The sequence below is a fragment of the Micromonospora sp. NPDC007208 genome (assembly GCF_042869175.1).
GTDB lineage: Bacteria > Actinomycetota > Actinomycetes > Mycobacteriales > Micromonosporaceae > Micromonospora > Micromonospora foliorum.
On sequence record NZ_JBIAFG010000020.1, the window covers coordinates 1 to 56658 of the forward strand.

Here is a 56658-nt window from a genome sequence, read left to right on the forward strand (position 1 = left end):
GGCCCGCGGCGCCCCCCCCCCGGGGGGGGCCGGGGGGGGGGGGGGGGGGGGGGGGGCGGGGGGGGGGTTGGGGGGGTGGGGGGGGGGGGGGGGGGGGGGGGGGGGGGGGGGGGCCCCCCCCCCCCCGCGACCCAATGCGAGGGGGTACGGGCCGACATGTCCGCCGGAGTGCACACGGTCGCGGTGATCGGCGCGGGCAAGATCGGTGAGCTGATGCTCTCCGGGCTGCTGCGCTCGGGATGGCCGGTGGACCGGCTGCTGGCCACCGCCCGCCGGCCCGCTCGCGCCGAGGAGTTGACCGCCCGTTACGGCGTACGGGTGGTCGACAACCTGACCGCGGTGGACGAGGCGGCGGTCCTCGCGGTCTCGGTGAAACCGCAGGACGCCGCCGCGCTCCTCGACGAGATCGGCCCCAAGGTGCCGGCCGACAAGCTCGTCATATCACTCTGCGCGGGTCTGCCCACCAGCTTCTTCAGCCGCCGGTTGCCCGACGGCACCCCGGTGGTGCGGGTGATGACCAACACCCCGGCACTGGTCGACGAGGCGATGACCGCGATCTCCGCCGGCGCGTACGCCACCGGGGCGCACCTGACGTTGGCCGAGGAGATGTTCAAGCCGCTCGGCCAGACGATCCGGGTGCCCGAGTCGCAGCAGGACGCCGTCACCGCCCTCTCCGGCTCCGGCCCGGCCTACTTCTACCTGCTGGTCGAAGCCATGATCGACGCGGGGATCCTGCTCGGGCTGCCCCGCCAGGTGGCGCACGAGTTGATCGTGCAGACCGCGATCGGGTCGGCGGTGATGCTGCGCGACTCCGGCGAGCACCCGGTCAAGCTGCGCGAGGCGGTCACCTCGCCGGCCGGCACCACCATCTCCGCGATCCGTGAGCTGGAGAAGCACGGCGTACGCGCGGCGCTGCTCGCCGCGCTGGAGGCCGCCCGGGATCGCGCCCGCGAGCTGGCGGCACAGGCCGACTGAGCGTTCGGGGCGCGTCGCGGAGCCGTGCGTGCCGCATACTGGCCCGGTGTTCACACTTGCCCAGGCCCGGCACCTGGTGGCCACCCTGCAGCCGCGCGTCGACGAGTTGATCCGGGTCCGGGCCGACCTGGCCGAGTTGCGCGCCGACCTGGCCGACCACGGCGTGAGCGCGCTCGGTGGGCTGGCCGAGGTCAAGGCGCTGGAGGCCCGGCTGCACGCCGTCGTCGACGAGCTGCACCAGCACGACATCCAGGTCAAGGGCATCGCTCCGGTGCTGCTGGACTTCCCCGGCGAGCGGGCCGGCCGCGCCGTGCTCTGGTGCTGGCTGGAGGGCGACTCCGACGTGCGCTGGTACCACCGCGCCGAGTGCGGCTTCGCCGGCCGCCGCCCCCTCTGACTCAGCCCGCCGCGGACGTCGGCAGGATCGGGTCGGGCGCCTCGGTCACCGCGAACACCACCACGTTCTCGACGTAGTGGCCGCGCCGCCGGTCGAAGTCGCCCCCGCAGGTGACCAGGCGCAACTCCGCCCCGGGCGTCGGGCCGTAGACCACGTCGGTCGGAAAGCTGTCCTTCCGGGTACGCAGCGACCCGGTCACCCGGAACGCCAACCGCTGCCCGCCGCGCCACACCTCGACCCGGTCGCCGGGCCGCAACTCACCGAGCCGGGCGAACACCGCCGGGCCGCGGCGCGAGTCCAGGTGCCCGGCGAGCAGGGCCGGGCCGGTGTCGCCGGGAGCCGGGCCGCCGCCGTACCAGCCGGCCGTGTCGAAGTCGGTGGGCGGAATCAGCGCCCCGGCGCGGTCCAGACCCAGCACGGTGAGCGCGGAGTCGACGTCGATGCGCGGTATGCGTACCCGGGTGGGTGGAGGATCCTGCGGCGCGGGCGCGGCGGCCACCGACGGGCAGTCGTCGCCGCAGCCGGGGCGCCAGCTCGCCACCGGCGGTGGCGGGCCGGTGGTGGCCAGCCCGACCCCGGCGGCCAGGCAGACCGCCGCTCCGGCCGCGACCAGCGCGGCCAGCGGCACCCGGCGGTCACGGTGCCGCCGGATCGACGGGTCCGGCCCGGCGCTCACCAGGTGGTGCGCCGCCGCCGACGCCAGAGCAGCAGGGCCACCGCGCCGGCCGCCGCGGCCAGACCGCCGGCCACCAGGGGGTACGCGTCGAGCCCGGCCCCGGCGGTGCCACCGGCGCCGGTGTCCACCCCACCGGCCGGGACGACGGTGCCGCCCTCGGCGTCGCGCCGCAACTCGGCGGTGAGCCCGCCCTGCTTCGCGTCGAGCACCAGCAGCGAGTAGACCGCGCCGCCGGTGAGCCGCACCTCGGCGTCGGTGCTCGGCCCGCCGGCACCCGTCAGCTTCAGCCGCCACCTGCCCGGCTCGACCTGCTGGTAGTCAGTCGTGGTGGCGAACTGCACCCCGCCCGCGATCATCGGGCCGTCGGCGGCGGCCACGTCGAGCACCGGGGTCCGCACCGACGCCTGCACGACCCGCACCTTGGCGCGGCCGTCGGTGGGGGCGCTGAGATCGTCGTTGAGCACCCGCAGGCCGAGGTCGGCGTGCCGGCCCACGCCGGCCACGGTGAAGGCGTCGCCGCTGGTCACCGCGACCTCGGTGGTGAGCACCGGGGGGTCGGTGGCGGGGGCGCCGGCCTCGCGCATGGCCACCGCGTACCGGCCCGGAGCGAGTTCGAGGTAGTCGGAGACCACGCCGTAACCGACCCCGGGGAAGACCTGCGGCTTTGCCGCGCCCGGCGCGGCCAGGTAGACGTCCACCGCCGGGGTGTCCGGGGAGAGGTGCGCGAGCCGGACGTACCCGACGGTGTCCGCGCCGGTCGCGGCGTTGGCAGGAATGGGAATGGCGACGGTGGCGAGGGCGGTGCCGAGCAGGAGCGCGCCGGAGCCGGCCAACAGCCGGCGGGGCACGGTACGGAGCGTGTGCATGTCGCCTCCGGGGGCACGTTCGGTGAGCGGGCGGCAACCCAGAGAACAGGGTCCCGTGAGCAGGACTACGGCGCAAGTTGCCACAGCGATGTTTTTGCGCGCGCGTATCGCTACCGATCGCGGGGAGGGTGGTGGCGGTCTTGCTCAGCGGGTGGCGGCGGCCAGGGCGGCGCGCAGCTTCGCGGCGTCGGCCGGGGCCGGGTGCTCCCAGTCGGTCGGGCTGGCGGAGTAGAGCGTGCCGTACGCCGGGGTGTCCGGCTGGTAGCGCCACCCCTCGGCCAGCGGGCCGACGTCGACCGCGTCGTAGCCGATCCGGTCCAGGAAGGCGGTCACCTCGGCCTTCGCGGCGGCGTCGTCACCGGCGATCGCGAGGGCGCTGCGGTCCGCCGCACCGGACGGTCGGGGGAGCGCGGCCAGGCCCTTGAAGTAGATGTTGTTGAAGACCTTGACCACCCGCGACTGCGGCAGGTGCCGCTGGAGCAGTTCACTGCTGGTGGTCTCGCCCGAGTCCAGCTCCGGGAAGGCGCCATCGCGCTCTGGGTAGTAGTTGTTGGTGTCGATGACGACCTTGCCGGCCAGCGGCTCCACGGGCACCGCGCGGTACGCCTTCAGCGGCACAGTGACCACCACCAGGTCGCCGACCTGCGCCGCGTCCTGCGTGGTGCCGGCGCTGGCGTGCGCGCCCAGGGTCTCGACCAGGTCGGTGAGGGTCTCCGGGCCCCGCGAGTTGCTCAGCACCACGTCGTAGCCGGCGTCAACGGCCAGCCGGGCCACGGTGCCGCCGATGTTGCCACTGCCGATCAGTCCCACAGTTGTCATGCTCGTTCCCAACTCCGTCCACCCACGACGCATTCCCGACCATCCTGGTGGGTTATTCGGTTGCCCGCTGCCGGGCGGCTGCGCGAACCGTCGGGCCCGCGCTGTCCTCGTCGCGGACCTCGCGATCTTCGCCGCCCCGGCGGGTGCCTGGTCGCGGCGCGAGCCCGTTCTGCACAACGTACTGCTCACGCTTGTCGCCGATCGGCTCTCCGGCAACGTGCCACTCTCCGGTGACGAGCGGTCCGTGCGGGTGATCGACCGCCGGACACGCGGCCCGGTAGCGCCCGAGGCCGGGAGGGCCGGCGAGGCCGTCGATCATGGAGTTGTGGTGGGGAACGACTCGGGTCTATCGGGGCAATTCAGGCACCACGACTCCATGATCGACCGGGCCAACGGTGGCCTAGCCGAGTCCAGCCCGGCCTAGCCGAGCCCACTCGCGCCGACCTGGGCGTCAGGTCGTGGGGAGGGTCTTTTCGATGGCGGCGCGGAGGTCGTTGGAGTCGGGCTCGACCGTGGGGGCGAAGCGGGCGGCGACCGAGCCGTCCGGGGCCACCAGGAACTTCTCGAAGTTCCAGCGCACGTCACCGGTGTGCCCGTCGGCGTCCGGGGTGTCCACCAGCGCGGCGTAGAGCGGGTGCCGGTCGGGGCCGTTGACGTCGACCTTCTCGGTCAGCGGGAAGGTGACCCCGTAGTTGACCTGGCAGAAGTCGCTGATCTCGGCGGCGCTGCCCGGCTCCTGCCCGGCGAACTGGTTGCACGGCACGCCGAGCACCACGAGGCCCCGGTCGGCGTACGAGTCGGCGAGCGTCTGGAGGCCGGCGTACTGGGGGGTGAGGCCGCAGCGGGAGGCCACGTTGACGACCAGCAACGCCTTGCCGCGGTAGCGGGCCAGGTCGGCGGGGCCGCCGTTGAGGGCGTCGATCGGGATGTCGAAGACGGTCATGGGCCGAGGCTACGCGCCGGTCGGGCGTCCACCCGGGTTGGGCGCAGCGTACGCACTCCGTGCACCAGGAGAAATCGAAACATGCGCATCTTGACGAACTGATAACGCTGTGAGTACCGTCTCACCAACTCTTTTGGAAAGTTTCCTAACAGTTCGGGAGACGCCTCATGAAAAGATCGCTCCGCCGGGCCCTCTGGGCCGGTGCCGTGGTCGCCGTGACCGTCGCAGCGGTGCCGGTGACCACCGCGTTCGGCGCCGGCACGGTCACCACCACCTTCACCAAGGCGCAGGACTGGGGGACCGGTCACGAGACGAGGGTGACCGTCACCAACGGCTCCAGCGCCACGGTCACCACCTGGCGCATCGAGTTCGACCTGCCGTCGGGCACCACCATCAGCAGCGCGTGGGACGCCGACGTCACCAGCAGCGGCAACCACTACGTCGCGGTCAAGAAGAGCTGGGCCGGCGGCATCGCCCCCGGCGCCTCGTTCAGCTGGGGCTACAACGGCAGCGGCGCCTACAAGGCACCGCTGAACTGCACCATCAACGGTGCCGCGTGCGGCGGCGGGACCACCCCGCCGACCACGACTCCGCCGACCACCACCCCACCCACGACGACGCCGCCCACCACCCCTCCGCCCACCACGCCGCCGCCGACCACCAACCCGCCGAACCCGGGTGGCAAGAAGGTCGTCGGCTACTTCGCCGAGTGGGGCGTCTACGGGCGCAACTACCACGTCAAGAACATCCAGACCAGCGGCTCGGCCGCGAAGCTGACCCACATCCTGTACGCCTTCGGCAACACCACCGGCGGTCGTTGCGCCATCGGTGACAGCTACGCCGACTACGAGAAGGCGTACACCGCGGCGGACAGCGTGGACGGCGTCGCCGACACGTGGGACCAGCCGCTGCGCGGCAGCTTCAACCAGCTGCGCAAGCTCAAGCAGCTGAACCCGCACCTCAAGGTGATCTGGTCGTTCGGTGGCTGGACCTGGTCCGGCGGCTTCACCCAGGCCGCGCAGAACCCGGCCGCGTTCGCCGAGAGCTGCTACAACCTGGTCGAGGACCCGCGCTGGGCGGACGTCTTCGACGGCATCGACGTCGACTGGGAGTACCCCAACGCCTGCGGTCTGACCTGTGACACCAGCGGCCCGAACGCGTTCAAGAACGTGATCAGCGCGTTGCGGTCCAGGTTCGGGTCCAGCGCCCTGGTCACCGCCGCCATCACCGCGGACGGCAGCAACGGCGGCAAGATCGACGCCACCGACTACGCCGGCGCCATCGGCAACCTCAACTGGCTCATGCCGATGACGTACGACTACTTCGGCGCCTTCAACGCCCAGGGTCCGACGGCGCCGCACTCGCCGCTCACCTCGTACACGGGCATCCCGCAGCAGGGCTTCAACTCCGACGCGGCGATCCAGAAGCTCAAGAGCAAGGGCGTTCCGGCCAACAAGCTGCTGCTCGGCATCGGCTTCTACGGTCGGGGCTGGACCGGTGTCACCCAGGCCGCTCCGGGTGGCAGCGCCACCGGCGCGGCGCCGGGCACCTACGAGGCCGGCATCGAGGACTACAAGGTCCTCAAGAACACCTGCCCGGCCACCGGCACGATCGCCGGCACCGCGTACGCCAAGTGCGGCAGCAACTGGTGGAGCTACGACACCCCGTCGACCATCAACGGCAAGATGACGTACGCGAACAACCAGGGCCTCGGTGGCGCGTTCTTCTGGGAGCTCTCCGGTGACACGAGCAACGGTGAGCTCATCGGCGCCATCAAGGGCGGTCTCGGCTGAGCCGAGGGCCGACGCACCACCCACACGGCGGGAAGGGGCCCGCACCGTCCCTTCCCGCCCGTGACACAGCGGCCCGGCCGACGCCCAGCGTCGACCGGGCCGCCGCCGTTGGGCTCGGTCGCCTGGATGTGGCAGACTCGCGGCTCGGCACGTCTCGATCTCACCGCCGACGGAGGTGATCATGCGCCCAACCCACCGCAGGCTGGCGGCGACCGCCGCCGGGCTGGTGCTGCTGCCGGTCGCCCTGGTCGGCTGCGGAATCGGCGACGAGGACGAGGAGAAGTCCGCCACCAAGCCGGCCCGAGCCCCCGCCGAGGAGGCCGCCACCCGCTCCCGCGAGCGCGTGCAGGCGTACCTCGACGCGATGACCGCCAAGGACGTGGCCGCCGGCCGGAGTCAGCTCTGCGCTCTGCTGCAGGACGACTTCGACCTCGGCGCCACCGGCCCCAACGGTGACTTCGCCGACCACTTCCAGGTGCCCGAGGCGGCCATCACCGGCGTCCGGTCCGGTCCGCAGGGGCAGGAGGTCAGCGTCTCGGTGTCGGTCACCGTCGGCAAGCGCACCGTCGCCCGGCCGCTGGTTTTCACCGTCACCCGGGACGGGAGCGACTGGTGCATCGCCGGGGAAGCGCCGGGCAGGTCGGCCACTCCGTCGCCAGCGTCGCCTCCACCGCGTCCTGAGGGGTCGCCCCTACCGCGTCCTGAGCAGAGCCCGGGAGTTTGATCTCCCATCTGCCGGAACCGTCCCCCTCGCCGCCCGGGCGCCCCGACCGTCGCCGTACGCTTTCTGTCATGCGCCATGAGTGGCATCAGCTGAGCCATCCCGCGGTGGGCAGCCCGGGCCTGCAGACCAGCCGACCGACAGTCGACTCCGCCGAGGACGCCGCGCTCGGCCTGGACCGATGGCGGGAGCTACCCCGCGAGCAGGTCCCGCCGTGGTCGGACCCGGCTGCCGTGGCCGCGGTCTGCAAGGTCCTCGACACCGTGCCGTCGGTCGTCGCGCCCTACGAGGTGGACCAGCTCCGGCAGAAGCTCGCCCTGGTCTGCGAGGGTAAGGCGTTCCTGCTGCAGGGCGGTGACTGCGCCGAGACGTTCGTGGACAACACCGAGAGCCACCTGCTGGCCAACGCCCGCACCCTGCTCCAGATGGCGATCGTGCTCACCTACGGCGCGTCGCTGCCGGTGGTCAAGGTCGCCCGGGTCGCCGGGCAGTACACGAAGCCCCGCTCACTGCCGACCGACGCGCGCGGCCTGCCCGCGTACCGCGGCGACATGATCAACTCGCTGGAGGCCGACCCGACCGCCCGGGTCGCCGACCCGCAGCGCATGATCCGCGCGTACGCCAACTCGGCGGCGGCGATGAACATGCTCCGGGCGTACCTCGCCGGTGGGCTCGCCGACCTGCACGCCGTGCACGACTGGAACAAGGGCTTCGTGAAGAACTCCCCGGCGGGGGAGCGTTACGAGGCGATCGCCCGGGAGATCGACCGGGCGCTGGCCTTCATCCGGGCCTGCGGCATGACCGACGACGAGGCGCTGCGCACCGTCACGCTCTACTGCTCCCACGAGGCCCTCGCCCTGGAGTACGACCGGGCGCTCACCCGGGTCTCCGACCGTCGGGCGTACGGGCTGTCCGGGCACTTCCTCTGGATCGGCGAGCGCACCCGGCAGATCAGCGGCGCGCACATCGACTTCATCTCCCGGATCGCCAACCCGATCGGGGTCAAGCTCGGCCCGACCACCTCCCCGGACGAGGCGATCGAGCTGTGCGAGAAGCTCAACCCGGACAACATCCCCGGCCGGCTCACCCTGATCAGCCGGATGGGCAACCATCGGGTACGCGACGCGCTGCCGCCGATCGTCGCCAAGGTCACCGCCGCCGGCGCCAAGGTGGTCTGGCAGTGCGACCCGATGCACGGCAACACGCACGAGTCGTCCAACGGCTACAAGACCCGGCACTTCGACCGCATCGTCGACGAGGTGCTCGGCTACTTCGAGGTGCACCGGGGGCTGGACACCCACCCCGGCGGCCTGCACGTCGAGCTGACCGGCGAGGACGTCACCGAGTGCCTCGGCGGCGCCCAGGGCATCGAGGACCTCGACCTGCCCGACCGGTACGAAACCGCCTGCGACCCGCGACTGAACACCCAGCAGTCGTTGGAGTTGGCGTTCCTCGTGGCGGAGATGCTCCGTGGCTGAGCTGGCGAGCCCCGCGTCAGCGCTTGCGAGCCCCGCAGTCGGCAAGTCGAAGCGATGACCATGGCTGACGCGAGGAGTGGGCTTGCGAGCCCCGCAGTCGGCAGCCGAAGGGATGACCATGGCTGACGCGAGGAGTGAGCTTGCGAGCCCCGCAGTCGGCAGCCGAAGGGATGACAATGCCTGATCTGTTCGTGGACCTGCGGTCCGACACGGTGACCCGACCCACCGCCGGGATGCGGGAGGCGATGGCCAGCGCCGAGGTCGGCGACGACGTGTACGGCGAGGATCCGAGCGTCAACGCGCTGGAGGCCGAGGTCGCCGCGTTGTTCGGGCACGAGGCGGCGCTGTTCGCCCCGAGTGGGTCGATGGCGAACCAGATCGCCCTGCAACTGTTGGTGTCGCCCGGCGACGAGTTGCTCTGCGACGCCGACGCGCACGTGGTCACGTACGAGATCGGCGCCGCGGCCGCGTACGGCGGGATCTCCTCGCGGACCTGGCCCGCGGTGGGTGCGGACATCGACCCGGAGGTGGTGGCCGGGATGATCCGGCCGGACGGTTACTTCGCCGTCCCCACCCGCGCGATCGCCGTCGAGCAGACCCACAATCGCGGTGGCGGCGGGGTGATTCCGCTGGCGACCCTGCGGGACCTGCGTGGGGTCGCCGACGAGGCGGGCGTCGCACTGCACTGTGACGGCGCCCGGATCTGGCACGCGCACGTCGCCGACCGGGTGCCGCTGATCGAGTACGGTCAGCTCTTCGACACGCTGTCGGTGTGCCTCTCCAAGGGGCTCGGCGCGCCGGTCGGTTCGCTGGTGGTGGGCAGCGCGGAGAAGATCGAACGTGCCCGGCTGATCCGCAAGCGGATGGGCGGTGGCATGCGCCAGGCCGGCATTCTCGCCGCCGCCGGCCGGTACGCGCTCGCGCAGCACATCGACCGGCTGGCCGACGACCACGCGAAGGCGGCTCGGCTCGCCGAGGCGGTGGCGCCGTTCGGTGTGCTGGCCACCACGGTCCGTACCAACCTCGTGGCACTGGACCTCACCAAGCACACCCTGGACGCGCGGGCCCTGGCCGCCGCGGCGCGGGCCGAGGGCGTACTGATCTCGGTGCTCGGCCCCCGTACCGCCCGCCTGGTCACCCACCTGGGCCTCAGTGACGCGGACATCGACCGCGCCCTGGCAGCCCTACCCCGCATCCTCGCCGCAGCCTAAAACCCCACCCACCCGCCCCGGCCCCCCGGTTGCCCACTCCCGGTGATCATGAAGTTATTGCCACTCGCGTCGGCGTGTCATGGCAATAACTTCATGATCACCGGGGTGACTCGGGGAACGCCGGGAGGGGGAGTAGGCAGGGGGTGGGGGTGGGGTCAGGGGTGGGACAGGCGGGTGAGGGTGGTGATGTCGGCGGCGTGGCCGATGTGCTTCTCGCTGGGGGTTTCCACGACGATCGGGACGCCGGCGGTCGCCGGGTGGGCCATCAACTCGGCGAAGGCGGGTTCGCCGATGGTGCCCTTGCCGATGTTCTCGTGCCGATCCCGGGTGGAGCCGCACAGGTCCTTCGAGTCGTTGGCGTGGACCAGCCGCAGTCGGTCCGCACCGACAGTGGCCACCAGGGTGTCCAGGGTCGCCGTCATGCCGCCCTCGGCCGCCAGGTCGTGGCCGGCCGCCCAGGCGTGGCAGGTGTCGAAGCAGACCCCGAGCATGGGGTGCCGGTCCACCGCGTCCAGGTAGGGCCCCAACTGCTCCACCCGGGAGGCCAGTGACCGGCCACCGCCGGCGCTCGGCTCGACAAGCAACATCGGCCCGCCAGCCTCGGCGGACCAGTCGAGCAGCGGCAGCAACACCTCGCGGACCTGTCGCATCGCCGCCTCGGCGTGCCCCTCGTCCACCGAACTGCCCGCGTGGAACACCACCCCCCGCGCGCCGATCGCCACACCCCGACGCAGCGCGTGCGCCAGCGTCTGGGCCGACTTCTCGACCGTGGCCGGGGTGGGCGAGCCGACGTTGACCAGCAGCGAGGCGTGGATGAACGCGGGAATGCCCCGCTCGGCGCAACCGTCGCGGAACAGGGCGTCCTGCCCGGGGTCGCCGTCGGGCAGTGCCCAGCCACGCGAGTTGGAGACGTAGACCTGCACCACCCGCGCACCGGTCGTGTCGGCGTACGGCAGGGCAGCCTTCGCCAGCCCACCCGAGGTCGGAGTGTGCGTGCCCACCGGCCGCCCGCAGATCGTCGGCATCAGAAGCACGTCAGGGTGACCGGGGTGCCGGGCGCCACCTGCGAATTCTCGCCCGGGAGCTGGATCCGGACCACGGCGTTCGGGTTGATCGCCACCGTCACCGGGAAGCCCTGGCCCTCCAACGCCTGCTTGGCCTGCTGGCACGGCAGGTCGATCACCCGCGGCATGACGACAAGCGGTGGCCCCTTGCTGACGTCCAGCTTGACCGTGGTGCCCTTCTCCACGCCGGCACCATCGGCCGGGCTCTGACCGAGGATCTCGTCCTTCGGCTTGTCGGAGTCCTTGTAGGTCTCCACCAACACCAGATTGAGCTGGGCCAGGGCCGTCCGGGCGTCGGTCAGGCTCTTGCCGACCAGGTTCGGCACCGTCACCGGCGCCCTGCCCCGGCTCAGGATGAGGGTTACCTTCGCGCCTGGTTTGACCTCGCTGCCCACCTTGGGCGAGCTGTCCACCACGACCCCGGCCGGCAGGCTGTCGTCGTAGCGGGCGGTGCCCTTGGCCACCACCAGCTTCGCGTTGACCAGGTCCGCCTCGGCGAGCTCGAACTCCTTGCCGATCACGTCCGGTACGGGGAAACGCTCCGGGCCGAGGGAGAGGGTCAGCGTGATCGTGCCACCTTTGACGATCTTGGCAGCGGACGCCGGGCTCTGCCCCAGCACGCTGTCCTTCGGGGCCTTCTCGTCGAAGCGCGGCTCAGCGAACTTGAGGACGAGCCCGGCTCGGTCGGCCTGCGCCTGCGCCTCGGCCCTGCTCAGGCTCACCAGTTGCGGAGCGTCCGTGTAGCGGCCGACGCCGAACCACCAACCCCCGATCGCGGCCACCAGGCCCAGCGTCACCACCACGGCCGCGACGGCCAGCCGGCCACGGGGGTTGCTCAGCACCGTGCTACGCAGCGCGGCGAGCCGGGCGCCCAGGCCCTCCGCCGGCTCCGGGGCGGCCCGACGTCGGCCCGGCCCCTGGCTGCTGGCCCCCTCGGGCAGTCGCGCCCACGACGGGCGGTTGGGCGGTTGGACCGTCGCGACCATCATGGTCGGCTGGGAGAGCGACGGCGCGCCGCTGACCGGACGGAGTACGGCGGTGTGGCTGTTGGCGTCGCCCAGGCGATCCCGGGCCACCTGCACCTCGGCCAGAAGTGCGCCGGCGTCCGCGGGCCGCGCGCCGGGATCACGCCGGGTGGCCCGCTGCACCAGGTCGTCGAGGACCGACGGCAGGCCCGGCACCAGCGTCGAGGGCGCCGGCACGTCCCGGTCGACGTGCTGCCAGGCGACGTCCACCGGGCGGTCCCCGTCGTACGGCACGCGGCCGGTGAGCATCTCGAACAGCACGATGCCCGCCGAGTAGACGTCGGTGCGCGGATCGGCGCGGCCCTCGGTGACCAGCTCCGGGGCGACGTACGCCACGGTGGCCATCAGTTGGTTGCCCTGCTCCTCGTCGGCGCTCGCCTCGACCGCCCGGGCCAGCCCGAAGTCGGCCACCTTCACGACGCTGTCGACCAGGTTGGCGACGCCACCGGTGGGCGCCTCCGCGACCAGCACGTTCTCCGGTTTGACGTCGCGGTGCACGAGACCGGCCCGGTGCGCGGCGGCGATCGCGGCGAGCATCTGCTCGGCGATGGACAGCGCCTCGTCCGGGTTGAGCCGGCGTCGCTCGGCCAGCACGTCGCGCAGCGTGCGGCCACGGACGTACTCCATCACCAGGTACGGCAGGCCGGCGTGCGTGCCCTGGTCGTAGACCGCCACCACGTTCGGGTGGGTCAACCGGGCGATGGTCTTCGCCTCGTCGGTGAACCGGGCCACGAAGTTGGCGATCCGGGCCCGCGCCTCGCTCGCCTGGGTCGGGTGAATGATCTTGACAGCCACGGTGCGCTCAAGGCGTTCGTCAGTGGCGGTGTACACGGTCGCCATGCCACCACGGGCCACGCGACCGCGAATGCGGTAGCGCCCGTCGATCAGCGAGCCCAGCAACGTGTCGGCGACCTGAGTGTCCATCGGCAGGCAGTCTATGTGTCCAGGGGGTGAAGGATGAACAGGATGCTACAGCCGTACGCCCAACCGGTCCGTCCCGCCGCGCTCGCCGCCCCTCATTCGCTGGTCAGCGGCGATCAGGAGAGTGGGCGCCGATGGGTCTCCCGGGGTGCCGGTGGCTCGTCGCCGCGGCGGCGTGGCAGGGTGGTCGGGTGACCGAACCCGTACCCGACCAGGCCGCGCCCGGCCTGGAGCTCGCCGGACCCACCGACCCGGCCGGCTGGTTGACCCTGCCCGACGTCGCGGAACGCCTCGACGTGTCGATCAGCAAGGTGCACCAGATGATCCGTGACCGGGAACTGCTGGCGGTCCGCCGCGACGGCGTCCGCCGGATCCCGGCGGACCTGGTTGCCAACCAGACCGTGCTCAAGCACCTGCCCGGCGTGCTCAACCTGCTCGCCGACAACGGCTACGACGACGAGGCCGTTCTGCGCTGGCTCTACGAGCCGGACGACACCCTCCCCGGCGCCACCCCGGCCGCCGCCCTCTCCGGCGACCAGGCCCGCGAGGTGAAACGCCGAGCCCAAGCCCAAGGCTTCTAACCCCGCCCCGCCCCGGACCCTTCCTGTTCCCGTTGATCATGAAGTTATTGCCACGACACGCCGAGCGCGCCGGCAATAACTTCATGATCAACGCGCAAGGGGGGTGGGCGCGGGCCCTGGGGGTGTGGGAGGGGAGCGGGGGTTAGTCGGCTCGGCGGGTTGCGGCTATGGCCAGGTCTACCAGGGCTTGGCGGGCCTCGGTGTCCAGGTCGACGGCGGTCAGTGCGGCCAGGGCGGTGTCGGTGAGTGTGACGATCCGCTGCTCGGTACGGGCCAGCGCCCCGCTGCCCGAGATCACCTCGCGGAGCCGGGCCACCCCCCGCTCGTCCAGCTCCGGGTCGCCGAGCCGGCTGAGTAGCAGCTTGCGGCCCGCGTCGTCGGTGGCCTCCACGGCCGCCGCCACCAGGTAGGTGCGCTTGCCCTCGCGCAGATCGTCCCCGGCTGGCTTGCCGGTCAGCGCCGGGTCACCGAAGACCCCCAGCACGTCGTCGCGGAGCTGGAACGCCTCACCCAACGGCAGCCCGTACGCCGAGTAGGCCGTCCGCACGTCCTTTGGCGCGTCGGCCAGCGCGGCGCCGAGCAGCATCGGACGCTCGACGGTGTACTTCGCGGACTTGTACCGGGCGACCTTGCTGGCCCGTTCCACCGAGGTGTCCCCGGTGACCTGCGTCAGCACGTCGAGGTACTGCCCGACGGTGACCTCGGTGCGCATCTCGTCGAAGACCGGCCGGGCCCGGGCCAACGACCACAGGTCCAGGCCGGCGGAGTGCAGCAGCTCATCGGACCAGACCAGGCAGAGGTCACCGAGCAGGAGCGCCGCGGCGTCGCCGAAACCGTCCGGGTCGCCGCCCCAGCCGGCCTCCCGGTGCCGGGTGGCGAAGCGTCGGTGGACCGCGGGCTCGCCGCGACGGGTGTCGGAACGGTCCATCAGGTCGTCGTGGATCAGGGCGCTGGCCTGCACGAACTCCAGTGCGGCCAGGGCGGTGATCACCTGGTCGCCGTCCACCCCGCCAGCCCCCCGGAACCCCCAGTACGCGAATGCTGGACGCAGCCGCTTGCCGCCACCGAGCACGAACGCCTCGATCGCCTCGGCCACCGGACCCAGCGCGTCGTCCACGGCGGCGAGCCGGACCCGTTGGCCGGCCAGGAACTCGGTGAGCGCCTTGTCCACCCGCTCCCGCAGGCCGGCGCGGTCGACGGGGGACACGGGAGCAGCGTGGGTCACGCCCCGACGCTAGCCGGTCGTCATGGTTCGTGCTCCACCGCCACGCGTAGTGCCGCCGGTGCGGCCGGGGCCCGTCCGCCCGGCCGGTCGCGCGCCGTGCGGCGCGGCGCGGCCCGGCCCGGTGGCCCGCGTCGAGCCGGCCCGACGGGTGGCCGCGGCGGCCTCGGCGAGCGCCACCAGCGGTACGTCCAGGACGACGGCGAGCCAGCCGAGCCAGAACCCGCCCGGCACGCGACGCTGTCGTTCCCACCGGGAGATCTCGTGCCGACTCAGCGTCGGCACCCCGGCGGCGGCACACAGCTCGGCGGCGGCTCGCTGCTGGCTCCAGCCCCGGGCCAGTCGGCGCCGGGCCAGCAGCGGCCCGAGCTGCGCGGGGCGCGGCGATGCGGGCGGGATCATGGGTCCTCCTGGCGGGCGTCGGTGCGGTGACGACCCACCCGCCCGACCGGACGGGACCGGCGTCACCGCTCGGTTGCTGACCCCCGCACGGGAACCGGGGCCACCCCCGCCGCCCCTCCCGCACCGCCCCGTTCTACCTCGCAGGTACGACGCCTTTCCGCCCGCCGGGTCGCACGGAGCGGGCCGGACCGGCCGCTGGGTGGGAAGGGCCTGGGTCCTGGTGCCGTCGACCGCTAGAGTCGGGTCGTGGCGCTCGGTCTCCCCTCGATACTCCCCAATCCGCAGCCGGCGATCGGGGAGCTCATCCGTGAGCACCAGCCGACCTTCTCGTTCGAGTTCTTCCCGCCCAAGACCGAGGCGGGGGAGCAGCTGCTCTGGCAGGCCATCCGCGAGCTGGAGTCCCTGCGCCCGTCGTTCGTGTCGATCACGTACGGCGCCGGCGGCTCGACCCGGGACACCACCGTGGCGTTGACCGAGCGGGTCGCCACCGAGACCACCCTGCTGCCGATGGCCCACCTGACCGCGGTCAACCACTCCGTCGCCGAGCTGCGGCACGTGGTCGGCCGGCTCGCCGGGGTGGGGGTGCGCAACGTGTTGGCCATTCGTGGTGACCCCCCGGGCAACCCGGGCGGTGAGTGGATCCGCCACCCCGAGGGCGTGGACTACGCCGAGGACCTGGTCCGGTTGGTGCGTGACGCCGGCGACTTCAGCGTCGGTGTGGCGGCCTTCCCGTACAAGCACCCCCGCTCGCCCGATGTGGCCAGCGACACCGCCCAGTTCGTCCGCAAGTGTCGGGCCGGCGCGGAGTTCGCGGTCACGCAGATGTTCTTCGACGCCGACGACTACCTGCGACTACGTGACCGGGTGGCCGCTGCCGGCTGTGACACCCCGATCCTGGCGGGCGTGATGCCGGTGACCCAGTTCAGCACCATCGAGCGGTCCGTGCAGCTCTCCGGTGCGCCGTTCCCACCGGCGTTGGCGGCCCGCTTCGAACGCGTCGCCGACGATCCGGACGCCGTCCGCCGGCTCGGCATCGAGCAGGCCAGCGAGATGTGCCGCCGACTGCTGGACGAGGGCGTGCCCGGAATCCACTTCATCACCCTCAACCGGTCCACCGCGACCCGCGAGGTCTGGCAGAACCTGAAGGCCGGCGCCCGCGTGTGAACGCTGCGCCTGCGACACCTGTTGCCCGGCACGACGGTTGATCCGTGGTGGGCACACAGCTGAACTGGGATCAGTACGCCACGGCGTGGGCGCGGTTGCACGGCGGGTTCGACCCTCGGGTCGCGGCGCCGGTGGTGCGCGCCTGGCTGCGATTCGCGTACCACGTCGGATATGTGCTGGGTCGGCTGCGGGTCAGCCCCACCGCGGTCACCGTGGTCGGGGTGCTGCTCTGCTTCTGCGTACCGCTGCTGGTGGGCCGGCCGGGGAGCGGGCCGTTCCTCGGCGCGCTGTTCGTGCTGCTCGCCGCCGTGGCGGACAGCGTGGACGGTGCGGTGGCGGTCGCCACCGGTCGCACCACCCGGCTCGGCTACGTCTACGACTCGGTCGCCGACCGGCTCGGTGAGGTGGCGTGGCTGCTGGCGTTCTGGCTGGTGGGCGCGCCGGGTGCGCTTGTCGTCGCGGGCGGCGCGCTGTCCTGGTTGCACGAGTACGTCCGGGCGCGGGCGGTCGCCGCCGGCATGCGGGAGATCGGCGCGGTGACCGTGGGCGAACGCCCCACCCGGGTCTCGGTGGCGCTGGCCGGCCTGCTGGTCGCAGGGCTGGCCGGGCTGATCGAGCCGGACCTGGCCGCCGGCACCATCACCATGGCCACCGCGGTGTGGGTGCTGCTGGCCGGTTTCGGCCTGGGGCAACTGCTCTCCAGCATCCGCCGCGCCCTGCTCGACGCCGACTGAGCGGCGCACCCGACCGCGCCGAAACGGCCGCGCCGGGAACAGGCGCGCCGGGAACGGACGCCGGCTGACGGGCCTACCAGGCGGGGCCGATCTCGTCGGCGACGATCTGCGCGGAGAGGGTCACCATCGGCAGCCCGCCGCCCGGGTGGGTGGAGCCGCCCACCAGCCACAGCCCGTGCACCGGGCCCCGGTTGGCGGGGCGGAGCAGCCCACCTGCGGTGCCGTAGATCGAGCCACCGGGGGCGCCGGTCGCCACGTCCAGGTCGGCGGGGGTGCGGATCTCGCGGAACAGCAGCCGGTCGCGCACGTCCACGCCGCGCCGGGCCAGCACCTCCAGGATCCGGTCGGCGTACGCGTCGGCCAGCCCCGGGCGTCGCCAGTCGACCGCGCCCGCCGCGGTGCCCTGCCGAGCGGCGTTGACCAGCACGAACCACGCCTCGTGTCCGGCTGGGCGGACCATCGGGTCGTCGGCCACGGTGACGAACACCGCCGGGTCGGCCGCCGGCCGGGCCCGTACGCCGCGCCCGGGGTCGCCGAAGACCGCGTCGAACTCGGCGTCGTAGTCGTCCGGGAAGAAGACGTTGTGGTGGGCCAGCCCGGTGCTGCCGGAGACGCCGAGCAGCAGTACGAAACCGGCGAGGCTGCGGTCGGTCAGCCCGGCCAGCCGACGCGGGTGCGGCAGCAGGTCACGGTAGACGGTGAGCGCGTCCACGTTGGCCACCACCACGTCGGCGGGCACCGGGGCGGTGACGCCGGCGAGGCGTACCCCGTGCACCCGGCCGCCGGTGGCGTCGATCCGGGTGACCGTGGCGTCGGTCTGCACGACCACGCCGAGGTCCAGGCAGCGGGTCAGCAGGGCGTCGGCGAGAGTGCCCAGCCCGCCGCGCAGGTACCAGCCGCCGAAGGCCAACTCGGCGTAGGGGACCGCGACCAGCGCCGCCGGTGCCCGACGTGGGTCGGCGCCGGTGTAGGTGGCGTACCGGTCCAGCAGCATCCGCAACCGCGGGTCGGACAGGTGTCGGCGGCCCAGGCCGCGCAGACTGCGGCCCGGGGCGATGGCGGCCAGGTCACCGACGCGCCAGGCCAGCGACGCGAGGTCGCGGGGAGAGTCGACGGTACGACGCAGGATGTCCCGCGAGGAGGCCTGCCACACGCGTGTCGCCCGGCGCCACAACCGCTGCCAGTCGGCTGCCGCCTGGTCACCGAAGGCGGCCCCGATCCGGGCGGTGAACTCCACCGGGTCGGCGCACGAGTCCAGGGTCGGGCCACCGTCGGCAAAGACGTGCCGGACGATCGGGTCCAGCGGGACCAGGTCCAGGTATTCGTCGAGCTTCGCCCCGGTCGCCTCGAACAGGTCGTGGAAGACCTCGGGCAGGGTGAGCAGGCTCGGCCCGGTGTCGAAGTGGAACGACCCGGCCGGGGTGTCGTGCGCGTACCGGCCGAGCTTGCCGCCGACCGTGTCGGCCCGCTCGAAGACGGTCACCTGGTGCCCGGTGGCGGCCAGCCGGGCGGCGGTGGCGAGGCCACCCACCCCGGCGCCGACGACCACGATCCGCGCCATGCCGCGTCCTCCCTAGCTGACCGGGCGGCCCCGCCAGGTCAGGCGGCGTCGCTTTCGCAGATGGTACGACCGCAGGGTCAGCCAACCGAGGACCACGACCGACACGGGGTGTGCGAGCGCGTCGGGCCACCACCGACCACCGGTCGCGCGGGCGGTGAGCACCCGCCCGGCCACTCCGAGCAGGTAGCCGGCCAGGCCCACGGCGGCCACCGCCGGCGCGCCGGCCACCACACCGATCAGCGCGATCAGCGGTGGGGCGGTGTAGAGCAGCAGCAGCGCCGCCACCACTGCCGCCGCCGCGCCCGGGTGCCCGAACGACGCCCAGAGCGACTTCGAGTACCCGTCGCGCAGTTGCGGCCAGTCGTCGTACATCCGGCAGGTGGCCAGCCGGGAGCCGTCGGCCAGGGCGATCCGCCCGCCGGCCCGCTTGACCGCCCGGGCCAGCTCGACGTCCTCCAGGATCTTGTCGGCGACCGCGGCGTGCCCGCCGGCGGTGGTGTAGCCGGCCCGGTCCACCACCAGGAACTGCCCGCCCGCCGCGGCCAGCGACGGCCGCGGCGAGCGCTCCATCGCGCGCAGCGGCAGGAAGGTCAGCCACAGCCACTGCAACAGCGGCTGCACCAACCGGTCGGCGGCCGTCGCCACCACGATCCGGGGGTACGGCGACAGCAGCGTCACCCGGGCGGCGCGCAACTCGGTGACGGCGGCGGCCACGGCGTGCGGGGCGAGCACCACGTCGGCGTCGACGAAGACCAGCACGGTGGCGTCCGGGTCGGCCCGGGTGGCCAACTGCCAGCAGGCGTGCGGCTTGCCCAGCCAGCCCGACGGCGGGGAGACCCCGGTGAGCAGCGTGACCCGGGGGTCGTCGCCGGCCACCGCGCGGACCACGTCGGCGGTGCCGTCGGTGGACCCGTCGTCGAGGACCACGACGCGCAGCCCGGGTACGCCGCGCTGGGCGAGCAGGGCGCGCAGGCAGGGCGTGACCCGGGTGGCCTCGTCGCGCAGCGGCAGGAGCACGGCCACCGGCTCGTCGACGTCGTCGGGCCGGTCGGTGGGCCGACGCAGCCAGCGGGCGGCGTTGAGCCAGATGTGCCCGGTCAACGCGGCGGTGGCGACCAGCAGGGCGAGCAGGACGGTCATCGGGTCGCGTCGACGCCGGGGCGGTGTGGCTGGTGGTCCGCCGGCCGGGGGTGACGGCCGCGCTGGGCACGCAGCAGGGCCACCGCCAGGGGTACGGCGGTCACCGACATGCCAGCGGCGCCCCAGAGCGCCGAGGCGGGCAGGTCGAGGAAGACGGCGTGGGCCAGGATGCTGGAGAAGTACGTCCACAGGTAGAGCGCGACCATGGGGTGGTCCCGCCGGTCGGTGTGCTCGACGGCCGGCCCGGCCAGCGGGCGCAGCGCGCTCATCATCAGCACCGCGAAGAGCAGCCAGCCCAGGTAGTTGCTGACCGGGATGCCGGCCAGGCCGGGCAGGGCCGGGGTGGCGTCGCGCCAGACCCAGTAGCCCTCGGCCACCATCTGCGGGTCGAGGAAGAGGTCCCAGGCGGCCAGCCCCACAGTGGCCAGCGCGATCCGCGCCACCCATCGCCGCACCGTCGACCCGCCGCCGCCGGCTGCCGACCCGCTGCCGCTGGCTGTTGACGCGCTGCCGCCAGCTGTCGACCGGCTGCCGCTGGCTGTCGGCCCGGTGCCGTTGGCTGTTGCGGCGTTGCCGCCGGTCAGCCGGACCGCTGCCAGCCAGGCCGGCCAGGCCATCCAGGTCCAGGCCAGCGGAATGATCAGTGGCACGCCGGCCAACTTGGGGCCCAGCTCGCCGGAGTAGTCGTAGCTGCCGAACGGCACGCCGGTGGCCACCCCGATCGCCTCGATCGCGAACCCGCCGCCGGTGGCCACCGCGACCAGGGCCGCCGCCACCCGTGGGCCCCGGCTGAGCAGCGCGTGGCCGACCGAGAGCAGCCAACCGAGGACGACGGTGGCCACGGCGAGCCCGGCCCGGGTGGCGCCGGTGGTGAGCGGGTAGCAGATCTGGGCGAGCACCAGGACGGCGAGCAGCGTCCAGGAGATCCGCCGGGTCATGACGCCGGTGGCTCGAGTGGCAGATCCCGACCGAGTACGCCGAACGGTCGCTCGTCGCCGGGGAAGTGGAAGTCACGCAGTACGTCGACGAAACCGAACCGTCGGTACAACCGCCAGGCCCGCGAGGTCTGCTCGTCGGCCTCCGGGGTGGACAGCAGCACGGTGTCGCCCTCCGCCATGCCGAGCAGCGCGCGCAGCTGACCGGTGCCCAGGCCGTGCCCCTGCGCCGGTGGCCGGACGTGTAGCTCGACCACCTCGAAGCAGTGGGTGAGCCAGCGCGTGCGGGTCGGGGCGTCCAGTGCGCGGTGCACCTGGTCGTGCCACCACTGACCGGAGGCGCCCAGGTAGCCGTAGCCGAAGCCGGCGAGGTGCCCCTCGCTGGTCAGGCTGGCGACCGCCCGGAAACCCGGCCGGCGGACGTGGGTGGCGATGTAACCGCGCCGGGCCTCCAGCAGGTCGGTGCGGTATCCCATCGCCTCGCCGTAGACGGCCACCACGTCGTCCAGCCGCCGGACGAGATCGTCCGGCGTCCAGCGCACCAACCTCATGCCCGTCCACCCTTCACTGTTTCCGGGCCGCCGTCGGCGACCCACCCGAGCACCGACCGGTCGCCGACCACGTCGCGCACCTCGAACCGGGCGAACAGCTCCTCGGCGTACCAGCCCGCGGTGGGGGTTCGCATGATCGCCGCCCGGTGCTCCGGGTGACGGTACGCGAACGCCACCAGGTCCGTCGGGTCGCGCCACACGCTCACCGTGCCCTGCCAACCCAACGGGGCCTCGCCGACCCCGAACCGGGCCAGCAGCCCGGGCGCGTCGCGCAGGGCGGCGGCCACCGGCGGGATCGCCCGCCAGAAGGTGGCCGCCCGGCGGGCCCGCAGCCGGGCCCGGGTCAGTGCCAGCACCGGGCCGGTGACCGGGCCGCCCGGCGGGTCGCCGAACGGCCGCTGGCCGGACCACTCGCCCCTGCTGGTCAGCGGGCGCAGGTCGAGCCGGGCCTGGGCGGGGGCGATGCGCGCCCAGGCCCGCCCGACCGACGAGTCGTCGAAGTCGGCCGCCGCGGCGGGGGAGTCCCAGACGGTCAGCGCCGCCCACCGGGTCAGGTCGGCGTCCCTCGGCCCGAAGTCGGTGCCGGTCCCGGTGCCCAGCAGCTTGCCGAACCGCACGCCCGGGAGGGCGCGCAACCGGCGCGGGTCCAGCGCCATCCGGGTCAGCGCCCGGGGCAGCGCGCCGCGGGAGGTCCGCCACACGTGCAGCGTGACCAGCTCCGGGGCCGCGCTGCCGTGCCTGCTGGTCCGCTCGTCCGGCTCGCTCACGCCTCTACCGAGCGGCGGCGCGGGCGCGTCGCTGCTGTGCCTGCTGGTCCGCTCGCTCACGCCACCTCGGCCGGGGTGCCGGCGGTGACCCGCAGCAGTTCGGCGTAGGTGGTCGGGAAGACCGCCTGGGGTACGCCACCCGCGGCCCAGATCTCCGGGTACGCCGCCAGCGCCGTGTCCACCAGGGTGCGCAGCGGGCGCGGGTGCCCGAGTGGGGCGACCCCGCCGATCGGCTGTCCGGTGTGGGTCCGGACGAACTCCGGGGTGGCCCGGCGCAGCCGGGTGACGCCGATCGATGCCGCCAGGCCGGCGGTGTCGACCCGGTGCGCGCCGGAGGTGAGGACGAGCAGCGGCGTGTCGTCCGCGTCGAAGATCAGTGAGTTGGCGATCTGACCGACCTCGACGTCGAGCGCCTCGGCGGCCGCCGCGGCGGTGTGCACCGCGTCGGGCAGCAGGCGGACCATGCTGGGCTCACCGGCGCCGTCGAGGGTGCCGGCGGCGGTGAGCGCGTCCTGCACCGCCCGTACGTTCGGGTGTGGCTGCATCCCGCCATTCTTCCCGGTCCGCTGGTGGCCGGTTCAGCCGACCGGCACGCTCAGCGCGTCACACGTTGCATTTTCGTCGGAGGGGAGGTGTACTGTCAGCAGCAGTTAGAACGAGTGTTCGATTGCCTCGAACGCCCGTTCCAACCAGCCGGAGCGCGGCGTTTCGCGGCGCCACCTCCGGGCGGTGCGGCTCCGCGGGCCGCACCTGGGTTTCCGGGCAGTCGCGAGCCTGGTCCCAACAGGCAGGAGCGTCGCCCGCCGCCCACGACCCCCGGGCAGCGGGCGACGCACCCGCCGGTCCGCCGGCCGGGTGTGGTGTGGGGAAGCATCCACACCCGGCCGGCCACACCCGGTGCGTCTTCCTCCGCACCACCCCGACCTCGGCGTCTCGTCGGTGGCACCAGCCACCGGAGTGACGTCTCGGCCACGTGGAGGAGAGACATCCATGCCGACCAACCCGGCTCAGGCACCGACGGTGCCGGCGCACGTGCTGCCGCACCGCACCCCCGCCCAGCTCCTCACGTTGGCCCGCCGTGGGCTGGTCGAGGCCGCCCAGACCCGACCTGACGGCCTGCGCTACGCGGCTGCCCACCTGGCTGCCCTGCGCGCGGCGGCGGCCCTGCTCGCCGCCCGGGCCCGACCCGCGCCGAGTCGGCGCAACCGGATCACCAGTGTCTGGGTCCTCCTCTGTGCCGTCGCTCCGGAGCTCGACGAGTGGTCCCGGTTCTTCGCCGCGGGGGCCAGCAAACGCGCCGCCGCCGAGGCCGGCATCCCCCGGGTGGTCAGCGCCCGGGAGGCCGACGATCTGCTCCGCGCCGCCGAACAGTTCGTCACGGTGGTGGAAACCGCGCTCGGCGTGGCCCACCAACCGGCCCTGGACGGCCTGGCCGCCTGATCCCGCCGTGCCACCGGCCGCCTCGCGGGGGGAGCCGGGCGGCCGGTGGCGCGGCGTGCCGGTCCTGATCTGATCCACAGCAACGACGGGGGAGTTGGTCCAATGGCGGGCCGCATGGTGGTCGGTTCCGCCGCGCTGGCCGATCTGGTGCGCCCGGCGAGCGCACCCGACCCGGTCGGTGGGCACCGGGTGCTGCCGGTGGTGCCCGAGCTGACCGGTCTGCTGCCCAACCGGGGCCTGCGCCGGGGCAGCACCATCGCGGTCGCCGCCGGCCAGCCCCGCCGCAGCGGCGGCACCTCACTGATGCTGGCCCTGCTCGCCGAGGCGTCCCGGGCCGGCTCGTGGTGCGCCGTGGTCGGGGTGCCGACGTTCGGCGCGGGCGCCGCCGCTGAGCTGGGCATCGCCCTGGACCGGTTGGCCCTGGTGCCGAACCCGGGCCCCGAGTGGGCCACCGTGGTCGCCGCGCTGATCGACGGGGTGGACGTCGTGGTCACCACCGTGCCGTCGACGGTCTCCGCCTCGGTCGCCACCCGGCTGGCCGCCCGGGCCCGGCAGCGCGGCAGCGTGCTCGTCCCGTACGGCCGGTGGGACGGCGCGGACGTGACGCTGCAGGTGGTCCGTGGAGTCTGGGAGGGGCTCGGGCTGGGCCGGGGGCGGTTGCGCCGCCGGGAGATCACCGTCTCGGCGCGCGGGCGCGGGGCGGCCGCCCGACCCAAGGAGATCAAGGTCTGGCTCCCGGGTGACGAGCTGACCCGGGTGATCCCTCGTACGCTGCCGTCGCCCGTGGGCCGATCGGCCGCGCCACTCGCACTGGTCGGTCGGGGGTGAGCGGCGCACCGCCACGGACCCTGCTGCTGTGGTGCCCGGACTGGCCGGTGCTCGCCGCCGAGATCGTCGACGGGGTGCCGGCGACCGGCCCGGTCGCCGTGCTGCACGCCAACCGGGTGGTCGCCTGCTCCGAGCGGGCCCGCGCCGAGGGGGTGCGTCGAGGGCTGCGCAAGCGGGAGGCGCAGGGTCGCTGCCCGCAGCTCACCGTCGTGGAGTACGACCCCGGTCGGGACGCCCGGGCGTTCGAGCCGGTGGTCGCCGCGGTGGAGGAGCTGGTCGCCGGCGTCGAGGTGGTCCGTCCGGGTGCCTGCGCGGTGGCCGCCCGGGGGCCGGGTCGTTACCTCGGCGGCGAGGAGGCGGCCGCCGAGCGGATCATCGAGCACGTGGCGCAGTCGTGCCTGGTGGAGAGCCAGGTCGGCATCGCCGACGGGGTGTTCGCGGCCGGGTTGGCCGCTCGCGCCGGCCGGGTGGTGGCACCCGGCGGGACACCGGAGTTCCTGGCCGGGTTGCCGGTCGAGGCGCTCGGCCGGTCGGCGCTGGCCGACCTGCTGCGCCGACTGGGGGTACGCACCCTCGGCGACTTCGCCGCCCTGCCGGCCGGTGACGTGCTGGCCCGGTTCGGGTTCGACGGTGCGCTGGCGCATCGACTGGCCGCCGGGCGGGACCACCGCCCACTCGCCGTCCGGCAGCCGCCGGCCGACCTGACGGTGACCGCACAGCACGACGACCCGATCGACCGGGTCGACGCGGCGGCGTTCGTGGCCCGGGCGCTGGCTGAGCAGCTGCACGAGCGGCTGGCCGGGCACGGGCTGGCCTGCACCCGGCTCGGCATCGAGGCGGTCACCGAGCACGGGCAGGAGCTGCACCGGGTGTGGCGGCACGATGGCCTGCTCACCGCCGCGGCCATCGCCGACCGGGTGCGCTGGCAGCTCGACGGGTGGCTCTCCGGAAGCAACGGCCGCGCCGGTGCCCGACCGGCCCGACCGACGGCCGGCATCATCCGGCTGCGGCTGATCCCGGACGGGGTGATCGCCCAGGCCGGTCTGCAGGCCGGCCTCTGGGGGGAGACCGGCGAGGAACGGGAACGCGCGCACCGGGCGTTGAGCCGGGTGCAGGGCATCCTCGGCCCGGAAGCGGTGGTCACCGCGGTGCTCGGTGGTGGGCGCTCCCCGGCCGACCAGGTGCGACTGGTGCCGTGGGGCGACGAACGCCTCCCCGCCCGCCCCGGCCCGGCACCGCTGCCCGGCGGGCCGGTCACCAGCGGCGCCGACCGGGCCGTCGGCGCCGGTCGGCCGGCGGACCGCGGTGCGGGCGCGGTTCCGCCGTGGCCGGGCCGGCTGCCGGCGCCCGCGCCGGCGGTGGTGCTGCCCAGCCCGCTCGCGGCGACGGTGCACGACGCCGCCGGTGAGCCGGTGGTGATCAGCGCTCGGTTGGTGGTGAGCGCCCCACCGGTCCGGCTGGTGGTAGGCACCGGCCAGCCGGCGGAGATCGTGGGCTGGGCCGGCCCGTGGCCGGTGGACGAGCGGTGGTGGGCGCCGGTCGAGGCCCGCCGCCGGGCCCGGTTCCAGGTTAGCCTGGCCGACGGTGCCGCCCTGCTGCTGGCCGTCGAGGCCGGGCAGTGGCTGGTGGAGGCGATCTATGACTGAGCCGGTGCTCCCCAGGTCGGAGGCGGACGCCCGATGAGCTTCCACAATCCGAAGATGCCCTGGTCGGAGCTGGAGCGGGTGCTCTCCGGGCGGGCCAGCGGCGGCTCCGGCCGGCCGGGCGGCGGGCGGTCGCGCGAGGAGCGGCACCTGCACGTGGTGGACCCGCTCGCCGTGGACGCCGATGGCGGCGACTCCCCGGCCTGGAGCCGCCGCCGCGAGCAGTACCAGCCACCAGAGCTGACCCGCCCCGACGGCGTGGTGCCCTACGCGGAGCTGCACGCGCACACCAACTTCAGCTTCCTCGACGGCGCCAGCCACCCGGAGGAACTGGCCGAGGAGGCGGCCCGGCTGGGGCTCACCGCGCTCGCCGTCACCGACCACGACGGCTTCTACGGGGTGGTCCGCTTCGCCGAGGCGGCTCGTACGTTGGGCCTGCCGACCATCTTCGGCGCGGAGCTGTCCCTCGGCCTGCCCGGCCCACAGAACGGCGAGCCCGACCCGCACGGCGCGCACCTGCTGGTGCTCGCGCACGGCCACGAGGGGTACGCCCGGCTGGCCACCACCATCGCCCGCGCCCAGCTACGTGGCGGGGAGAAGGGCCGCCCGGATTACGGGGACCTGGAGGAGGTCGCCGCCGAGCTGCGTGACCATGTGCTGGTGCTGACCGGCTGCCGCAAGGGGCACGTGCCGGGGGCGCTGCTCACCGAGGGGGTGGACGCGGCGGCCCGCGAGCTGGACCGGCTGACCGCGCTCTTCGGGGCGGAGACGGTGGCCGTGGAGCTGACCGACCACGGCCATCCCATCGACGCCGACCGCAACGACGCGCTCGCCGATCTGGCCGCCGCGGCCGGGTTGCCGACGGTGGCCAGCAACAACGTGCACTACGCCAGCCCCGGCCGGCGGCGGCTGGCCACCACCGTCGCCGCGGTCCGGGCCCGACGCAGCCTGGACGAGATCGACGGCTGGTTGCCCGCGGCGGCCACCGCCCACCTGCGCAGCGGCGCGGAGATGGCGGCCCGGTTCGCCGCGTACCCGGGTGCGGTGGCGCGGGCCGCCGAGTTCGGCGCCGAGTTGGCCTTCGACCTCCAGCTCGTCGCGCCGCAGCTACCGGCGTACCCGGTGCCGCCGGGGCACACCGAGATGAGCTGGCTGCGGAAGTTGACCGCTGACGGGGCGCACGAGCGCTACGGGCCGCCGCAGGCGCACCCGACGGCGTACGCGCAACTCGACCACGAACTGAACATGATCGAGGAGCTGGGTTTCCCCGGCTACTTCCTGGTGGTCTACGACATCGTCACGTTCTGCCGGGACCAGGACATCTACTGCCAGGGTCGGGGTTCGGCGGCCAACTCGGCGGTCTGCTACGCGTTGCGGATCACCAATGTCGACGCGGTCCGGCACCAACTGCTCTTCGAGCGGTTCCTCGCCCCGGAACGGGACGGCCCACCGGACATCGACGTGGACATCGAGTCCGACCGCCGGGAGGAGGTGATCCAGCATGTCTACACCCGCTACGGCCGGGAGCACGCCGCCCAGGTCGCCAACGTCATCTCCTACCGCCCCCGGTCGGCCGTGCGGGACGTGGCCAAGGCCTTCGGCTACTCGCCGGGGCAGCAGGACGCCTGGAGCAAGCAGATCGACAGGTGGGGCTCGGTCGCCACGGTCGATGTCGAGAACATCCCCGAGCAGGTGGTGGAGTACGCCAACGAGTTGCAGACGTTCCCCCGGCACCTGGGCATCCACTCCGGTGGCATGGTGATCTGCGACCGGCCGGTGATCGAGGTCTGCCCGGTGGAGTGGGGGCGGATGCCCGGGCGCAGCGTCCTGCAATGGGACAAGGACGACTGCGCCGCGGTGGGCCTGGTCAAGTTCGACCTGCTCGGTCTGGGCATGCTCTCCGCCCTGCACTACGGCTACGACATGATCGGGTCCCGGCTCGACCTGGGTGACATGACCCTGGACGACCCGGAGGTCTACGACATGCTCTGCCGGGCCGACTCGGTCGGGGTGTTCCAGGTGGAGAGCCGCGCCCAGATGGCCACCCTGCCCCGGCTCAAGCCCCGTGAGTTCTACGACCTGGTGGTCGAGGTGGCGCTGATCCGCCCCGGCCCCATCCAGGGCGGTTCGGTGCACCCGTTCATCCGCCGCAAGAACGGCCAGGAGGCGGTGACCTTCGCGCACCCGCTGATGCGCAACGCCCTGGAGAAGACCCTGGGTGTGCCGCTGTTCCAGGAGCAGCTGATGCAGCTCGCCATCGACCTGGCCGGCTTCGACGCGGCCGAGGCCGACCAGTTGCGCCGGGCGATGGGCGCCAAACGGTCGGTCGAGCGGATGACCCGGATCGCCGACCGGCTCTACGCCGGGATGGCCGAGCGGGGCATCACCGGTGAACTGGCCGACGACGTCTACCGCAAGCTCACCGCGTTCGCCAGCTACGGCTTTCCGGAGAGCCACGCGATGAGCTTCGCCTACCTGGTCTACGCCAGCTCCTGGCTCAAGCGCTACCACCCGGCGCCGTTCCTGGCCGCGCTGCTCAACGCCCAGCCGATGGGTTTCTACTCGCCGCAGACCCTGGTCGACGACGCCCGCCGGCACGGGGTGGAGGTCCGTCGTCCGGACATCAACGCCAGCGGGGCTCTGGCGGTGCTGGAGTCCACCCCGGAGACCCGGTGGGGCAGCGGGCCGGGGGAGCCGCCGCACGCCTGGGGGCTGGGCGGCCCCGCCGTCCGGCTCGGCCTGTCCAGCGTGCGGACCCTCGGCGCCGACGTGGCCGAACGGATCGAGGCCGAACGGGTCGCCGGCGGGGCGTACCGGGACATGCCGGACGTGGCCCGGCGGCTCGGTCTCACCGCCGCGCAGCTGGAGGCGTTGGCCACCGCGGACGCCTTCGCCTGTTTCGGGCTGAGCCGGCGGCAGGCGCTGTGGGCCGCCGGTGCCGCGGCCCAGGACCGGCCGGGTCGGCTGCCCGGCACGGTGACCGGGGCGGCGGCGCCCACGCTGCCCGGGATGGAGGCGGTGGACCGGCTGGTCGCCGACGTGTGGGCCACCGGGTTGTCGCCGGAGAGCCATCCCGCCCGGTTCATCCGGGGTCAGCTCGACGTGCTCGGCGCGGTGCCGATCGCCCGGCTCGGCCGGGTGGAGCCCGGCCAACGGATCCGGGTCGGCGGCATCGTCACCCACCGGCAGCGCCCGGCGACCGCGGGCGGGGTCACCTTCCTCAACCTGGAGGACGAGACCGGGATGCTCAACGTCACCTGTTCGCCGGGGCTGTGGCAGCGCTACCGGCGGGTGGCGCGGACCAGCGCCGCGCTGGTGGTCCGGGGGCGACTGCAACGGCACGAGGGGGTGACCAATCTGGTCGCCGACCGACTGGACGCCATCGAGCCGCCGGTCAGCCCCGCCTCCCGTGATTTCCGCTGATCGGGGCCTCAGGTTTGAACGTCCTGAGAAGAGGAGAAGTGCAGGTCGCGGGCAAGGTAGCCCGCGACCTGTTCGGGAGGCCTCATGTCACGGAAGCTGCGGGCGACCGCGTTCGCCGGGGTGCTCACCCTGGCACTCACCGGCTGTGGAGGAGTCGGCGGCGGCAACGACGAGGGCGGCGGTGGCACCGCCACCAGGGGCGCGCTCAGCACCATGGGTTTCGGCTTCTCCGACGAGATCGCCACCACCCGGGTCGAGGCGTTCAAGCGGGACAACCCGGACGTCGAGCTGAAGGTCACCGAGGGCGCGTTCGACGAGCAGCAGTTCCTCTCCGCGGTCGCCTCGGGAAACCCGCCAGACCTGGTCTACATGGACCGCAAACTGATCGGCACGTACGCCAAGCGGGGCGCCATCCAGCCGCTGACCCAGTGCGTCGACAAGCAGGACATCGACCTGGCGCAGTACCGGCCCGCCGCCCGCGAGCAGGTCACCCTGGACGGCACCGTCTACGGCATCCCGGAGTTCTCCACCGTCCGGGTGGTCTACCTCAACGAGGGGCTGCTCAAGAAGGCCGGACTGACCGCTGACCAGGTCAACCTGGCCGACTGGGCCGCGTTGCCCGCGCTCAACGCCAAGTTGGCCTCGGTCTCCGGTGGTCGGCTCGCCCGGATCGGCATCGACCCGAAGGTCCCCGAGTTCCTGCCGATGTGGGCCAAGGCCAACGGCGTCGACATGCTCTCCGCCGACGGTCGCGCCGCCAAGCTGGACGATCCCAAGGTGATCGAGGCGTTGACCACCGGGGTCAACCTGATCCAGCAGCAGGGTGGCTGGGGCGCCTTCAAGTCGTTCCGGGACACCTTCGACTTCTTCGGCGCGCAGAACCCGCTGTCGAAGAACCAGATCGTGGCGTGGCCCATGGAGGAGTGGTTCCTCAACCAGGCCGCCAAGAACTCCCCGAACGCCGAACTGGTGGTCAAGCCGTTCGTGGACCGGCAGGGTAAGCCGCTGACCCAGTCCGCCGGACAGGCCTGGGTGATCACCAAGGGCGCGAAGAACCCGGACGCCGCGTGCGCGTTCGTCAAGAAGATGACCGCCACCGACACCTGGCTGGCCGCCGCGAAGGCCCGGGTGGATGCCCGCAAGGCCGCCGGCCAGCCGTTCACCGGCGTCTACACCGCCAACGCCGAGGCCGACAAGAAGATCTTCGACGAGCTGTACCAGCCGACCGGCAACAAGCGGTTCGACGACGCGGTGGCGACCATCCGTTCGGTGCAGGACGCCGCGTTCGCGCTGCCCGCCTCGCCGGCCGGCGCCGAGTTCGACAAGGCGTACTACGACGCGGTGAACCGGGTGCTCGCCGGCCAGGAGCAGCCCGCGCAGGCGTTGCAGCGCGCCCAGCGGGAGGCCACCGCGGCACTCGACAAGGCCGCGAAGTAGTCCACGATGGCCACCGTCACCCCTCCCGTCCCGGGCCGGCGGCACCGTACGCCGTTGGCCCGGCGGGAGGCCCGCTGGGCGTACCTCTTCCTGGCGCCCTGGATCATCGGTTTTCTGATCTTCTATGCCGGGCCGATGCTCGCCAGCCTCTGGTTGAGCTTCACCGAGTACGACGTGATCAACCCACCGGAGTACACCGGGCTGGACAACTACCGGCAGCTGATGAGCGACCCGGCGGTGGCCCGCAGCCTCGGCAACACGGTCTACTACACGGCGCTGCACGTCCCGCTGGTGATGCTCATCTCGCTGGGGCTGGCACTGCTGCTCAAGCGGGTCGGCCGGTTGCAGGGTTTCTTCCGGACGGTCTTCTACCTGCCGGTGATGACCCCGGCGGTGGCGGTCGGGATCCTGTTCCTGCTGCTGCTCAACACCCAGGACGGCCTGATCAACCGCGTCCTGGGGCTGGTCGGGATCGCGGGTCCGAGTTGGACCACCGACCCGCACTGGGTGATGCCCGGCATCATCCTGATGAGTCTGTGGAGCCTCGGCTCCACTGTGATCATCTACCTGGCCGCGTTGCAGAACGTGCCCCGCGACCTGTACGAGGCGGCGGCCATCGACGGCGCCGGCCCCTGGGCCCGGTTCCGTTCGGTCACCCTGCCGATGATCTCGGGCGCGCTGTTCTTCACGTTGATCGTCAACACGATCGCGTCGCTGCAGATGTTCACCGAGGTCTACACCATGTACTTCGGCAACCGGGAGACCCAGAACACGTTCAACAGCGACGCGGCCAGCTTCTACGTCATCCACCTGTTCCAGGAGGCGTTCCAGTTCCTGCACATGGGCTTCGCCTCGGCGATGGCGTGGCTACTTTTCGTGATCATCTTGATCATCACTCTGATACAGGTGAAACTCAGCAACCGGTTCGTGTACTACGAGGGAGAAGACAAGTGACGGGGATGATGGGCCACAACGGCGTGGCCAACGCGCGACGTACCCGACTGACCAACGGTTGGGTGCCCGAGCAGCTTGAGCCGCGCGAGTACCAGATCATCGACGGCCCGGTGGCCAACGCCCGACGGTCCCGGGCGGAGGACGATCCAGCAGCCGGGGACCAGTCGTGACGACCGCCGTCGAACGGGGCGCCGCCGCACCGGTACCCGGCCTCCGGCCGGGCCGGTCGGCGGCGCGCCGCCCGCCCGCCGAGCCGGCCCGCCGGCCGATCTGGCATCGGGTGCTGTTCGTCGCGGCGCTGGTCGGCGCCGCTGTGCTCTTCATGCTGCCGTTCGTCTGGCTGGTCAGCGCCTCGTTACGCCCCCGCGAGTACGTCTTCGCCCCCGGCTTCCTGCCCACCCCGTTCGCCCCGGAGAACTACGCCGAGGCGTGGCGGGCCGTGCCGCTGCTGACCTGGTTCGGCAACAGCGTGCTGGTCGGGGTGGCCGCCGCCGCCGCGGTGACCCTCTCCAGCGCCTGGGTGGCGTTCGGCTTCGCCTACTTCCGGTTCCCCGGCCGCAACCTGCTCTTCGGGCTGGTGCTGGCGACCATGATGCTGCCGTTCGCGGTCACCATGATCCCGACGTACCTGATCTGGTCGAAGCTGGGGTTGACCGACACCCAGGTGCCGCTCTGGGCCGGCAACCTGTTCGGCTCGGCGTTCTACATCTTCCTGCTGCGACAGTTCCTGCTCTCGCTGCCCCGGGAATACTTCGAGGCCGCCCGGATGGACGGGGCGAGCTACCCGCAGCTGTTCTGGAAGCTGGCCTTTCCGCTGATCCGGCCGGCGCTGCTGGTCGCCTTCGTCTTCGAGTTCAAGGCCAGCTGGACGGACCTGCTCAAGCCGCTCATCTACCTGCGCAACGAGCAGCTCTACACCCTGCCGCGCGGCCTCAAGGTCGTGCTGGACCGGTTCGGGTACGGCGGTGAGCAACAGTGGGAGATCGTGCTCGCCGGCAGCGTGCTGGCCACCGTCCCGATGATCATTCTGTTCTTCCTGGCACAGCGGCACTTCGTCGAGGGCATCGCCACCACCGGCCGCAAGGGCTGACCGGGTGACTAGGCTCGACCGGGTGGAGCAGACCCGAGGCCGGTTCGCCGAGCCGCCGCTGACACCCCGCACCGCCGTGATCTGGTCGGTGCTCCGCGCCGAACTGGACCGGCGGGGCGACGCCGAGCTCACCGTGCTGGACGTGGGCGGCGGCACCGGCGGTTTCGCCGTTCCGCTGGCCCGCGCCGGGCATCGGGTCACCGTCGTCGACGCCAGCCCCGACGCGCTCGCCGCGCTCACCCGCCGCGCGGCCGAGGCCGGGGTGGCCGACCGCATCGCCGCCGTGCAGGGCGACGGTGACGCCCTCGCCGGGCTGGTCGAGCCGGCCGGCGTCGACCTGGTGCTCTGCCACGCCGTCCTGGAGGTGGTCGACGACCCGACGCCGGTGGTGGCCGCGCTGGCCACCGCGTTGCGCCCGGGCGGCGCGGCCAGTGTGCTGGTGGCCGGCCGGGCCGCCGCCGTGCTGGGCCGCGCGATGAACGGGCACCTGGACGTCGCGACCACCCTGGCCGCCGATCCGGCCGGCACCGCGGGGCCGCGCGACACGCTGCGCCGGCGCTACGACGCCCCCGGCGCCGCCGCGCTGCTCGGCGCCGCCGGGCTCGTGGTCGAGGAGATCCACGGGGTACGCGTGCTGGCCGACCTGCTGCCGGCCGCGGTCGCCGATGGGCAGTCCGCCGCCGTGGTCGAGCTGGAACGGGCGCTGGCCGCCCAACCGCCGTACCGGGACCTGGCCGCCCAACTGCACCTGTTCGCCCGCCGCCCCGCATGATCGCCGAGGCCGGTGGCGGGCCGCCGCTGGAGATCCTCGGGCCGGATCACCGCGGTGGCCGGCTCGCCGACGTGCTGCCCAGCGCGCTGGCCGTGCTCGGCGTGCCCGGCTCGACCGACCCGCTCGGGCTCGGGCCCGCGCTGGCCGGGGTACGCCGGATCGCCGTGCTGCTGGTCGACGGGCTCGGCTGGTACCAGCTGCCGACCGCGGCCCCGTACGCGCCCACGGTCGCCGGGCTCGCCGCGACGACGGCCCGGCCGCTCATCGCCGGTTTCCCGTCGACCACCCCGACCAGCCTGGTGTCGCTGGGCACCGGTGTCGCGCCGGGCGCGCACGGGGTGCTCGGCTTCACCGTGCGGGTGCCCGGCACCGATCGGGTGCTCACCCACACCGACTGGGCCGCCGATCCGTCGCCGCTGCGCTGGCAGCCGGTGCCCACCCAGCTGGAGCGGGCCCGCGCCGCCGGCGTGACGACGACAGTGGTGAGTCGGCCGGAGTTCGGCGGCAGCGGGTTGACCCTGGCCGCCAATCGGGGTGGCGACTTCCGGGGCGCCGCCGGCGGGGACGCGGTGGCCACCGCCATGCTGGCCGCGCTGGCCGCCGGCGCCGGGCCCACCCTGGTCTCCGGCTACCACGCCGACCTGGACCGGCACGGCCACGTCAGCGGCATCGACTCGGCGCCCTGGCGGGCCGCCGCCACCGAGGTGGACGCCCTGGTCGCCCGGCTTGTCGACGGGCTGCCGTCGGACGCGGCGCTGCTGGTGACCGCCGACCACGGGCAGCTCGACATCCCCACCGCGCACCGCTTCGACCTGGACACCGACCCGCGACTGCGGGCCGGCGTGCGACTGGTGGCCGGCGAGGCCCGGGTGCGCTACCTGCACGTCGAACCGGGCGCTGTCGACGACGTGCGGGCCGCCTGGTCGGAGGTGCTGGGCGCCACGGCCCGGGTACGCACCCGCGCCGAGATGGTGGCCACCGGCTGGTTCGGGCCGGTGCCCGAGGAGCACCTGGGCCGGATCGGCGACGTGGTGGTGACCTGCAACGACACGTACGCGGTCATGGCCAGTCGCACCGAGCGGCCGATGGCGTCGAAGCTGGTGGCCTACCACGGGTCGGACACCGCCGCCGAGCTGACCGTGCCGCTGCTGGTCGTCCGGGGCTGACCGAAGGACGGTTCGGCCCGCCGGCCGATGGTGGTGTCGTACCGCCGGGTTAACCTGCCGGGATGGGCCGCAGTCAGTCGTTGCCCCGGGGCGACGATCCGCGCTTCGGGCCGGACGCCGACGACTCCGCCAGCCCGATCCTGCACGTCGACATGGACGCCTTCTTCGCCGCAGTCGAGGTGCGCCGCCGCCCCGAGCTGCGCGGCCGGCCGGTGATCGTCGGCGGCGTCGGCCCGCGCGGGGTGGTCAGCTCGGCCAGCTACGAGGCCCGCCGGTACGGCGTACGCAGCGCCATGCCAACCAGTCAGGCCCGGGCCCGCTGCCCCCACGCGGTCTACCTGCCACCGGATTTCTCCGCCTACACAGCCGCCTCCCGGGCGGTCATGCAGATCTTCCGAGACGTCACGCCGTTGGTCGAGCCGCTCTCCCTCGACGAGGCGTTCCTCGACGTGACCGGCGCCCGCCGGCTCTTCGGCTCCCCGGCCACCATCGCCCGGCTGATCCGACGCCGGGTCGCCGACGAGCAGGCGCTGACCTGTTCGGTCGGGGTGGCGCCGACCAAGTTCGTGGCCAAGCTGGGCTCCACCCGGGCCAAGCCGGACGGCCTGCTGGTCGTGCCCCCGGGGCAGGTGCTCGACTTCCTGCACCCGCTGCCGGTGGACGCCCTGTGGGGGGTGGGGGAGCGCGCCGCCGAGGCGCTGCGTCGGCTCGGCCTGACCACCGTCGGCGACCTGGCCGAGGCGCCGGTGGGCATGCTCCGCCGAGCCGTCGGTGCCGCCTCGGCGTCCCACCTGCACGAGTTGGCCTGGGGACGCGACCCGCGCGGGGTCAGCCCCGAGCACGTCGACAAGTCGATCGGCGCCGAGGTGACCTTCGACGTCGACGTGGCCGACCCACTGGAGATCCGCCGTGCGTTGCTCGCCCTCAGCGCGAAGGTCGGCGTCCGGCTGCGTGGTTCCGGGCAGGTCGGGCGCACCGTCTCACTCAAGGTCCGGCTGGCCGACTTCCGCACCGTGAGCCGATCTCGCACCCTGGACGTTCCCACCGACACCGCCCGGGAGATGTTCGACACGGTCTGGGCGCTCTACACCGCCTTGGACCCGGGCGAGCGGATCCGACTCGTTGGTGTCCGGGTGGAAGGGCTCGCCCCGGCGCAGGGCGCCCCCCGGCAACTCACCCTCGGCGCGCCCGAGCGTGGTTGGCGCGAGGCGGAAGCTGTCGCGGACGCCGCCGCTGCCCGTTTCGGGCGGTCCGTCATAGGTCCGGCCAGTCTGATGGGCGACCGTGATCCCCGTCGAAACGAAAATCCACCCCGCCCATAGGTCGTCCCGCTTTCCGACGCGCGAGCCCCCTCGTAGACTTGGGGGTAAGCAGCCGGTCGGCTGCCACGGTCTGTCGGCCCGAGTGGGCCCGACCAACGTGACCGGGGAGGAGTGCCGTGCCGCTCTCGGAGCACGAGCAGCGGCTGTTCGAGCAGATCGAGCGGTCGCTTGCCGAGGACCCCAAATTCGCCTCGGCCGTGCGCGCCAGCGATCCGCGCTTCCATGCGCGGCGTCGCCTGCTCGTCGCCGCCGGCGTCATCATCGCTGGCTTGGCTCTACTGGTCTATGGCGCGGTGATCAAGACTCCACCACTGGCGGTGGCGGGCTTCGTCGTCATGCTGGCGTCGGCCGCGTTCGCGGTGCAGTCGCACCGACGGGCGCAGTCACCCGACCTGCACGTGGTGGGCGGCACGACGAGTCGTCGTCGTCCCCGCGGTGGCCGATCCGGTCGCCGGTCGTCAATCCTGGACCGCATGGAGGACAGGTGGCGGCAGCGCCCGGAGGGGCACCGCTGAGCCGGTCCCGCCGCTGAGGCGGGCCGTACGCCGCGACGAGCGGTCGCCGGGCACAGGCCTCGGCGACCACCGTCGTATCCGCACGCCCTCTACCGCTGCCCGATCTCCCGCAGGATGCCCCGATCCGCAGAAGCATCCCACCGAGGAGCGACCACGCTCCGCATGAACGTGCTCGATCCTGGATGTAGTGGCATCGTGCGCCAGGGAAGGGCCCACTTCCTGGATCGAACACGATCTTGGGTGGCTCGGTATCCGTTGAGCCGCCGCACCATGCCGGCCCGGCGTCGCCACCCCACGCCACTCATGATCACTTGATGGTGTGCAGTCGCGAGAACCTATCGGCAACTACCGGTCATCAAGTGATCATGAGCGGCGGAGTGGGTGGGTCGGGGGTTCCGGTCAGCGAGCTGCCCGGTCGGCCAGCAGCCGTCGAGGGTTCCACCGCAGCAGTCGGTACCGGGCCCGCCCGGTGAGCGCCACCATCCGGCCGGACCTGTCCGCCAGGGCGGTACGCCACCGCAGCAGCACCGAGGGTGGCAGCACGGCGGCGAGCAGGCGGGTCCGTCGGTCCGCCCGCGTGGCCAGCGCGCCACGGACCGCGCGTAGCGCCGGCAGCAACCGCTCACCGGTCAGCGGATCCCGTGCGTAGCGGGCTCGCTCCTCCGCCCGGCCGAGCAGCCGTGCCGACCCGATCGCGTCGTCGTCGTCGAGGGCGTCCCGGACCAGCCGGTCCGCGGTCGCCCTGGGCGTCTCGGTCGGATCGACCGGAACCCGGAAGTCCACCAGGGTGTCGAGCAGCTCCGCCCAGGCGGCGTGCGCGTCCGCGCGGGCCCGATTGGCGTCCACGCCGACCACCACCGGCCGCGTCCCCGGCTCGCTGTCGCCGTCGACCTGGGCGGAGGCCATCGCCCCGCTCGGCGCGCGGCCACCGCGTCGACGGCGCAGCGCCATCCGGCGCAGCGCCGGCACCGCGAGCAGCACCAGCAGGGCCACCAGGCCCGCTGCCCACCAGGGCCAGACCGGTGCCTGCTCGTTCGGCGTCGTCCCGCCGAGAGCGACCCCGTCGTCGGTGTCCCGGTCGGCGTTGTCCGGGCCGGCCGGCCCGGCCGAGGACTCCGGGCCCGTCGGGGTGTCGGTGGCGCCGGTCTCCGGGCTGGACGGCTCCGGCGCGTCAGTGTCCGGTGCCCAGGCCGACCGGGTGGAGCCGGGCACCCCGTACGCCGGAGTGGCGTCGAACGGCACCCAACCGGCCCCGTCGAAGTAGACCTCGGTCCAGGCGTGCAGGTTGAGGTTGGTCAGCGTGAAGGTGTCACCGTCGCGCTTGCTGCCGTTGGTGAACCCGAACGCCACCCGGGCCGGGATGCCGGCCGAGCGGACCAACCAGGCCATCGCGGCCGCGTACTGCTGGCAGTAGCCGACCTTGTTGGTCAGGAAGTTGACGATGTCCTGACCGCTGCTGCCGCTCTCGGTGCTCAACCGGTAGCTGAACCCGTTGTCCGCCGAGAAGTGCTGGTAGATCGCCAGCACCCGGTCGTAGTCCGTGCGCTTGCCCTGGATCAGCCCCTTGACCAGCTCCTCCACCTCTGGCACCGCCCCCGGAGTGGCGGTCATCTGCCGGCGTACGGGGTGGTCGGTGGGCAGTGGTTGCGCGGCCCGCAACGCCGCCGGCGTGAAGGTCGAGCGGACGTAGTCGAAGGAGTACTTCCGACCCCGGGAGTTCTCCCGGTTGGAGAAGACGACCTGCTGGTTGGCGTCGTAGAGCCAGTTGTCGCTGAGGTCGTCGGTGCGGGTCGGCTCGGCGTACACCGGCATCAGCGACATGCTCAGGCTCTTGGTGACCTCGACGCTCGCCCGGTAGGTGGTCTGCTGCACGCCTCGACCGGCCCGGTCGGCCGGGTTCGGCAGGTCCCTGTTGACCGACCGGCCGCTGGGGTTGCGCGCCTGGAAACCAGCGGGGCGCAGCTCGTCGGCGACCGCGTAGCGCAGGTAGAACGGGTTCGGCTCGGACGTGGTCACCTTGACCAGGTCGGCCACCTGGGACTGGTTGAGCTGGCCGGCGAGCGAGGCGAACAGGTCGATCCGACCCGACGTGCCGCCCGAGCCGGCCCCGTTGCCGGGGCCGTTGCCCGGCCCCCGGCTGAGCGAGTCGAGCAGCCCGCCGGTCATGCCGGGCACCGCCAGCGGCAGCACCACCGCCAGGGCCACCCCGACCGCCGCGAGCCGGCGGCCGGCGGACGCCAGCGGGGAGGCCTCCCACACGTCGACGTCGCGGCCGTCGCCGGTGAACCGGCGTCCGAAGCGGCGTACCCGGTCGACGTTGTCGGTGACCAGCAGCCAGAGGTAACCGGCGGCGCCCACCACGAACGGCGCCGCGGGGACGCTGTCCACGTAGACGGCGACCGGCACCGAGTAGATGGCGAGCATCGGCAGCCCCGCGAGCGCGGGCCGGCGCAGCCCCACGGCCAGGACGTCCACCAGCACGGCGACCCCGCCGACGCCGAGCACGGCGATGAACAGCAGTGGGTCCGTGTCCGGGACCTCGACCCCGTACGAGCGCATGTCCTGCATGGAGCCGGCGAGCAGGTCGCCGAAGTACGCGAGCGTGCCCGGGGTGGGCAGGATCGCGAGCAGCTCCTCGCCGCTGGGGAACAACCAGGTCAGGGCAAGCACCAGGCCGGCCAGCATGCCCAGCACCTGACCCCACAGTGGTGCCCGGGCGAGTCGGGTCAGCGCGGCCGCCCCGGCCACCACGGCGACCGCGATGATGGACTCGATCAACCACGTCCAGCCCTGGAAGATGGCCGACAGCGGCGCGGCGGCCAGCAGCGTGGCAGCGGCCGCCACCACGCCGATGTTCCGACTGCTGATCATGAGGGGCGCCTTCCGTTCATCGCACGCCGCCGGCGACCGTCTCGGCCAGCGCGGCCCGCAGGGCGAACCCCTGGGCGCCCCGCCCGGCCTGTGGCCACAACGCCGGCAGTCGGCCGCCGTGGTCGACGCCGACGATTCGCCAGCCACTCTGCAACATGGCAAGGACGGCGGCGGCGTGGGCGTGCTCCGCCTCGGCCCGGGCCTTCTCCGGCAGGCTGAGCCAGGTAGAGCTGTTCAGTAGGAAGCCGACGCAGGTGGCGCCGTTGCCGCGCAACCCGGCCAGCAGCTCCGCCTCGGCCACGCTCACCGTGCCGAACAGGCCGATGATCAGACCGCCGTCGGCGCGTTGGCGGACCCGCTGCACGAGGCCGGTGACCTCGGCGCGCTGATCCAGTCGTACCTCCGCGAGGTGGTCGAGCAGCGCGCCGTCCCCGCCGGCCTCCGAGGCGTCCACATCTGCCCCCGAGCCGGTGACCAGGCGCAACTTGTAACCGGCCTGGCGCAGGTGGACGGCGATGCTCGCGGCGGCCGAGACCGACCACTCGAAGCTGGCCGTCGGCCCCTCGCCGCGGTGGCCGTACGCCCGGGTGTCCAGGACGACGGTGGCCCGGCTCTCCCACGGTTGCTCCTCGCGGCGCACCATCAGCTCGCCGGTGCGGGCGGTGGACTTCCAGTGCACCCGGCGCAGGTCGTCGCCGCGCCGGTACTCCCGGGTCGCCGCGTCGTCCTCGCCGTGCACCGCCACCGAGCGGGCCCGGCTGTCGCCGCTGCCCGCGTACTCCCCGGGGAGCCGGACCGACGGCAGCGGGGTGACCTGCGGGATGACCGTCAGGTGGTCGGTGCTGGGGAAGGAACGGGTGAGCTCGCAGAGACCGAACGGGTCGGTCATCCGGACGACGAGCGGGCCCACGTCGTAGCGGCCCCGCACGTCGGCCCGCACGGTGTACGCCACGGAGCTGGCCTGGTGCGCGCCGAGCCGCTCCAGCACCACCCGGGGTCGGCTGCCCAGCGCGTAGGGCAGCCGATCCTCCAGGAGCAGGGTGCCGGTCGGCAGCCGGGAGAGGTTCTGGAGGCGCAGCACCACTCGGGAGTTGGCGCCGACCGGAACCCGGTGCGGGTCCAGGGAACGGTTGCAGGCCAGCTTGTAACGGCTCCGCCCGACGTAGGCGGCGGCCAGCAACGGCAGGATGGCCAACAGCACGGCCACCCGGAGCAGGTCCTTCTCGCCGAGGATGCCGGCCGAGATCGCCGCCGCGACCGCAGCGGCGAGGAAGGAGCGCCCGCGGGTGGTCAGCCCGCGTAGCCCGGCACGCACGTCATGGCCTCCGCGGCTCGTAGGGTGCGCGACCGTTGCCGCTGGCGGGCCGGGTGTCGTACGGGTTGCGCTGCCGGTCGTGTGGCAGCGGCAGGCGGTGCACCAGCTCGGAGACGATCGCGTCGGTGGTGCGTCGGGCGAGCTGGGCGTCGGCGGTCGGGATGATCCGGTGGGCGAGCACCGGCACCGCCAGGGCCTGCAGGTCGTCGGGGAGGACGTAGTCGCGGCCCTCCAGGGCGGCGACCGCCCGGGCGGTGCGCAGCAGTTGCAGGGTCGCCCGGGGGGACGCGCCGAGCCGCAGGTCGGGGGCCTCGCGGGTGGCGGTGACCAGGTCGATCGCGTACTGCTTGACCGCGTCCGCGACGTGCACCTGCCGGACGGTGGCGATCAGCTGCCGGACGATGGCCGCGTCGGAGACCGCGCGCAGCTCGTGCAGCGGGTCGGTGGCGCCGTGCCCGTCGAGCATGGCCAGCTCGGCGTTGGAGTCCGGGTAACCCATCGCGATGCGGGCGGTGAACCGGTCGCGCTGCGCCTCCGGCAGCGGGTAGGTCCCCTCCATCTCGATCGGGTTCTGGGTGGCGATCACCATGAACGGGGTCTGGAGCTGGTACGTCACCCCGTCGACGGTGACCTGCCGTTCCTCCATGCACTCCAGCAACGCCGACTGGGTCTTCGGCGAGGCGCGGTTGATCTCGTCGCCGACCACCAGGTTGGCGAACACGGCGCCGGGACGGAACTCGAAGTCGTGCGTCTCCTGGTTGTAGACGCTGACCCCGGTGACGTCGCTGGGCAGCAGGTCGGGAGTGAACTGGATCCGCCGCACGGTGCAGTCGATGGACCGCGCGAGGGCCTTGGCCAGCTTGGTCTTGCCGACACCCGGGACGTCTTCGATCAGGAGGTGACCCTCGGCGAGCAGGACGGCCAGGGCGAGCCGCACGGTGGCGGTCTTACCCTCGATGACCTGCTCGATGTTGGCCACGATGGCCTCGCTGGCGGCGCGGAACTCGTCGTGCGGCAACAGGCCGCCCACCTCGTCCCAGGTCTGTTGTGTCACGGGCCTCCTCCTCGTCGCCGTCACGGCAGCTCTCTAGAGAGCACCTGGACCCGCCGTTGGGTTCGCGACGTCGAGCCTCGTTTGCCGCAGGAATCTCACTAGTCTCTCAGGCTAACCATGTTTGTCGTTATCGCCGACCCCCGCAGGTAGTCCGTCGGTTACGCACCGATATTCGCCAGCTCGGGGGAACGGGGTCCGACCCGCCCCGGGGGCCGACAGGACGAACCGTGGGCGAGGTACACTGCGGGGCATGGCCGGAGTCTTCCTGCTTCTTACCGGGCCGTGCTGATGCGCTGAACGCAGCGACAGCACGGCGGCCCCTCCTGCGCGAGGGGCTTTTTTGTGCCCGCCGCCGGCCCGGCCCGGTGGTGCCGAGACGAAGCGAAGCGAAGCGAGGAGAGACGATGAGTGAGGCAGCCGCACCGGCGGGCGACATTCCCCCGTTCCGGTACACCGCGGCCCTGGCCGACGAGATCGAGATTCGTTGGCAGGACACCTGGGCGCGCGAGGGCACCTTCCACGCACCGAACCCGACCGGCCCGCTGGCCGACCCGACCCACCCGCGCGCGGGCGCGGAGAAGCTGTACGTGCTGGACATGTTCCCGTACCCCTCCGGAGCGGGCCTGCACGTCGGCCACCCGCTGGGCTACATCGGCACCGACTGCTACGCCCGCTACCAGCGGATGGCCGGCCGCAACGTGCTGCACGCGATGGGCTTCGACGCGTTCGGCCTGCCCGCCGAGCAGTACGCGGTGCAGACCGGCACCCACCCCCGGACCACCACTGTGGCGAACATCGAGCGGTACAAGGCGCAGCTGCGCCGGCTGGGGCTGGCGCACGACGAGCGCCGCTCGGTGGCCACCATCGACACCGACTTCTACCGCTGGACCCAGTGGATCTTCCTGCAGATCTTCAACTCCTGGTACGACCGCGACGCCGGCCGGGCCCGTCCGATCGCCGAGCTGATCGCCGAGTTCGAGGGCGGTAACCGGTCCACCCCGGACGGCCGCGCGTGGGCCGAGCTGAGCGTCGCCGAGCGCCGCCAGGTCGTCGACGACCACCGCCTGGCGTACGTCTCGCAGGCGCCGGTGAACTGGTGCCCGGGGCTGGGCACCGTGCTGGCCAACGAGGAGGTCACCGCCGACGGCCGTTCCGAGCGGGGCAACTTCCCGGTCTTCAAGCGCAACCTGAAGCAGTGGATGATGCGGATCACCGCGTACGGTGACCGGCTGCTGGACGACCTGGACAGCCTGGACTGGCCCGAGCCGATCAAGCTGATGCAGCGCAACTGGATCGGCCGCTCCACCGGCGCCCACATCGACTTCCCGACCACCGCGGCGCCGGTGCGGGTGTTCACGACCCGCCCGGACACCGTCTTCGGCGCCACCTACATGGTGCTGGCGCCCGAGCACGAGCTGGTCGACACGCTGGCGCCGGCCAACTGGCCGGACGGGACGAGGGACGCCTGGACCGGCGGGCACGCCAGCCCCCGGGAGGCCGTCGAGGCGTACCGCAAGGCGGCAGCCGCCAAGACCGACGTCGAGCGGCAGTCCGACAGCAAGGAGAAGACCGGCGTCTTCATCGGCGCGTACGCCACCAACCCGGTCACCGGTGGGCAGATCCCGATCTTCATCGCCGACTACGTGCTGGCCGGCTACGGCACCGGCGCGATCATGGCGGTGCCGGCGCAGGACGAGCGGGACTGGGCGTTCGCCGAGGTCTTCGAGCTGCCCATCGTCCGTACCGTGCAGCCGGCGGAGGGCTTCGACGGCAAGGCGTACACCGGGGACGGCCCGGCGATCAACAGCGCCGCGCCCGAGCGCGGCCTGGACCTGAACGGCCTGGGGGTGGCCGACGCCAAGGCGGCGATCATCGCCTGGCTGGAGGCGAACGGGCACGGCACCGGCGCGGTGACCTACCGGCTGCGCGACTGGCTGTTCTCCCGGCAGCGTTACTGGGGCGAACCGTTCCCGATCGTGTACGACGAGACCGGCGCGGCCATCGCCCTGCCGGAGGAGATGCTGCCGGTCGAGCTGCCGGAGGTGGACGACTTCTCCCCGAAGACGTTCGACGCCGACGACGCCAACAGCAACCCGGAGACCCCGCTGTCGCGGCGGCGCGACTGGGTCGAGGTCGAACTGGACCTGGGTGACGGGCCGAAGCGCTACACCCGGGAAACCAACGTGATGCCGCAGTGGGCCGGCTCCTGCTGGTACGAGCTGCGTTACCTGGACCCGACCAACAGCGAGCGGTTCGTCGACGCGGAGAACGAGCGGTACTGGATGGGCCCGCGCGGCGAGGGCGACTGCGGGGGCACCGACCTGTACGTCGGTGGCGCCGAGCACGCCGTGCTGCACCTGCTGTACGCGCGGTTCTGGCACAAGGTGCTGTTCGACCTGGGGCACGTGTCGTCGTTCGAGCCGTTCCGCAAGCTGTTCAACCAGGGCATGATCCAGGCGTACGCGTACACCGACTCGCGCGGCAGCTACGTGCAGGCCGAGGAGGTCTTCGAGCGCGACGGCGCCTACTACCTGGGCGACCTGGCGGTCAACCGCGAGTACGGCAAGATGGGCAAGTCGCTGAAGAACGTGGTGACCCCCGACGACATGTGCGCCGCCTACGGCGCGGACACCTTCCGGGTGTACGAGATGTCGATGGGCCCGCTGGAGGTCTCCCGTCCCTGGGAGACGCGGGCGGTGGTCGGCTCGTACCGGTTCCTGCAGCGGGTGTGGCGGGCCGTCGTCGACGAGCAGACCGGCGCGCTGCGCGTCACCGAGGACCCGGCCGACGAGGCGACCCGCCGGCTGCTGCACAAGGTGATCGACGGGGTCCGTGGCGACATGGACGGCATCCGGTTCAACACCGCGATCGCCAAGCTGATCGAGCTGACCAACGGGCTGACCCGACTGTCGGCCACGCCCCGCGAGGTGGCCGAGCCGCTGGTGCTGATGGTGGCGCCGTTCGCCCCGCACATGGCCGAGGAGCTGTGGCGCAAGCTGGGCCACGACACCTCGCTGACGTACGCGGACTTCCCGACCGCCGACCCGGCCCTGCTGGTGGCCGACACGCTGACCTACCCGGTGCAGGTCAACGGCAAGGTCCGTGGCCGCATCGAGGTCCCCGCCGACGCCGCCGAGGAGACCGTCCGCGCGGCGGCCCTGGACGCGGTGGCCGCATCCCTGGCCGGCAAGGAACCCCGCAAGGTCATCGTCGTGAAGGGCCGGATGGTCTCCGTGGTCGCCTGACGCGTCCCCGCTCCCGAGGCGCTCCGGAGTGTGGGTGTCACCGAGCGTGGCGTCGGTCGGGGCGGACGCCGCCACGAGCGTGATGACTGTGCGGCATCTTGATGCCGCACAGTCATCACGCTCATCCGGCACCTCGCCCCCGGAGTGGACAGGCTGCGGCCGTCAGCCCTTCAGCGCGGCCGCCACGACTCCGCGGTGGGTGTGCAGCCAGTCCCGCCAGCGACGTATCCCGTCGACTGCGCCGGCGTCGCGCAGCCGGCGCATGCCCGGCTCGTCGCGCTCGGCGCCGGCGTCGATGCCCCGCCAGGTGCTATCGATCTGGTCGAGCATCACGCCCACCAGCTCGCCCCGCGCCAGCCTGCCCGGTGCGGTCGCGGTCGCCGCCGCGTCGTAGGCGTCGCAGAGGATTCGGCAGCGCCTGCCCAGCTCGACCGGGTCGGCACCGTCGCCCAACGCCGCCCAGTGCCAGCCGGCGAACGCCACGTCCTCGATCCGCCGGCCCGGCGCGGCCAGGTCCCAGTCGAGGAAGGCAACCGGGAGCGGCCCGGCGGGGGAGTCCCGGTACACCGTGTTCTTCGGAGACAGGTCGCGGTGGCAGACCGTCTCGGCGTCGCCCGCCAGCCCGGTGCCCGCGCACGCGTCGTGCAGCCGCCGGATCAGCTCGGCCAGCCGCACCAGCGCCGGGTCGGCGAAGAATTCGGGGTCCTCCCGGTCCCGCCACGGCACCCGGCCCGCGACGTAGCCGAGCATCTGCCGACCGTGACTGTCGACGCCCAGGTGGTGGGGCGCGAGGTCCGCGCCCACCTCGGCCAGGTGGCGCAGCAGCGCGCCGACGAAGTCCAGGTTGGCCGGCGGGGTACGTCGTACCGTGTCGCCGACCCGGACCACGTCGGCGACGAAGCCGCCGGTGAGGGGCTCCTCGGTGGAGCCGGTCGGCTCGGAGATGGTCATACGGGCATGGTGCGGCGGCGGCGCTCGGCGCGCCACCACTGGTGGATGAGCACCAGGCTGGCGATCAGGCCGAGGCTGGCCGGGGCGGCGGCGTACCAGTTGACGTGGCCGGGGGAGCTGACCGCCGCGCCGATCGCCGCGTACCCGAAGGCGGTCGGGGCGGACGCGAGCACGCTGCCGGCCAGGAAGGGCAGCACCCGGGCGCCGGTCGTGCCGTAGCCGTAGCTGACCAGCCCGAAGCCGGCGATCGGCAGCAGCCGGACGGTGACCACACCGAGCACGCTCTGCCGGGCGAACCAGCCGTCGAGGCGGGCCAGCCGACCGCGGACCCGTTCGGCCACGAACTCCCGACCGAGCAACCGGCCGACCGTGAACCCGATCGCCGCGGCCACCAGCGCGGCGCCCAGGGCGTACGCGGCGCCCTCCAGGGGACCGAAGATCGCGCCCGCGGCGAGCGTGATGAACGTCCGGGGCACCAGCGCGACCAGCAGCAGCGCGCCCCCGAGGATCGCCGCCACCGGGGCGAGGTCGCCCAGCCGGTCGGCGACCAGCGGCAGCTGCGCCGGATCCGGTCGGGGCACCAGGAGCAGCAGTAACCCGCAACCGCCGATCAGCAGCACGAGCAGGGCGAACCGGGCGGCCGACGGCTGCCGGAGCAGCCGCCGGACGGCACGGATCATGCCCGGGCGGCGACCACCGCGGAGCGGCGCTCGTTGCGGAGCCGGTCCGACCAGGTGTCGTCCAACGGCGGGAGCTGGTGTGCCCCGGTGGCCCAGCGCAGGAGCAGGTCGGCCAGGGCCGGGTTGCGAGCCAGCGCCGGCCCGTGCGAGTAGGTGCCGAGCAGCTTGCCGCGCCACGCGCCCTCGGTGGCGCCGTCGTTGCCCACCCCGGCGGTGACCCGGGCCAACGGGGAGACCTCCGGGCCGAGGTGGGTCCGGCCGCCGTGGTTCTCGAAACCGGTGAGCGGGGGCAGGCCCAGCCGGGGGTCGATCTCACCGGCCAGCTCGCCCACGGCCCGGCTCTCGCCCCGGTCGGAGTGCAGGTCGAGCAGCTCCAGCCCGCGACACTGAACGCCCTTGGCGAAGAACGAGGTGCCGAGCAGTTGGTAGCCGGCGCAGACGCCGAACACGACCGAACCCTGGGCGACCGCGCGGTGCAGGCCGCCGTCGGCGAGCAGGCGCTGGGCGCCGAGCGCCTGCGGGCCGTCCTCGCCGCCGCCGACCAGGTAGATGTCGGCGGTCGCGGGCAGCCGCTCGTCGGAGCGGACCTCCAGCACCTCGACCGGCATCCCGCGCTGACGGGCCCGCCGGGCGAGGATCAGGGCGTTGCCCCGGTCTCCGTAGGTGGAGAGCAGGTCGGGGTAGATCCAGACGATACGCAGACTCTCAGATGACACGGTCCAACTCCGCTCGGATGTCCTGGAACGCGGTGTAGTTCGCGATGACCTCCAGCCGCCCGGGCGGGACCGACCGGAGCGCGTCGTCGAACGTGCGGACGTGCTGGAACGGCACGTCGTTGACGTCCAGCCGAACCGCCAGGTCGTATGCCCGGTCGCCGGTGATCAACACCTGTCGGCCACGGAGCGGGGCGAAGTCGACGTCGTACAGCCAGGAGGTGTCCAGACCGTCGGGGTCGCGCGCGTTGATGGAGAGCAGTGTCGGCGCGTCGTCGGCCATGTCGAACGCCTCCAGCCAACTGGCCGGGTTCTTGGCCAGCAGCAGCCGGATGTTGCGCCCGTCCTTGTCGACCTGCGCGTAGCGGCCGGCCACCGAGGTGACGATGCCGAGGCGGGACACCGCGTCGACAGGGCGGACGCCGAACTCGGCGGCCACCGCCAGCGCGGTCGCCGCGTTGCCGAGGTTGACCTTGCCGGGCAACTGGAGGGAGACCTTGTGCCAGGCGCCGGTGGGGTCGAGCACGCCCTCGTCCTCGACGACCCAGTGCGGCTCGGGACGGCGCAACGGGCAACCGGTGCACCACCACTGCTCGCCGGAGCGCTGGATGGTGGAGCCGCACTCCGGGCAGACCCAGGAGTCGTCGTGCCAGCGCTGGCCGGCGCTGAACCACGTCACGTGCGGCGGGTTGATGCCCCGAGCCGGGTCGCCCGGCGGGGTGGCGGCCCACACCACCAGCGGGTCGTCGGCGTTGGCGACCACCCGTACGTCGGTGTGCCGGACCAGCGCCGCGCGCCAGAGCTGCGCCATCATGGCGACCTCCTTGGCGCGGTCGAGCTGGTCGCGGGAGAGGTTCAGCAGCGCGACCACGTGCGGCTCGGTCGCCTCCAGCACCTGGGCGAGGTAGTGCTCGTCGACCTCCAGCACCGCGTACGGGGTGCTGCCGGCCTTGGCCAGCGCCGAGGTGTGCCCGCTGGGCATGTTGGCGCCGAACGAGTTGGTGGCGACCCGGCCGAGCACGCCGACCGCGGCGGAGGTCAACCGGGTGGTGGTGGTCTTGCCGTTGGTGCCGGAGACGAGCGCGATCGCGCGCCCGGCCGACAGGTGGGCCAGCAGGTCCGGGTCGATCTTGAGGCCGATCCATCCGCCGATCACCGAACCGTCGCCACGGCCGGCGGCCCGGGAGAGCGCCGCGGCGGTCCGTGACACGGAGCTGGCCACCTTGGCCCGTAGGGGCATTTTCGCGTCCGTCACGCGAGCGAGGTTACCGGACCGCCCGCCCCACCAGATCGCCGCCGACGGTGAACCGTTCGGCCGTGGTGGCTGCGCGGGTGGCCGGGTCGGCGTCCCCCGGACGGAGTCGATCTATGTCGGAAAGCGGACCACGCCGAGGGGCGGCTTGCGCCCTCCACTCCGCTCCACCCCTTGTGACGTGCGGTTTTGCGCCCGAGCTGGACGCGCCACGCGGGCGAATTTGGTTGCGGGTGGAGGGAAGTGGAGTAGAGTGGGGACCAATGGTGAGGCCGGGAGGGCTCACCGGCCCGGGGGGTCAGCGGCGCCGCGAACGCCGCTTAGGGGCGAGGGGGTTGGGCCGGTGTTTCTCGGCACCCACACTCCGCGCCTGGACGAAAAGGGCCGGTTGATCCTTCCGGCCAAGTTTCGGGATGAGCTGGCGGGGGGTGTCGTGGTCACCAAAGGGCAGGAGCGCTGCCTCTACGTCTTCCCGACCCCTGAGTTCCAGCGGATCGCGGAGCAGTTGCGCGCACAGCCGATGACCCACAAGGCGGCCCGGGCCTACAGCCGGGTCTTCTTCGCCAGCGCACACGACGAGGTTCCGGACAAGCAGGGTCGGGTGACCATTCCAGCCCACCTGCGGGCCTATGCCGCGCTGGACCGCGAGTTGGTGGTGATCGGCGCGAGCACCCGGGTGGAGATCTGGGACAAGGTCGCCTGGGAGACCTACCTCGCCGAGAGCGAAGACGACTTCGCCGACATCGAGGAGGGGGTGCTGCCCGGCGGTCTGTAGGGCGGTAACGGCGCCCGACGTACTGCGAGATCTCCAGCCGCTTTCGAGTTCCTGGCATCACTTCCCCGGTGCCAGGCGCACGATCCAGTCATTGGGCGACGGTCCGGTGTCAGGCGGGAGCGGATGGGGATCTGGCGGTACGACGGCAGCGCCGTCCGACGACAGGCGCACGAGAAGAACGGACGTTTCAACCAGTGGGGGTCATCATGGGGGAGTTGCGCGGCACGCACGTGCCGGTGCTGCTCGAGCGGTGTCTCGAGCTGCTGGCCCCCGCGCTGGGTCGAGGCGGCCGGACGGTCTACGTCGACGCGACGCTCGGTCTGGCCGGGCACGCCGAGGCGGTGCTGGAGGCGCATCCGGAGACGGTCCTGATCGGGCTCGACCGGGACACCGAGGCGCTCGCCCACGCGCGGGTCCGACTGGCCCGGTTCGCCGATCGGGTGCACCTGGAGCACGCCGTCTACGACGAGTTGCCGGACGTGCTGGACCGGTTGGGCTATCCGGCCATCGACGGCATCCTGTTCGACCTGGGTGTCTCGTCGTTGCAACTGGACGCGCCCGACCGCGGGTTCGCGTACGCCCAGGACGCGCCGCTGGACATGCGGATGGACCAGACCCGGGGGGTGACCGCCGAAGAGGTGGTCAACACGTACGCGCATCCGGACCTGGCCCGGGTGCTGCGGGTCTACGGCGAGGAGAAGTTCGCCGGTCGGATCGCCTCGGCGATCATCCGGCAGCGGGAGCGGGCCCGGATCACCTCGTCCGCGCTGCTGGCGGAGCTGGTTCGGGACTCCATTCCGGCACCAGCCCGACGAACGGGTGGGCACCCGGCAAAGAGAACGTTTCAGGCTTTACGGATCGAGGTAAACAAGGAGCTGGCAGCGCTGGAGACAGCGTTGCCATCCGCACTCGACGCACTGACCGTGGGCGGTCGCATGGTGGTCCTGTCCTACCACTCGCTGGAGGACAGGCTCACCAAGGCGGCCCTCACGGACCGGGTCCGCAGTAAGGGCCCGATTGACCTCCCGGTCGAGCTTCCCGGGTCCGGTCCGACGTTCCGGCTGCTCAGCCGGGGCGCCGAACTGCCCGGGGAGGCGGAGGTCGCCGCGAATCCGCGGGCCGCCTCGGTGCGGTTGCGGGCCGCGGAGCGACTCGACCCGAACGCGACAGAGCAGGGGCGGACCGACCGCGAACGGTCTCGCCGACGGGTGAAGGGAATGCACCAACCGGGCACGGGGTCCACCTGATCCGTGGGGGGTCAGGGGCACCGGGACGGCTAGAGGGACGGATGTTGAGGGGGAGGGACATGAGCATTGACAAGCGCGACCGCCGGGACGTCACCGGCGGCGGGCAGCGCGCACCGCGGTCGGGGGGCCGGATCGCGGCGGAGCGGGCTCCGCGCCTCGGAAACGGTACGCCACGCATCGATCGAGTGAACCGGCAGGGGGAGACTCGCGCCCGGGGGGCGCGCGAGTTCCCGACTCAGGGCACCGCCGCGCTGCGACCGGTCGAGAAGGCCGCCAGCGTGGCCAGCCCCCGGCCGCCGCGGCTGCGGGTGGCGCCACCCGCGCCGATCTCGGTGCCGCGGGCGCCGTTCGCGGCGCTGATCGTGGTGCTGGTGGTCGGCGGGGTGCTGGGCATCCTGGCGGTCAACACCAAGATCAATGAGAACGCGTTCCGGTTGGAGCGGCTGCAGCAGCAGCAGGCTCGACTGGACCTGGAGAAGCAGCAACTGGACAAGCAGATCGCCGACGCCGAGGCGCCGGGCAACCTGACCGCCGAGGCGCGGCGGCTGGGCCTGGTCGACGCCGGCGAGCCGGGCTACATCCGGCTGCCGGACGGCAAGACCCTCGAGGTGCCGCAGCCGGCCAACGGCCAGCCGTCGGTGACCAGCCAGGGTGCGGGAGGCTGACCGGTGCCACCAAGGTCGGACGAGCCGCGCCGGGACCCTACGGGGTCCCGGCGCGGTTCTGCACGTGATGGCGGCTCCGCCGATGGCGAGCCGCGCACCGGCGAGCCGGGCATCGGGGGCATCTCCGGCGCCCGGGCGTACACCCCGAGGGGTCGGACGGTCCGCGAGGAGCGCGGCACGCCGGCGCGCGGTCAGGGCGCCGAGCAGCGGCGTACGCCGCGCAGCACCCGGTCCGGTGACCCGTTCCGGCCGGCGTTGCAGGTGCTCGACGGCGGTCGGGCCGCCGCCCGGGCCGGCCGGCGCGACGCTCCGGCCGCCGGCCGCGGTGGGGTGGTGCGCACCGTCGCGCCGCGTACCCCCCGTGGCCCGGGTGGGGACGAGCCGCCGCCGCGCCGCCGAACCACGCCCCGCGCGCCACGTCGCGCCGACCGGCCGGCGGCCCGGCGGCCGTCGCGCAAGCCGCGACGCCCGCCGAAGCTGGCCGACTCGCGGCTGCGGCTGCGGCTGGGCACCGTGCTCGCCCTGACGCTCTTCGCCAGCATCGGGATCCGGTTGATCTTCCTCCAGGCGGTCGACGCCCCGGCGTACGCCGGCGGCGGCACCGCCGACCGACTCCGCACTGTCGAGCTGCCGGCGCCGCGCGGCGGGATCTACGACAGCACCGGCGCGCCGCTGGCCCGCAGTGTCGAGGCGCGGTACGTGTACGCCGACCCGACCGAGGTCAAGGACCCGCCCGGCGTCGCGAAGGCGCTTTCCCCGCTGCTGGGCATCCCGGCGTCGAAGCTCGTCGAGCTGATGAAGCCGCGCAGGCTGGAGGACGGCAAGGAGTCCCGATTCGTGTACCTGGCGCGGGGGGTGGAGATCTCCACCGCCAAGCGGGTGCAGGCGCTGGACCTCCTCGGCATCGGGGTGCACCGTGACGAGCGCCGTGAGGTGCCCGGCGGCGACCTGGCGGCCAACCTGATCGGCTTCACCAGCCAGGACATGGTCGGGTTGGAGGGGCTGGAGGCCCGCTACGACGACGTGCTCGCCGGCCAGGACGGCAAGCGGGTGTACGAGGCCGGCCTCGGTGACCTCGCCGCCCCGATTCCGGGCGGCTACAGCCGGACCACTCCCGCCAAGCCGGGCAGTTCGCTCGCCCTCACCATCAACCGTGACCTGCAGTTCCGGACGCAGCAGATCCTCAGCGCGGGCATGGCCCAGGTGCCGGGCGGCACCGGCGCGGCCGTGATCATCGAGATTCCCTCGGGCGCGGTGCTGGCCCAGGCCAGCAACCCCACCTACGACGCGGCGAAGCCGGTGCCCAGCGACCCGGTCGACCGGGAGGACGCCGCGACCAGCTTCGTGGTCGACCCCGGCTCGGTACACAAGGCCATCACCTATGCCGCGGCCCTGCAGGAGGGGGTGATCACGCCGGACACCACGTTGCCGATCGCCAACAACATCAAGATGGGCGACACCTGGTTCTCCGACACGCACCCGGCCAACGGCAAGCGGATGAGCGTGCCGGGGATGCTCGCCTACTCGTCCAACGTCGGCACCATCACGATCGCCGAGAAGCTCGGCCGGGACCGGTTGATCGACTACCAGAAGCGGTTCGGGCTGGGCAAGCCGACCGGCGAGGGGATGCCCGGGGAGGCCAGCGGACGACTGCTGCCGGCCGACGAGTGGAGCGAATCGTCGCGTGGGTCGGTGCCGATCGGGCACAGCGTCGACGCCACGCCGCTGCAGATGGCCGCCGCGTACGCCGCCATCGCCAACAACGGCACGTACGTGCAGCCGCACCTGGTCAAGGAGGTGATCGGCCCGGACGGCAAGCGCACCCCCGCGCCGGCCCCGGTGACCCGGTCGGTGCTCAGCCCGCAGAACGCGGCGGCCCTGCGCACCATGCTGGAGGCGGTCACCACCGTCGACGGCGCCACCGGCGTCACCGCCGCGGTCCCCGGCTACCGGGTCGCCGGCAAGACCGGCACCGGATCGCGGGTGGTCAACGGCAAGATAGAGACCGACAAGGTGTCCTCCTTCATCGGGATGGCCCCCGCCGAGAACCCCCGCTACGTGATCGCCGTCTTCGTCTACGCGCCCAACGGCGGCGGCGCGGCGATCGCCAATCCGGCGTTCCGGGACATGATGCAGTTCACTCTGCGTCACTACCGGGTGCCGCCGTCCACCGGCGGATCCGCCCCCAAGTTCGTGGTCTATCCGCGCTGAGCAGCGACGGCGGGACATCATCGGTGAGTGCCGACGAACCACCGGGGCGGCTGTGCGGCCGGAACCGGACGACCGGGTAGGGTCTGACGCCGTGCCCGGCAATCCACGTCCACGTACCGTGACCGGAGTTCGGCTCGGTGATCTCGCCGTCCGGCTCAGCGTCGACCTTCCGGCGGACGCCGCCGCGGTGGTCGTCTCCGGGGTCACCCACGCCAGCCAGGAGGTCCGCCCCGGCGACCTGTACGCGGCGCTGCCAGGTGCCCGTCGGCACGGTGCGGAGTTCGCCGCCGGCGCCGCCGAGGCGGGCGCCGTGGCCCTGCTGACCGACCCGGCGGGTGCGGAGTTGGCGGCGGGAACGGGTCTGCCGGCCCTGGTGGTGCCCGACCCGCGTGCCGTGCTCGGCGAGCTGGCCTCGGCCGTGTACGGCGACCCCACCGCCGACCTCACCGTCATCGGGGTGACCGGCACCGCGGGCAAGACGTCCACCGCGTACCTGGTCGAGTCGGGGCTGCGCGCCGCCGGGCACACCACCGGGCTGGTCGGGACGGTGGAGACCCGGCTCGGTGATCTCGTGATCGACAGCGTGCGGACCACCCCCGAGGCGACCGACCTGCACGCCATGCTGGCCACCGCCCGCGAGCGTGGGGTCACCGCCGTGGTCATGGAGGTCTCCAGCCACGCGCTGGCCATGGGCCGGGTGGGCGGTGTGCGGTTCGCCGTCGGCGGTTACACCAACTTCGGCTCCGACCACCTGGACTTCCACGCCGACAGCGACGACTACTTCGCCGCGAAGGCCCAACTCTTCGACGGGCGCTGCGCGGTCGAGGTGCTCAACCACGACGACCCGGCGTTGAAGCCGTTGCTCAAGCCGACCACCGTCACCTACTCGGCGGCCGGCGACCAGGGCGCGACCTGGTGGGCCGACGGTGTGGGCGGGGAGGGGTACGCCCAGCGGTTCATCGCGCACGGCCCGAACGGCGTGACCCTGTCCGCCGGGGTCGCCCTGCCCGGCCGGCACAACGTGGCCAACGCGCTGCTGGCCATCGCCGCACTGGTCGGTGCCGGGGTGGACCCGACGACCGCGGCGGCCGGTGTGGCCTCCTGCGGGGGTGTCCCGGGCCGGCTGGAACTGGTCGACGTGGCCGCGCCGGTGCGCGGGGTGGTCGACTACGCGCACAAGTCGGACGCGATAGTGGCCGCGCTGGCCGCGCTGCGCGAGTTGAGCGCCGGCCGACTGATCTGTGTGATCGGCGCCGGTGGGGACCGGGACCGGGGCAAGCGGCCGGTGATGGGCGCCGCCGCGGCGGAGGGAGCCGACGTGGTGCTGGTGACCGACGACAACCCGCGTACCGAGGACCCGGGGGAGATCCGCGCCGAGGTGCTCGCCGGGGCGTACCGGGCGGGGACGGCCGCTCGGATCATCGAGGTGGCGGGCCGCCGCGCCGCGATCGACGAGGCGGTTCGGCTGGCCGAGCCGGGCGACGTGATCGCGCTGCTCGGCAAGGGGCACGAGCGCGGCCAGGAGGTGGCGGGCGAGGTGTTTCCGTTCGACGACAGCATCGAGTTGGCCGACGCTCTGCGGGCCCGCTTCGGGGACCTGGCGGGTCAGCGGTGATCACGCTGAGCCTGGCCGAGGTGGCCGCGGCGGTGGACGGACGGCTGGTGGCCGCCGACCCGGCCGTCACCGTCACCGGATCGGTGGAGTTCGACTCGCGCAAGGTGGGGCCCGGTTCGCTCTTCGTGGCCTTTCCGGGGGAGAAGGTCGACGGGCACGACTACGCGGCGACGGCGATCCAGGCCGGCGCGGTCGCGGTGCTCGGCAGCCGCGAGGTGCCCGGGGTGCCGATGGTGCTTGTCGACGACGCCCTGACCGCGATGGGCCGACTGGCCCGCGCCGCGGTGGACCGGCTGCCCGGGCTGACCGTGATCGGCGTGACCGGCTCGTCCGGCAAGACCACCACCAAGGACCTGATCGGCCAGCTCACCGCCCGGCTCGGGGCCACGGTGGCGCCGCCCGGGTCGTTCAACAACGAGCTGGGGCACCCGTACACCGCCCTGCGGGCCGACCCGGACACCCGCTACCTGGTGATGGAGAAGGGTGCGCGCGGGGTCGGGCACGTGCGGTACCTGTGTGAGCTGGTGCCACCCCGGATCTCCGTGGTGCTCAACGTCGGCACCTCACACATCGGCGAGTTCGGCTCGCAGGACGCCATCGCCCTGGCCAAGGGCGAGCTGGTGGAGGCGCTGCCGCCGGACGGGCTGGCCGTGCTGAACGCCGACGACCCTCGGGTGGACGCGATGGCGAGCCGCACGCAGGCCCGGGTGGTCCGCTACGGCGAGGCGTCCGACGCCGACGTGCGCGCCGAGGACGTCACGCTCGACGAGCGGGGGCACCCGTCGTACACCCTTGTCACCCCGGAGGGGCGCGCGCCGGTGCGGCTCCGGCTGGCCGGCCGCCACCAGGTCGGGAACACGCTCGCGGCGGCGGCGGTCGCCCGGGAGCTGGGCATGCCGCTGGCCGAGCTGGCCACGGCGCTGGGTGAGCTGGGGCTGGTCTCGACCCGGCGGATGGACGTCTTCGACCGCCCCGACGGGGTGACCGTGATCGACGACTCGTACAACGCCAACCCGGCCTCGATGGCGGTCGCGGTGCGGGCGCTGGCGAGCATGGGCCAGGGGCGGCGTACCGTCGCGGTGCTTGGTTACATGGCCGAGCTGGGCCCGTTCGAGTACGACGGCCACGCCGAGGTCGGCCAACTCGCGGCCGAACTGGGTGTCGACCGGCTGCTCGTGGTGGGTGAGCCGGCTGCGCCGATCCACGAAGGCGCGACAGCGGTAGCAAACTGGGGAGGAGAGTCGGTGCTGCTCACCGATCAGGCGGCGGCCGTCGAGGTGCTGCGGAGCGAGCTACGACCGGGTGATGTCGTCCTGGTCAAGGGTTCCCGGTACCGGACCTGGGAGGTGGCCGACGCCCTGCGCGCCGACGCCGGTGGGGAGCCGACCCGATGAGGGCGGTCATCGTCGCCATCGGGGTGGCCTTCCTCGTTTCGCTCTTCTGCACCCCGATCGCGATCAAGGTGTTCACCCGGCTGAAGGCCGGTCAGCCGATCCGGTCCGACGGCCCCGCCATGCACCAGGGCAAG

The 56658-nt window shown here is 73.1% G+C and carries 50 protein-coding genes and 1 pseudogene (1 of these 51 only partly in view); 29 read left to right on the top strand and 22 right to left on the bottom strand.

What is annotated here, in order from left to right:
• Positions 1-156: 156 nt before the first annotated feature.
• Both proC and ACFYL6_RS29095 read left to right on the top strand, forming a co-directional pair.
• The gene (proC, locus tag ACFYL6_RS29090; protein ID WP_238661521.1) at positions 157-975 is read left to right on the top strand and encodes a pyrroline-5-carboxylate reductase; all 819 of its coding nucleotides are present in this window, start codon (positions 157-159) and stop codon (positions 973-975) included.
• Between the two features lie 46 nt (positions 976-1021).
• The gene (locus ACFYL6_RS29095; protein ID WP_036412622.1) at positions 1022-1372 is read left to right on the top strand and encodes a DUF2203 domain-containing protein; all 351 of its coding nucleotides are present in this window, start codon (positions 1022-1024) and stop codon (positions 1370-1372) included.
• Position 1373: 1 nt separating this feature from the next.
• Here ACFYL6_RS29095 and ACFYL6_RS29100 read toward each other — a convergent pair whose 3' ends face one another.
• The 5 genes from ACFYL6_RS29100 to ACFYL6_RS29120 form a co-directional block, all read right to left on the bottom strand.
• Positions 1374-2048, bottom strand: coding sequence for a class F sortase (locus tag ACFYL6_RS29100; RefSeq protein ID WP_387176138.1), 675 nt, complete (start codon positions 2046-2048; stop codon positions 1374-1376).
• Complete coding sequence (locus tag ACFYL6_RS29105; protein ID WP_387176139.1) at positions 2045-2914, bottom strand: DUF4397 domain-containing protein; 870 nt, start codon at positions 2912-2914, stop codon at positions 2045-2047. Before ACFYL6_RS29105 ends, ACFYL6_RS29100 begins: the two co-directional genes overlap by 4 nt.
• Positions 2915-3058: 144 nt before the next feature.
• Positions 3059-3733 (bottom strand): NADPH-dependent F420 reductase, encoded by a 675-nt coding sequence (locus ACFYL6_RS29110; RefSeq protein ID WP_387176141.1) that lies wholly within the window; start codon positions 3731-3733, stop codon positions 3059-3061.
• Between the two features lie 52 nt (positions 3734-3785).
• Positions 3786-4052 carry a hypothetical protein gene (locus ACFYL6_RS29115; RefSeq protein WP_387176142.1) on the bottom strand — a complete coding sequence of 89 codons (267 nt, stop codon included), beginning with the start codon at positions 4050-4052 and terminating at the stop codon, positions 3786-3788.
• A gap of 132 nt (positions 4053-4184) precedes the next feature.
• Positions 4185-4676 carry a glutathione peroxidase gene (locus ACFYL6_RS29120; RefSeq protein ID WP_387176144.1) on the bottom strand — a complete coding sequence of 164 codons (492 nt, stop codon included), beginning with the start codon at positions 4674-4676 and terminating at the stop codon, positions 4185-4187.
• Positions 4677-4843: 167 nt separating this feature from the next.
• On the opposite strand from ACFYL6_RS29120, the gene ACFYL6_RS29125 reads away from it, so the two are divergent.
• From ACFYL6_RS29125 to ACFYL6_RS29140, 4 genes are all read left to right on the top strand, one after another.
• Positions 4844-6469 carry a glycosyl hydrolase family 18 protein gene (locus tag ACFYL6_RS29125; protein WP_387176145.1) on the top strand — a complete coding sequence of 542 codons (1626 nt, stop codon included), beginning with the start codon at positions 4844-4846 and terminating at the stop codon, positions 6467-6469.
• A 181-nt stretch (positions 6470-6650) separates the two neighbouring features.
• Complete coding sequence (locus ACFYL6_RS29130) at positions 6651-7193, top strand: hypothetical protein (RefSeq protein WP_387176147.1); 543 nt, start codon at positions 6651-6653, stop codon at positions 7191-7193.
• A 68-nt stretch (positions 7194-7261) separates the two neighbouring features.
• Entirely contained in the window at positions 7262-8668 is a 1407-nt protein-coding gene (locus tag ACFYL6_RS29135; protein WP_238660833.1) for a class II 3-deoxy-7-phosphoheptulonate synthase, read from the top strand.
• Positions 8669-8844: 176 nt separating this feature from the next.
• Positions 8845-9879, top strand: coding sequence for a threonine aldolase family protein (locus ACFYL6_RS29140; RefSeq protein ID WP_387176149.1), 1035 nt, complete (start codon positions 8845-8847; stop codon positions 9877-9879).
• A gap of 155 nt (positions 9880-10034) precedes the next feature.
• On the opposite strand, the gene ACFYL6_RS29145 is transcribed toward ACFYL6_RS29140, so the two are convergent.
• Complete coding sequence (locus ACFYL6_RS29145) at positions 10035-10904, bottom strand: deoxyribonuclease IV (protein WP_387176151.1); 870 nt, start codon at positions 10902-10904, stop codon at positions 10035-10037.
• Complete coding sequence (pknB, locus tag ACFYL6_RS29150; RefSeq protein ID WP_387176153.1) at positions 10904-12892, bottom strand: Stk1 family PASTA domain-containing Ser/Thr kinase; 1989 nt, start codon at positions 12890-12892, stop codon at positions 10904-10906. Before pknB ends, ACFYL6_RS29145 begins: the two co-directional genes overlap by 1 nt.
• Before the next feature lie 188 nt (positions 12893-13080).
• On the opposite strand from pknB, the gene ACFYL6_RS29155 reads away from it, so the two are divergent.
• Positions 13081-13470, top strand: a complete 390-nt coding sequence (locus ACFYL6_RS29155; RefSeq protein ID WP_357278159.1) for an Rv2175c family DNA-binding protein — start codon at positions 13081-13083, stop codon at positions 13468-13470.
• A gap of 142 nt (positions 13471-13612) precedes the next feature.
• On the opposite strand, the gene ACFYL6_RS29160 is transcribed toward ACFYL6_RS29155, so the two are convergent.
• Entirely contained in the window at positions 13613-14695 is a 1083-nt protein-coding gene (locus ACFYL6_RS29160) for a polyprenyl synthetase family protein (RefSeq protein WP_387176156.1), read from the bottom strand.
• Between the two features lie 9 nt (positions 14696-14704).
• The gene (locus tag ACFYL6_RS29165) at positions 14705-15094 is read right to left on the bottom strand and encodes a helix-turn-helix domain-containing protein (RefSeq protein ID WP_387176158.1); all 390 of its coding nucleotides are present in this window, start codon (positions 15092-15094) and stop codon (positions 14705-14707) included.
• Positions 15095-15340: 246 nt separating this feature from the next.
• Here ACFYL6_RS29165 and metF point away from each other — a divergent pair, with 246 nt between their 5' ends.
• Positions 15341-16258 (top strand): methylenetetrahydrofolate reductase [NAD(P)H], encoded by a 918-nt coding sequence (gene metF, locus ACFYL6_RS29170; RefSeq protein WP_387176160.1) that lies wholly within the window; start codon positions 15341-15343, stop codon positions 16256-16258.
• 44 nt (positions 16259-16302) lie between these two features.
• A complete protein-coding gene (locus ACFYL6_RS29175; RefSeq protein WP_387176162.1) occupies positions 16303-16992 on the top strand; it encodes a CDP-alcohol phosphatidyltransferase family protein in 690 nt (229 codons plus the stop codon).
• A gap of 73 nt (positions 16993-17065) precedes the next feature.
• Here the strand turns inward: ACFYL6_RS29175 and ACFYL6_RS29180 are convergent, their stop codons facing one another.
• Genes ACFYL6_RS29180 through ACFYL6_RS29205 form a run of 6 tightly spaced genes read right to left on the bottom strand, consistent with a single transcriptional unit; the run spans position 17066 to position 22491 of the window.
• Positions 17066-18553, bottom strand: a complete 1488-nt coding sequence (locus tag ACFYL6_RS29180) for a phytoene desaturase family protein (protein ID WP_387176164.1) — start codon at positions 18551-18553, stop codon at positions 17066-17068.
• 12 nt (positions 18554-18565) lie between these two features.
• The gene (locus tag ACFYL6_RS29185) at positions 18566-19693 is read right to left on the bottom strand and encodes a glycosyltransferase (RefSeq protein WP_387176166.1); all 1128 of its coding nucleotides are present in this window, start codon (positions 19691-19693) and stop codon (positions 18566-18568) included.
• Positions 19690-20631, bottom strand: a complete 942-nt coding sequence (locus tag ACFYL6_RS29190; protein ID WP_387176168.1) for a carotenoid biosynthesis protein — start codon at positions 20629-20631, stop codon at positions 19690-19692. The genes ACFYL6_RS29185 and ACFYL6_RS29190 overlap by 4 nt, the downstream gene beginning before the upstream one ends.
• The gene (locus ACFYL6_RS29195; protein WP_124817698.1) at positions 20628-21179 is read right to left on the bottom strand and encodes a GNAT family N-acetyltransferase; all 552 of its coding nucleotides are present in this window, start codon (positions 21177-21179) and stop codon (positions 20628-20630) included. Before ACFYL6_RS29195 ends, ACFYL6_RS29190 begins: the two co-directional genes overlap by 4 nt.
• Positions 21176-21946, bottom strand: coding sequence for a monooxygenase (locus ACFYL6_RS29200; protein ID WP_387176308.1), 771 nt, complete (start codon positions 21944-21946; stop codon positions 21176-21178). The genes ACFYL6_RS29195 and ACFYL6_RS29200 overlap by 4 nt, the downstream gene beginning before the upstream one ends.
• Positions 21947-22002: 56 nt before the next feature.
• Positions 22003-22491 carry a YbaK/EbsC family protein gene (locus ACFYL6_RS29205; protein ID WP_387176169.1) on the bottom strand — a complete coding sequence of 163 codons (489 nt, stop codon included), beginning with the start codon at positions 22489-22491 and terminating at the stop codon, positions 22003-22005.
• Positions 22492-22936: 445 nt separating this feature from the next.
• Between ACFYL6_RS29205 and ACFYL6_RS29210 the strand changes: the two genes are divergently transcribed.
• The 12 genes from ACFYL6_RS29210 (at position 22937) to ACFYL6_RS29265 (ending at position 36536) form a co-directional block, all read left to right on the top strand.
• Positions 22937-23386 carry an SAV_6107 family HEPN domain-containing protein gene (locus ACFYL6_RS29210; RefSeq protein WP_387176171.1) on the top strand — a complete coding sequence of 150 codons (450 nt, stop codon included), beginning with the start codon at positions 22937-22939 and terminating at the stop codon, positions 23384-23386.
• 102 nt (positions 23387-23488) lie between these two features.
• Positions 23489-24214: a hypothetical protein gene (locus tag ACFYL6_RS29215; protein ID WP_387176172.1), complete on the top strand. Its 726-nt coding sequence runs from the start codon at positions 23489-23491 to the stop codon at positions 24212-24214.
• Positions 24211-25860: a DNA polymerase Y family protein gene (locus ACFYL6_RS29220; protein WP_387176174.1), complete on the top strand. Its 1650-nt coding sequence runs from the start codon at positions 24211-24213 to the stop codon at positions 25858-25860. Before ACFYL6_RS29215 ends, ACFYL6_RS29220 begins: the two co-directional genes overlap by 4 nt.
• A gap of 33 nt (positions 25861-25893) precedes the next feature.
• Positions 25894-29280: an error-prone DNA polymerase gene (locus ACFYL6_RS29225; RefSeq protein WP_387176176.1), complete on the top strand. Its 3387-nt coding sequence runs from the start codon at positions 25894-25896 to the stop codon at positions 29278-29280.
• An 84-nt stretch (positions 29281-29364) separates the two neighbouring features.
• Positions 29365-30717: an extracellular solute-binding protein gene (locus ACFYL6_RS29230; RefSeq protein ID WP_387176178.1), complete on the top strand. Its 1353-nt coding sequence runs from the start codon at positions 29365-29367 to the stop codon at positions 30715-30717.
• A 6-nt stretch (positions 30718-30723) separates the two neighbouring features.
• Positions 30724-31671, top strand: a complete 948-nt coding sequence (locus ACFYL6_RS29235; protein ID WP_387176180.1) for a carbohydrate ABC transporter permease — start codon at positions 30724-30726, stop codon at positions 31669-31671.
• Positions 31668-31841 (top strand): hypothetical protein, encoded by a 174-nt coding sequence (locus ACFYL6_RS29240; protein WP_387176316.1) that lies wholly within the window; start codon positions 31668-31670, stop codon positions 31839-31841. Before ACFYL6_RS29235 ends, ACFYL6_RS29240 begins: the two co-directional genes overlap by 4 nt.
• Positions 31838-32761, top strand: coding sequence for a carbohydrate ABC transporter permease (locus tag ACFYL6_RS29245; RefSeq protein WP_387176182.1), 924 nt, complete (start codon positions 31838-31840; stop codon positions 32759-32761). The genes ACFYL6_RS29240 and ACFYL6_RS29245 overlap by 4 nt, the downstream gene beginning before the upstream one ends.
• A 4-nt stretch (positions 32762-32765) precedes the next feature.
• Positions 32766-33533 carry a methyltransferase domain-containing protein gene (locus ACFYL6_RS29250; RefSeq protein ID WP_328652824.1) on the top strand — a complete coding sequence of 256 codons (768 nt, stop codon included), beginning with the start codon at positions 32766-32768 and terminating at the stop codon, positions 33531-33533.
• A complete protein-coding gene (locus ACFYL6_RS29255) occupies positions 33530-34699 on the top strand; it encodes an alkaline phosphatase family protein (RefSeq protein WP_387176184.1) in 1170 nt (389 codons plus the stop codon). Before ACFYL6_RS29250 ends, ACFYL6_RS29255 begins: the two co-directional genes overlap by 4 nt.
• Positions 34700-34761: 62 nt before the next feature.
• Positions 34762-36021 (top strand): DNA polymerase IV, encoded by a 1260-nt coding sequence (locus tag ACFYL6_RS29260; protein ID WP_387176186.1) that lies wholly within the window; start codon positions 34762-34764, stop codon positions 36019-36021.
• 116 nt (positions 36022-36137) lie between these two features.
• Complete coding sequence (locus ACFYL6_RS29265) at positions 36138-36536, top strand: DUF3040 domain-containing protein (RefSeq protein ID WP_030334542.1); 399 nt, start codon at positions 36138-36140, stop codon at positions 36534-36536.
• 399 nt (positions 36537-36935) lie between these two features.
• Here the strand turns inward: ACFYL6_RS29265 and ACFYL6_RS29270 are convergent, their stop codons facing one another.
• Genes ACFYL6_RS29270 through ACFYL6_RS29280 form a run of 3 tightly spaced genes read right to left on the bottom strand, consistent with a single transcriptional unit; the run spans position 36936 to position 41776 of the window.
• On the bottom strand, positions 36936-39407 hold the full coding sequence (locus tag ACFYL6_RS29270) for a DUF3488 and DUF4129 domain-containing transglutaminase family protein (protein ID WP_387176188.1): 2472 nt from the start codon (positions 39405-39407) through the stop codon (positions 36936-36938).
• A 16-nt stretch (positions 39408-39423) separates the two neighbouring features.
• A complete protein-coding gene (locus tag ACFYL6_RS29275) occupies positions 39424-40722 on the bottom strand; it encodes a DUF58 domain-containing protein (protein WP_238660592.1) in 1299 nt (432 codons plus the stop codon).
• A 1-nt stretch (position 40723) separates the two neighbouring features.
• On the bottom strand, positions 40724-41776 hold the full coding sequence (locus ACFYL6_RS29280; RefSeq protein ID WP_238660593.1) for a MoxR family ATPase: 1053 nt from the start codon (positions 41774-41776) through the stop codon (positions 40724-40726).
• Between the two features lie 404 nt (positions 41777-42180).
• On the opposite strand from ACFYL6_RS29280, the gene leuS reads away from it, so the two are divergent.
• On the top strand, positions 42181-45021 hold the full coding sequence (gene leuS / locus ACFYL6_RS29285) for a leucine--tRNA ligase (protein WP_387176190.1): 2841 nt from the start codon (positions 42181-42183) through the stop codon (positions 45019-45021).
• Between the two features lie 162 nt (positions 45022-45183).
• On the opposite strand, the gene ACFYL6_RS29290 is transcribed toward leuS, so the two are convergent.
• The 4 genes from ACFYL6_RS29290 to ACFYL6_RS29305 are packed head-to-tail and all read right to left on the bottom strand — an operon-like array spanning position 45184 to position 48605.
• Positions 45184-45972 carry a phosphotransferase gene (locus ACFYL6_RS29290; RefSeq protein ID WP_387176192.1) on the bottom strand — a complete coding sequence of 263 codons (789 nt, stop codon included), beginning with the start codon at positions 45970-45972 and terminating at the stop codon, positions 45184-45186.
• The gene (locus ACFYL6_RS29295; protein WP_387176194.1) at positions 45969-46652 is read right to left on the bottom strand and encodes a TVP38/TMEM64 family protein; all 684 of its coding nucleotides are present in this window, start codon (positions 46650-46652) and stop codon (positions 45969-45971) included. The genes ACFYL6_RS29290 and ACFYL6_RS29295 overlap by 4 nt, the downstream gene beginning before the upstream one ends.
• On the bottom strand, positions 46649-47368 hold the full coding sequence (locus ACFYL6_RS29300) for a type 1 glutamine amidotransferase (protein ID WP_387176195.1): 720 nt from the start codon (positions 47366-47368) through the stop codon (positions 46649-46651). The genes ACFYL6_RS29295 and ACFYL6_RS29300 overlap by 4 nt, the downstream gene beginning before the upstream one ends.
• Positions 47358-48605 (bottom strand): MurT ligase domain-containing protein, encoded by a 1248-nt coding sequence (locus tag ACFYL6_RS29305; protein ID WP_091407686.1) that lies wholly within the window; start codon positions 48603-48605, stop codon positions 47358-47360. The genes ACFYL6_RS29300 and ACFYL6_RS29305 overlap by 11 nt, the downstream gene beginning before the upstream one ends.
• A gap of 355 nt (positions 48606-48960) precedes the next feature.
• Here ACFYL6_RS29305 and mraZ point away from each other — a divergent pair, with 355 nt between their 5' ends.
• The 7 genes and pseudogenes from mraZ to mraY all read left to right on the top strand — a co-directional run.
• Positions 48961-49392: a division/cell wall cluster transcriptional repressor MraZ gene (mraZ, locus tag ACFYL6_RS29310; RefSeq protein ID WP_030488958.1), complete on the top strand. Its 432-nt coding sequence runs from the start codon at positions 48961-48963 to the stop codon at positions 49390-49392.
• A gap of 206 nt (positions 49393-49598) precedes the next feature.
• A pseudogene (gene rsmH, locus ACFYL6_RS29315) lies at positions 49599-50709 on the top strand (16S rRNA (cytosine(1402)-N(4))-methyltransferase RsmH).
• Entirely contained in the window at positions 50699-51304 is a 606-nt protein-coding gene (locus tag ACFYL6_RS29320; RefSeq protein WP_387176197.1) for a hypothetical protein, read from the top strand. Before rsmH ends, ACFYL6_RS29320 begins: the two are co-directional and overlap by 11 nt.
• Before the next feature lie 3 nt (positions 51305-51307).
• Positions 51308-53515 carry a peptidoglycan D,D-transpeptidase FtsI family protein gene (locus ACFYL6_RS29325; protein ID WP_387176199.1) on the top strand — a complete coding sequence of 736 codons (2208 nt, stop codon included), beginning with the start codon at positions 51308-51310 and terminating at the stop codon, positions 53513-53515.
• Positions 53516-53567: 52 nt separating this feature from the next.
• A complete protein-coding gene (locus ACFYL6_RS29330; protein ID WP_387176201.1) occupies positions 53568-55130 on the top strand; it encodes a UDP-N-acetylmuramoyl-L-alanyl-D-glutamate--2,6-diaminopimelate ligase in 1563 nt (520 codons plus the stop codon).
• The gene (murF, locus tag ACFYL6_RS29335) at positions 55127-56524 is read left to right on the top strand and encodes a UDP-N-acetylmuramoyl-tripeptide--D-alanyl-D-alanine ligase (RefSeq protein WP_387176203.1); all 1398 of its coding nucleotides are present in this window, start codon (positions 55127-55129) and stop codon (positions 56522-56524) included. Before ACFYL6_RS29330 ends, murF begins: the two co-directional genes overlap by 4 nt.
• On the top strand, positions 56521-56658 hold the beginning of the coding sequence (mraY, locus tag ACFYL6_RS29340) for a phospho-N-acetylmuramoyl-pentapeptide-transferase (protein ID WP_030334519.1). Its footprint extends 987 nt past the window's final position; only the first 138 of its 1125 coding nucleotides appear in the window; its start codon is at positions 56521-56523; the stop codon falls past the right edge of the window. The genes murF and mraY overlap by 4 nt, the downstream gene beginning before the upstream one ends.

What these genes read in the sequence shown, in the direction of transcription:
- proC (WP_238661521.1), top strand. Translation starts at nt 157, where the DNA reads ATGTCCGCCGGAGTGCACACGGTCGCGGTGATCGGCGCGGGCAAGATC.
- ACFYL6_RS29105 (WP_387176139.1), bottom strand. Translation starts at nt 2,914, where the DNA reads ATGCACACGCTCCGTACCGTGCCCCGCCGGCTGTTGGCCGGCTCCGGC.
- ACFYL6_RS29110 (WP_387176141.1), bottom strand. Translation starts at nt 3,733, where the DNA reads ATGACAACTGTGGGACTGATCGGCAGTGGCAACATCGGCGGCACCGTG.
- ACFYL6_RS29115 (WP_387176142.1), bottom strand. Translation starts at nt 4,052, where the DNA reads ATGATCGACGGCCTCGCCGGCCCTCCCGGCCTCGGGCGCTACCGGGCC.
- ACFYL6_RS29120 (WP_387176144.1), bottom strand. Translation starts at nt 4,676, where the DNA reads ATGACCGTCTTCGACATCCCGATCGACGCCCTCAACGGCGGCCCCGCC.
- ACFYL6_RS29125 (WP_387176145.1), top strand. Translation starts at nt 4,844, where the DNA reads ATGAAAAGATCGCTCCGCCGGGCCCTCTGGGCCGGTGCCGTGGTCGCC.
- ACFYL6_RS29130 (WP_387176147.1), top strand. Translation starts at nt 6,651, where the DNA reads ATGCGCCCAACCCACCGCAGGCTGGCGGCGACCGCCGCCGGGCTGGTG.
- ACFYL6_RS29135 (WP_238660833.1), top strand. Translation starts at nt 7,262, where the DNA reads ATGCGCCATGAGTGGCATCAGCTGAGCCATCCCGCGGTGGGCAGCCCG.
- ACFYL6_RS29140 (WP_387176149.1), top strand. Translation starts at nt 8,845, where the DNA reads ATGCCTGATCTGTTCGTGGACCTGCGGTCCGACACGGTGACCCGACCC.
- ACFYL6_RS29145 (WP_387176151.1), bottom strand. Translation starts at nt 10,904, where the DNA reads ATGCCGACGATCTGCGGGCGGCCGGTGGGCACGCACACTCCGACCTCG.
- pknB (WP_387176153.1), bottom strand. Translation starts at nt 12,892, where the DNA reads ATGGACACTCAGGTCGCCGACACGTTGCTGGGCTCGCTGATCGACGGG.
- ACFYL6_RS29165 (WP_387176158.1), bottom strand. Translation starts at nt 15,094, where the DNA reads ATGATCCCGCCCGCATCGCCGCGCCCCGCGCAGCTCGGGCCGCTGCTG.
- ACFYL6_RS29180 (WP_387176164.1), bottom strand. Translation starts at nt 18,553, where the DNA reads ATGGCGCGGATCGTGGTCGTCGGCGCCGGGGTGGGTGGCCTCGCCACC.
- ACFYL6_RS29185 (WP_387176166.1), bottom strand. Translation starts at nt 19,693, where the DNA reads ATGACCGTCCTGCTCGCCCTGCTGGTCGCCACCGCCGCGTTGACCGGG.
- ACFYL6_RS29190 (WP_387176168.1), bottom strand. Translation starts at nt 20,631, where the DNA reads ATGACCCGGCGGATCTCCTGGACGCTGCTCGCCGTCCTGGTGCTCGCC.
- ACFYL6_RS29195 (WP_124817698.1), bottom strand. Translation starts at nt 21,179, where the DNA reads ATGAGGTTGGTGCGCTGGACGCCGGACGATCTCGTCCGGCGGCTGGAC.
- ACFYL6_RS29205 (WP_387176169.1), bottom strand. Translation starts at nt 22,491, where the DNA reads ATGCAGCCACACCCGAACGTACGGGCGGTGCAGGACGCGCTCACCGCC.
- ACFYL6_RS29210 (WP_387176171.1), top strand. Translation starts at nt 22,937, where the DNA reads ATGCCGACCAACCCGGCTCAGGCACCGACGGTGCCGGCGCACGTGCTG.
- ACFYL6_RS29215 (WP_387176172.1), top strand. Translation starts at nt 23,489, where the DNA reads ATGGCGGGCCGCATGGTGGTCGGTTCCGCCGCGCTGGCCGATCTGGTG.
- ACFYL6_RS29225 (WP_387176176.1), top strand. Translation starts at nt 25,894, where the DNA reads ATGAGCTTCCACAATCCGAAGATGCCCTGGTCGGAGCTGGAGCGGGTG.
- ACFYL6_RS29230 (WP_387176178.1), top strand. Translation starts at nt 29,365, where the DNA reads ATGTCACGGAAGCTGCGGGCGACCGCGTTCGCCGGGGTGCTCACCCTG.
- ACFYL6_RS29235 (WP_387176180.1), top strand. Translation starts at nt 30,724, where the DNA reads ATGGCCACCGTCACCCCTCCCGTCCCGGGCCGGCGGCACCGTACGCCG.
- ACFYL6_RS29255 (WP_387176184.1), top strand. Translation starts at nt 33,530, where the DNA reads ATGATCGCCGAGGCCGGTGGCGGGCCGCCGCTGGAGATCCTCGGGCCG.
- ACFYL6_RS29260 (WP_387176186.1), top strand. Translation starts at nt 34,762, where the DNA reads ATGGGCCGCAGTCAGTCGTTGCCCCGGGGCGACGATCCGCGCTTCGGG.
- ACFYL6_RS29270 (WP_387176188.1), bottom strand. Translation starts at nt 39,407, where the DNA reads ATGATCAGCAGTCGGAACATCGGCGTGGTGGCGGCCGCTGCCACGCTG.
- leuS (WP_387176190.1), top strand. Translation starts at nt 42,181, where the DNA reads ATGAGTGAGGCAGCCGCACCGGCGGGCGACATTCCCCCGTTCCGGTAC.
- ACFYL6_RS29290 (WP_387176192.1), bottom strand. Translation starts at nt 45,972, where the DNA reads ATGACCATCTCCGAGCCGACCGGCTCCACCGAGGAGCCCCTCACCGGC.
- ACFYL6_RS29295 (WP_387176194.1), bottom strand. Translation starts at nt 46,652, where the DNA reads ATGATCCGTGCCGTCCGGCGGCTGCTCCGGCAGCCGTCGGCCGCCCGG.
- ACFYL6_RS29305 (WP_091407686.1), bottom strand. Translation starts at nt 48,605, where the DNA reads ATGCCCCTACGGGCCAAGGTGGCCAGCTCCGTGTCACGGACCGCCGCG.
- ACFYL6_RS29320 (WP_387176197.1), top strand. Translation starts at nt 50,699, where the DNA reads ATGAGCATTGACAAGCGCGACCGCCGGGACGTCACCGGCGGCGGGCAG.